At 67.1% G+C, this 50203-nt stretch carries 39 protein-coding genes and 1 riboswitch; of the genes, 17 read left to right on the top strand and 22 right to left on the bottom strand.

The genetic code is table 11. The features are described 5' to 3' along the window. The first annotated feature begins 303 nt into the window (after positions 1-303). Positions 304-2268, top strand: coding sequence for a M2 family metallopeptidase (locus tag N5D20_RS21320; protein ID WP_197579284.1), 1965 nt, complete (start codon positions 304-306; stop codon positions 2266-2268). A gap of 82 nt (positions 2269-2350) precedes the next feature. Here the strand turns inward: N5D20_RS21320 and N5D20_RS21315 are convergent, their stop codons facing one another. The 3 genes from N5D20_RS21315 to N5D20_RS21305 all read right to left on the bottom strand — a co-directional run bounded on the left by N5D20_RS21315 (position 2351) and on the right by N5D20_RS21305 (position 5090). Then, positions 2351-2743 (bottom strand): hypothetical protein, encoded by a 393-nt coding sequence (locus N5D20_RS21315; RefSeq protein WP_014038106.1) that lies wholly within the window; start codon positions 2741-2743, stop codon positions 2351-2353. Between the two features lie 83 nt (positions 2744-2826). Further along, on the bottom strand, positions 2827-3723 hold the full coding sequence (locus N5D20_RS21310) for a siderophore-interacting protein (protein WP_197579285.1): 897 nt from the start codon (positions 3721-3723) through the stop codon (positions 2827-2829). Positions 3724-3863: 140 nt separating this feature from the next. Beyond that, positions 3864-5090, bottom strand: coding sequence for a multidrug effflux MFS transporter (locus tag N5D20_RS21305; protein ID WP_054172332.1), 1227 nt, complete (start codon positions 5088-5090; stop codon positions 3864-3866). A gap of 299 nt (positions 5091-5389) precedes the next feature. Beyond that, positions 5390-5492, top strand: a riboswitch (glycine riboswitch). Positions 5493-5554: 62 nt separating this feature from the next. On the opposite strand from N5D20_RS21305, the gene gcvP reads away from it, so the two are divergent. Next, positions 5555-8422, top strand: a complete 2868-nt coding sequence (gene gcvP / locus N5D20_RS21300; protein ID WP_197579286.1) for an aminomethyl-transferring glycine dehydrogenase — start codon at positions 5555-5557, stop codon at positions 8420-8422. A 92-nt stretch (positions 8423-8514) separates the two neighbouring features. On the opposite strand, the gene N5D20_RS21295 is transcribed toward gcvP, so the two are convergent. From N5D20_RS21295 to N5D20_RS21285, 3 genes are all read right to left on the bottom strand, one after another. Further along, positions 8515-8925 carry a VOC family protein gene (locus tag N5D20_RS21295; RefSeq protein WP_005418291.1) on the bottom strand — a complete coding sequence of 137 codons (411 nt, stop codon included), beginning with the start codon at positions 8923-8925 and terminating at the stop codon, positions 8515-8517. 139 nt (positions 8926-9064) lie between these two features. Further along, entirely contained in the window at positions 9065-10432 is a 1368-nt protein-coding gene (locus N5D20_RS21290; protein ID WP_043399061.1) for an amino acid permease, read from the bottom strand. 82 nt (positions 10433-10514) lie between these two features. Next, entirely contained in the window at positions 10515-11237 is a 723-nt protein-coding gene (locus tag N5D20_RS21285) for an AraC family transcriptional regulator (RefSeq protein WP_043399063.1), read from the bottom strand. A 114-nt stretch (positions 11238-11351) separates the two neighbouring features. Between N5D20_RS21285 and N5D20_RS21280 the strand changes: the two genes are divergently transcribed. Beyond that, a complete protein-coding gene (locus N5D20_RS21280) occupies positions 11352-13442 on the top strand; it encodes a catalase (RefSeq protein WP_197579287.1) in 2091 nt (696 codons plus the stop codon). Positions 13443-13464: 22 nt separating this feature from the next. Continuing rightward, a complete protein-coding gene (locus tag N5D20_RS21275; protein WP_010482792.1) occupies positions 13465-13959 on the top strand; it encodes a hypothetical protein in 495 nt (164 codons plus the stop codon). 139 nt (positions 13960-14098) lie between these two features. On the opposite strand, the gene N5D20_RS21270 is transcribed toward N5D20_RS21275, so the two are convergent. Beyond that, positions 14099-16222: a methyl-accepting chemotaxis protein gene (locus N5D20_RS21270; RefSeq protein WP_279914975.1), complete on the bottom strand. Its 2124-nt coding sequence runs from the start codon at positions 16220-16222 to the stop codon at positions 14099-14101. 235 nt (positions 16223-16457) lie between these two features. Here N5D20_RS21270 and N5D20_RS21265 point away from each other — a divergent pair, with 235 nt between their 5' ends. Both N5D20_RS21265 and N5D20_RS21260 read left to right on the top strand, forming a co-directional pair. Further along, positions 16458-17417, top strand: coding sequence for a L,D-transpeptidase family protein (locus N5D20_RS21265; protein ID WP_197579289.1), 960 nt, complete (start codon positions 16458-16460; stop codon positions 17415-17417). Positions 17418-17421: 4 nt separating this feature from the next. Continuing rightward, entirely contained in the window at positions 17422-18072 is a 651-nt protein-coding gene (locus tag N5D20_RS21260; protein WP_054172316.1) for a M23 family metallopeptidase, read from the top strand. Here N5D20_RS21260 and N5D20_RS21255 read toward each other — a convergent pair. The 5 genes from N5D20_RS21255 to hflK all read right to left on the bottom strand — a co-directional run bounded on the left by N5D20_RS21255 (position 18008) and on the right by hflK (position 22655). Further along, complete coding sequence (locus N5D20_RS21255; protein ID WP_197579290.1) at positions 18008-18670, bottom strand: hypothetical protein; 663 nt, start codon at positions 18668-18670, stop codon at positions 18008-18010. The two genes, N5D20_RS21260 and N5D20_RS21255, sit on opposite strands and share 65 nt — an antisense overlap. 127 nt (positions 18671-18797) lie before the next feature. Continuing rightward, a complete protein-coding gene (locus tag N5D20_RS21250; protein ID WP_005410639.1) occupies positions 18798-20090 on the bottom strand; it encodes an adenylosuccinate synthase in 1293 nt (430 codons plus the stop codon). 317 nt (positions 20091-20407) lie between these two features. Further along, positions 20408-20593 (bottom strand): DUF2065 family protein, encoded by a 186-nt coding sequence (locus N5D20_RS21245; RefSeq protein ID WP_005414170.1) that lies wholly within the window; start codon positions 20591-20593, stop codon positions 20408-20410. Positions 20594-20661: 68 nt separating this feature from the next. Then, positions 20662-21525: a protease modulator HflC gene (locus N5D20_RS21240; protein WP_197579291.1), complete on the bottom strand. Its 864-nt coding sequence runs from the start codon at positions 21523-21525 to the stop codon at positions 20662-20664. Beyond that, positions 21522-22655 carry an FtsH protease activity modulator HflK gene (gene hflK, locus N5D20_RS21235; RefSeq protein WP_049435269.1) on the bottom strand — a complete coding sequence of 378 codons (1134 nt, stop codon included), beginning with the start codon at positions 22653-22655 and terminating at the stop codon, positions 21522-21524. The genes N5D20_RS21240 and hflK overlap by 4 nt, the downstream gene beginning before the upstream one ends. A 153-nt stretch (positions 22656-22808) precedes the next feature. Between hflK and N5D20_RS21230 the strand changes: the two genes are divergently transcribed. Beyond that, positions 22809-23804 carry a YhdH/YhfP family quinone oxidoreductase gene (locus N5D20_RS21230; RefSeq protein ID WP_197579292.1) on the top strand — a complete coding sequence of 332 codons (996 nt, stop codon included), beginning with the start codon at positions 22809-22811 and terminating at the stop codon, positions 23802-23804. 88 nt (positions 23805-23892) lie between these two features. Next, on the top strand, positions 23893-24264 hold the full coding sequence (gene pilH, locus N5D20_RS21225; protein ID WP_005410644.1) for a twitching motility response regulator PilH: 372 nt from the start codon (positions 23893-23895) through the stop codon (positions 24262-24264). Between the two features lie 124 nt (positions 24265-24388). Here pilH and N5D20_RS21220 read toward each other — a convergent pair whose 3' ends face one another. Then, positions 24389-25282 carry a DnaJ C-terminal domain-containing protein gene (locus N5D20_RS21220; RefSeq protein WP_043399085.1) on the bottom strand — a complete coding sequence of 298 codons (894 nt, stop codon included), beginning with the start codon at positions 25280-25282 and terminating at the stop codon, positions 24389-24391. A gap of 261 nt (positions 25283-25543) precedes the next feature. Here N5D20_RS21220 and N5D20_RS21215 point away from each other — a divergent pair, with 261 nt between their 5' ends. Both N5D20_RS21215 and N5D20_RS21210 read left to right on the top strand, forming a co-directional pair. After that, positions 25544-26026 carry a peroxiredoxin gene (locus tag N5D20_RS21215; RefSeq protein ID WP_197579293.1) on the top strand — a complete coding sequence of 161 codons (483 nt, stop codon included), beginning with the start codon at positions 25544-25546 and terminating at the stop codon, positions 26024-26026. 29 nt (positions 26027-26055) lie between these two features. Beyond that, positions 26056-26631 (top strand): ferritin-like domain-containing protein, encoded by a 576-nt coding sequence (locus N5D20_RS21210; protein WP_010482780.1) that lies wholly within the window; start codon positions 26056-26058, stop codon positions 26629-26631. 154 nt (positions 26632-26785) lie between these two features. Here the strand turns inward: N5D20_RS21210 and pbpC are convergent, their stop codons facing one another. The 7 genes from pbpC to prpB all read right to left on the bottom strand — a co-directional run bounded on the left by pbpC (position 26786) and on the right by prpB (position 41896). Continuing rightward, entirely contained in the window at positions 26786-29167 is a 2382-nt protein-coding gene (gene pbpC, locus N5D20_RS21205) for a penicillin-binding protein 1C (RefSeq protein WP_197579294.1), read from the bottom strand. Between the two features lie 49 nt (positions 29168-29216). Continuing rightward, positions 29217-34124, bottom strand: coding sequence for an alpha-2-macroglobulin (locus N5D20_RS21200; protein ID WP_197579295.1), 4908 nt, complete (start codon positions 34122-34124; stop codon positions 29217-29219). Positions 34125-34278: 154 nt separating this feature from the next. Continuing rightward, positions 34279-35739: a bifunctional 2-methylcitrate dehydratase/aconitate hydratase gene (locus N5D20_RS21195; RefSeq protein ID WP_197579296.1), complete on the bottom strand. Its 1461-nt coding sequence runs from the start codon at positions 35737-35739 to the stop codon at positions 34279-34281. Positions 35740-35863: 124 nt separating this feature from the next. After that, positions 35864-37042 (bottom strand): 2-methylaconitate cis-trans isomerase PrpF, encoded by a 1179-nt coding sequence (prpF, locus tag N5D20_RS21190; RefSeq protein WP_197579297.1) that lies wholly within the window; start codon positions 37040-37042, stop codon positions 35864-35866. Between the two features lie 50 nt (positions 37043-37092). After that, the gene (acnD, locus tag N5D20_RS21185; protein WP_197579298.1) at positions 37093-39711 is read right to left on the bottom strand and encodes a Fe/S-dependent 2-methylisocitrate dehydratase AcnD; all 2619 of its coding nucleotides are present in this window, start codon (positions 39709-39711) and stop codon (positions 37093-37095) included. A gap of 97 nt (positions 39712-39808) precedes the next feature. Then, positions 39809-40966, bottom strand: a complete 1158-nt coding sequence (gene prpC, locus N5D20_RS21180) for a 2-methylcitrate synthase (RefSeq protein WP_010482770.1) — start codon at positions 40964-40966, stop codon at positions 39809-39811. A gap of 36 nt (positions 40967-41002) precedes the next feature. Then, complete coding sequence (gene prpB / locus N5D20_RS21175) at positions 41003-41896, bottom strand: methylisocitrate lyase (RefSeq protein ID WP_054172333.1); 894 nt, start codon at positions 41894-41896, stop codon at positions 41003-41005. A gap of 154 nt (positions 41897-42050) precedes the next feature. Between prpB and prpR the strand changes: the two genes are divergently transcribed. After that, positions 42051-43634 carry a propionate catabolism operon regulatory protein PrpR gene (gene prpR / locus N5D20_RS21170; protein ID WP_054172324.1) on the top strand — a complete coding sequence of 528 codons (1584 nt, stop codon included), beginning with the start codon at positions 42051-42053 and terminating at the stop codon, positions 43632-43634. A 57-nt stretch (positions 43635-43691) separates the two neighbouring features. Here prpR and pdxH read toward each other — a convergent pair whose 3' ends face one another. Then, the gene (pdxH, locus tag N5D20_RS21165) at positions 43692-44291 is read right to left on the bottom strand and encodes a pyridoxamine 5'-phosphate oxidase (protein ID WP_049435253.1); all 600 of its coding nucleotides are present in this window, start codon (positions 44289-44291) and stop codon (positions 43692-43694) included. A 40-nt stretch (positions 44292-44331) separates the two neighbouring features. Between pdxH and N5D20_RS21160 the strand changes: the two genes are divergently transcribed. Continuing rightward, the gene (locus tag N5D20_RS21160; RefSeq protein ID WP_197579299.1) at positions 44332-45159 is read left to right on the top strand and encodes a kinase; all 828 of its coding nucleotides are present in this window, start codon (positions 44332-44334) and stop codon (positions 45157-45159) included. A gap of 6 nt (positions 45160-45165) precedes the next feature. On the opposite strand, the gene N5D20_RS21155 is transcribed toward N5D20_RS21160, so the two are convergent. Then, the gene (locus tag N5D20_RS21155; protein WP_049435250.1) at positions 45166-45369 is read right to left on the bottom strand and encodes a dodecin family protein; all 204 of its coding nucleotides are present in this window, start codon (positions 45367-45369) and stop codon (positions 45166-45168) included. 99 nt (positions 45370-45468) lie between these two features. Between N5D20_RS21155 and N5D20_RS21150 the strand changes: the two genes are divergently transcribed. The 5 genes from N5D20_RS21150 to mdtD all read left to right on the top strand — a co-directional run bounded on the left by N5D20_RS21150 (position 45469) and on the right by mdtD (position 50091). Further along, on the top strand, positions 45469-46011 hold the full coding sequence (locus tag N5D20_RS21150) for a shikimate kinase (protein WP_010482764.1): 543 nt from the start codon (positions 45469-45471) through the stop codon (positions 46009-46011). Beyond that, the gene (gene aroB, locus N5D20_RS21145) at positions 46008-47120 is read left to right on the top strand and encodes a 3-dehydroquinate synthase (RefSeq protein WP_197579300.1); all 1113 of its coding nucleotides are present in this window, start codon (positions 46008-46010) and stop codon (positions 47118-47120) included. The genes N5D20_RS21150 and aroB overlap by 4 nt, the downstream gene beginning before the upstream one ends. A 120-nt stretch (positions 47121-47240) precedes the next feature. Beyond that, the gene (locus tag N5D20_RS21140) at positions 47241-47480 is read left to right on the top strand and encodes a WGR domain-containing protein (RefSeq protein ID WP_019336384.1); all 240 of its coding nucleotides are present in this window, start codon (positions 47241-47243) and stop codon (positions 47478-47480) included. Between the two features lie 26 nt (positions 47481-47506). Continuing rightward, positions 47507-48589, top strand: coding sequence for a uroporphyrinogen decarboxylase (gene hemE / locus N5D20_RS21135; RefSeq protein ID WP_019336385.1), 1083 nt, complete (start codon positions 47507-47509; stop codon positions 48587-48589). A gap of 92 nt (positions 48590-48681) precedes the next feature. Then, positions 48682-50091, top strand: a complete 1410-nt coding sequence (gene mdtD / locus N5D20_RS21130) for a multidrug transporter subunit MdtD (RefSeq protein WP_010482759.1) — start codon at positions 48682-48684, stop codon at positions 50089-50091. Positions 50092-50203: the final 112 nt, after the last annotated feature.

The following is a 50203-nucleotide window of genomic DNA, read 5'->3' as shown; positions in this document are numbered from 1 at the left end:
TCGACCAAGGTCGACACCCACCAACAGCCGCGGAGATCTGTCAGAGGTGGGGCGGTGTCGGAGTGCGGGGTGTCAGCCGCATGGATGCGGCTGCCAAGCCTACAGGGACGTACTTGCGGCGTCCCCGCACTCCGACACCGCCCCGCCATCCCACGGATAGCCCGCTCTTGCTGTTGCTTCGGCCGTTGCCGTTGCTTGAAGGACTCTGCGGGTGCAGGGCGCAGCCCTGCCGACCTTTGCCACTTGCGGTGGCAAGCCCTGCCCACTAGCCTTCGGCCGTCGTTCACCACCCAAGGACCGCCCGTGAAACATCGTCATCTCCTGCTGGCCTCGGCAGTCGCCGCCGCCACGCTGGCCCTGGCCGCCTGCAAGAAGGAACCCACCCCAGGCACCGATACCGCCAGCAGCAGCGCCCCGGCCGGTGAAACCGCCGACCAGTTCGTGGCCCGCATCAATGCCGAATTCAAGGCCGCCTACCCGGAGATGACCTCGGCGCAGTGGCTGTCCTCCACCTACATCAACAGTGATTCCGAACGCATCGCGGCCAAGGCCAACGAGCGCTCGCTGACCCAGCTCAACAGCTGGATCGAGCAGGCCGCCAAGTTCGATGGCAAGCCGATGAGCGAGGACAGCAAGCGCGCGATCCATCTGCTGAAGCTGATGTCCTCGATGCCGGCGCCGCGCGATCCGGCCAAGCTGGCCGAGCTGACCCAGATCGCCACCCGCATGGAAGGCAGCTACGGTGCCGGCAAGTACTGCACCGACGCCAACGATCCCAACTCCTGCCGCCAGCTGGGCGAGCTGGAACAGGTGCTGGCACGCAGCCGCGATTACGACAAACAGCTCGACGCCTGGCAGGGCTGGCACAGCACCACCAAGAGCATGCGCGGCGACTACCAGAAGTTCGTCGGTTTGGTGAACGAAGGCGCCAAGGGCATGGGCTTCACCGATGCCGGGCAGATGTGGCGCAGCGGCTACGACATGCCGCCGGAGCAGATCGGCCCTGAAACCGATCGCCTGTGGGAGCAGGTCAAGCCGATGTACGAACAGCTGCACTGCTACGCGCGCGGCAAGCTGGACAAGACTTACGGCAAGAACAAGGCCGAAGTGGGCAATGGCCTGATCGCCGCGCACCTGCTGGGCAACATGTGGCAGCAGGACTGGTCCAACCTGTGGGACCAGTTGGAACCCTACCCGGGCGCCGGCAGCCTGGACATCACCGCGGCACTGGAGAAGCAGTACCAGACCAACCTGAGCGCGGCGCTGGCCAAGGCCGGCAAGGACGCCAACGTCGCCGCCCAGTACAAGGCGCAGCGCGAGGCCGAACTGCGTACCGCCAAGCAGATGACCGAGCGCGCGCAGGACTTCTACGTGTCGCTGGGCATGCCGTCGCTGCCGCAGTCGTACTGGGAAAAAACCCAGTTCATCAAGCCCGACGACCGCGACGTGGTCTGCCACGCCAGCGCCTGGGACATGAACATGGAAGGCGACGTGCGCACCAAGATGTGCATCAAGCCGAACGAAGAGAACTTCACCACCATCTACCACGAGCTGGGCCACATCTATTACGACCTGGCCTACAACCCGCTGCCGCCGCTGTTCCAGGGCGGTGCCAACGATGGCTTCCATGAAGCGATCGGCGACACCATCGTGCTGGCGATGACGCCCAAGTACCTCAGCTCGATCGGCCTGGTCGATGCACCGACCGAAAGCCGCGAGGCGGTCATCAACAACCAGATGCGCATGGCGCTGTCGGGCGTATCGTTCCTGCCGTTCGGGCTGATGATCGACCGCTGGCGCTGGGGCGTGTTCGACGGTTCGATCACCGCCGACAACTACAACAAGGCGTGGTGGGACCTGAAGGCCAAGTACCAGGGCGTGGCCCCGGCCAGCACCCGTGGCGAAGAATTCTTCGATCCGGGCGCGAAGTACCACGTGCCGGGCAACACCCCGTACACCCGCTACTTCCTGGCGCGCATCCTGCAGTTCCAGTTCTACAAGGGCCTGTGCGACGCGTCCGGCTACAAGGGACCGCTGCATGAGTGCACCTTCTACGGCAACAAGGAAGCCGGCCAGAAGTACTGGGCAATGCTGAGCAAGGGTTCCAGCCAGCCGTGGCAGGCCACGCTGAAGGAGCTGACCGGCACCGACAAGCTCGATGCCGGCCCGATGATCGAGTACTTCACCCCAGTCAACGAGTGGCTGAAGCAGCAGAACGAAGGCCAGATGTGCGGCTGGCAGGCCAACGCGGCCCCGGCGGCGAAATGAGAAAAGGGGCGGGTCCGCGAGGATCCGCCCCTTCTCCGTGTTGTAGAGCCGAGCACGGCTCGGCTCTACAGATTGGGCGCGATCAGCTGTTCTTCTTCGCGGCCATTGCCGCGGCAAGTTCGGCCTTGAATTCCTCGAAGGTCTGGCCCTTCTCCTTGGCTTCGGCCTGCGCCGCATCACGCAGCGCATCGGAGTACATCAGGCGCACCGGCGTGCCCTTGCGCTCGTGCAGCTCACCGGCCTGCATGATCAGCGCCAGCACCTGCGCAGCGCTCTCGCTGTGGCCCGCGATGCGGCCGTCCATGCCCAGCACCCATTCACCGTCGCGGCGCACGACACCGGCCAGCAGGGTGCGCTGCGCGTCGCGCAGTTCGGCATGCGGTTCCACCGGCGACGCCTGCGCGGCGGCCTTGTTGGCGGCCTGCTTTTCCTGGCGACGGCGCTGGTCGCGGCGGGTCTTGGAGCTGGTGGACATGGTGCGGTACCGCTGCGAAGGGGGGCGCAAGGATAGCGCACCCCGCCCGCAGCGCTGCTTCACGCGTGCTCGATCCCGTCCGGTCAGTCCAGCACCTTGCCATGCCGCCAGTAGCCCATGAAGGTGATCGCGCGGCGGTCCAGCCCGCAATCGCGCACCAGGTGGCGGCGGATCGCCATCACCGCCCCCGCCTCGCCCGCCACCCAGGCATACAGCGGCCCGGCCACACTGGCATCGGCCTGTTCCCAGAGGATCTGCGCGTCAACGTCGATTTCTTCCAGTTCGTCGCCAGCGGCCACGCTCGAGGCCGCTGCCAGCCGCGCCTGCACCGCCTGCAGCAACGGCTGTCCGTAGGCGGCCTGCCCGCGCGGCAGCCAGACCAGCTCGGCGCTGGAGGGCGCCTTCAGGTGCACTGCATCAGCGGCCTGCGCTACCTCCAGCAGCGCCAGCGTGCGCGGTGGGTCGACCATGGCCGACAGTTCCTCAAGGATGCCGGCCACCGCAGGCAACGCGGTTTCATCGGCCACCAGCAGCACCTGGCCGACACCGGCCGGTGGCTTCCACTCCCAGCCCTGGCTGCTCTCGGCACAGTCGGCGTCCGGGGCCAGCAGCACCACGCGGTCGCCGGGGCGGGCGTGCATGGCCCAGCGCGAAGCGGGGCCGGTTTCGCCATGGATGACGAAATCGACATCGACCTCGCCTTGCTCGGCCCGCAACTGGCGGATGGTGTAGGTACGCATCGGTGGGCGCTGATCGTCCGGCAGCGCCCGGTAGCGCGGGTACCAGTCGTCACCGCTGGGGACCTGCGGCACATCCTGGCCGGGCAAGGGGAAGAACACCTTGATGCGCTGGTCCGGGCCTTCGGTTTTCATCCGCGCCACGTCGGCACCGGTGAACACCATGCGGTCCAGGGAAGGGGAAAGAACGCGGCGCTCCTTCAGCGCCACCTCGAACAGGCGGTAGGTCTGCTGCGCAGCCATGGGGAACCTCATGCAACGACATCGGATCGGCTGGCTGTCGTGCATCCACGCACCGGCTGGCTGGAATGCCCAGCCTAGTCCTGTCGTCCCTTGTCGCAAGCGTTGCGGGCATCGCGGCCCGCCCTACCCCTGCGCGCTGCTCAATGGCCCGTGCAGGCCGCCTGCGCCGCGCGTTCACGCTGGTGTTCCCAGTACCAGAACACGAAGCCGGCACCAAAGAACGCGGCCTGGCCCAGCGCCAGATGCAGCGGGCTGGCGCTGAGCAGCGGCGACACCACACCGGCCACCACCGTGCTGATCATCAGCTGCACGAAGGCCTGCAGCGACGAGGCCAGTCCGCGCTGGTGCGGATACATGTCCAGCACCGCCAGCGCCAGGATCGGGAAGATCAGCGCCATGCCCATGCCGCCCAGGAAGATCGGCATCACCGCCCACGGCAGCGCGAACTGCGGCGCCAGGCTGACGTAGCCGATGTTCAACACGGCAGAGACCGCACACAAGGTAAAGCCGAGGGCCACCTGCCGCGTCGGTGTGCTGTGCCCGGCCATGCGCCCGGACAGGAACGAACCTGTGGTCATGCCGCCGATGGTGGGGATGAACAACCAGGCGAAACCGCCCTCGCCCAGATGCAGGTGCTGCATCACGAACACCGGCGCCGAGGAGATGTACAGGAAGATGCCACCGAAGCCGATGCTGCCGGCCAACGCCAGGCGCAGGAAGCGCGGGTTGAAGCCGATACGCACGTAATCACGCATCAACGTGCGCGGCGACAACGGCACGCGTGCTTCAACCGGATGGGTCTCCGGCAGGTAGCGCGCGGTGGCCGCCAGCAGGACCAGCCCGAACACCACCAGGAACCAGAAGATCAGCGGCCAGCCGGCGCCACTGAGCAGGATCCAGCCACCGATGATCGGTGCAATGGCCGGGGCGATGCCGAACAGCATCGACACCTGGCTCATCAGGCGCTGCGCGTCGTGGCCATGGTAGAGATCGCGGATCACCGCGCGGCCGACGATCATGCCGACACCCGCCGACAGGCCCTGCAGCGCGCGGAACGCCAGCAGCGTGGTCAGGTCGGTGGACAGCGCGCAGCCGACCGAGGCGCCGACGAACACCACCAGGCCACCGAGGATCACCCACTTGCGGCCCCAGGCGTCGGACAGCGGGCCGTGCGCCAGGCTCATCAGGCCATAGAACAGCAGGTACACGCTGATGGTCTGCTGCACCGCCACCTCGTCCACCGCCAGACGCTGGGCCAGCTGCGGGAACGCCGGGAAGATGGTGTCGATCGAGAACGGACCGAACATGGCCAGGCCGGCGAGCAGCAGGGCCATGCGGCGGGTGGAGGGGGCAACGGCGGCGGTCATGGGGAAGGCGTCCGGCAGGGCCATGCGCGGCACGCACGGCGGGCGCCGGTCCCCTTCTGCAGGGACGGCGCCAGATGAATTCGGGTATCCGTCCATCATAGGTGGGGATTGCGCTCGATGCCATGCAGCGGTGCACAAAACGCACGGCCGGGCCATCGGCCATTCAGGCGTGGCGGGCATGCCTGGAGGCGGCCGGCGGGCCCGCAACGGGCTATAATCAGCGGGCAACACGGTGGGAGAAGCGGAACACCGCTGCCGAAGGCGCAACGCCCGTAATCGCTCAGGCCCGATACCACCCGTAACACAACTCTGGAGAGACCGGTTCGATCCGGCGCCGAAGGGGCACGAAGCTGCGGTTTTCTGCGCTTTTAAACTCTCAGGCAAAAGGACAGAGGGGCGCCCCGCAGACCGCCGACCGGCGGCTTGTGCCCGTGCGTGTGCCCTTTCCTGACGGATCCTTCGCCATGTCCCAGAACACCCCTTCCCTGCGTGAGCTCGAGCACCACAACGCGTTCGTCGAGCGCCACATCGGCCCCAACGATGCCGAGATCGCGCAGATGCTCGATGTCGTCGGCCACGCGTCGCTGGATGGCATGACCGATGCCATCGTGCCGGCCAAGATCAAGTCGCCGGCGCCGCTGGCGCTGCCGGAGTCGATGACCGAAGTACAGGCACTGGCGAAGATCCGTGCGATCGCCGACAAGAACACCGTGCTGCGCAGCTTCATCGGCCAGGGCTACTACGGCACCCACACGCCGAACGTGATCCTGCGCAACATCCTGGAAAACCCGGCCTGGTACACCGCCTACACTCCGTACCAGGCGGAAATCTCGCAGGGCCGCATGGAAGCGCTGATCAACTTCCAGACCCTGTGCGCCGACCTGACCGGCATGGAAATCGCCAACGCCTCGCTGCTGGACGAAGCCACCGCCGCCGCTGAAGCGATGACCCTGGCCAAGCGTTCGGCCAAGTCGAAGTCGGACATCTTCTTCGTGCACGACGCCGTGCACCCGCAGACCCTGGAACTGCTGCGCACCCGCGCCGAGCCCATGGGCATCGTGCTGCGCGTCGGCACCCCGGCCGAAGCACTGGAAGCGGAAGCCTTCGGCCTGCTGCTGCAGTACCCGGATACCTTCGGCCAGGTCGGCGACTACAAGGCGCTGGTCGATGCCGTGCACGCGCGCGGCGGCCTGGTGGCCGTGGCCACCGACCTGCTGGCCCTGACCCTGCTGGCCGCCCCGGGCGAATGGGGCGCGGACATCGTGGTCGGCAACAGCCAGCGTTTCGGCGTGCCGTTCGGCTTCGGTGGCCCGCACGCGGCCTTCATGGCCTGCCGTGACGCCTACAAGCGCTCGATGCCGGGCCGCCTGATCGGCGTCTCGATCGACGCCCAGGGCAACCCGGCCTACCGCCTCACTCTGCAGACCCGCGAGCAGCATATCCGCCGCGAGAAAGCCACCTCCAACATCTGTACCGCGCAGGTACTGCTGGCCGTGATGGCCTCGATGTACGCCGTGTACCACGGCCCGGACGGCCTGACCCGCATTGCCCGTCGCACCCATCGCCTGGCCTCGATCCTGGCCGCAGCGCTGCGCAATGCCGGCGTGCAGGTCGGTGGTGACTTCTTCGACACCCTGCACGTCACCGGCGTGCATGCCGATGAAATCCATGCCAAGGCACGCGCCGCCGGTTACAACCTGCGCGCGATCGACAGCGACTCGGTCGGCATCAGCCTGGACGAGACCACCACCCGCGCCGACATCGTCGCCGTGGCTGCGGTGTTCGGTGCTTCGCTGGATGTCGACGCGCTGGATGCCAGCACCGCCGACGCGCTGCCGACCGGCCTGCTGCGCCAGTCCGCGTTCCTGACCCATCCGGTGTTCAACACCCACCACAGCGAGCACGAACTGCTGCGCTACCTGCGTTCGCTGGCCGACAAGGACCTGGCGATGGACCGCACGATGATCCCGCTGGGCTCGTGCACCATGAAGCTCAACGCCACCGCCGAGATGATCCCGGTGACCTGGCCGGAGTTCTCGCAGATCCACCCGCTGGTGCCGGCCGACCAGGCGCTGGGCTACAAGGAACTGATCGACACGCTGGAAGCGATGCTGGTCGAATGCACCGGCTACGACGCGGTCAGCCTGCAGCCGAACTCCGGCGCGCAGGGCGAGTACGCCGGCCTGCTGGCGATCGGCGCCTACCACCGTTCGCGCGGCGAAGATCACCGTGACATCTGCCTGATCCCGGATTCGGCACACGGCACCAACCCGGCTTCGGCACAGATGTGCGGCATGAAGGTGGTGGTGACCAAGACCGATGCCAACGGCAACGTCGATGTCGAGGACATCCGCCTCAACGCCGAGAAGTACAGCGACCGCCTGGCCGCGATCATGATGACCTACCCGTCCACGCACGGCGTGTTCGAGGAAGAGGTGGTGGAGATCTGCGAGATCATCCACAAGCACGGCGGCCAGGTGTACACCGACGGTGCCAACATGAACGCCCTGGTCGGCGTGGCCAAGCCGGGCAAGTGGGGTTCGGACGTTTCGCACCTGAACCTGCACAAGACCTTCTGCATCCCGCACGGCGGTGGCGGCCCGGGCGTTGGCCCGTGCGCGGTCAAGGAGCACCTGGCGCCGTTCCTGCCGGGCAAGCTGGGTGACAACGGCCCGGTCGGCATGGTCAGCGCGGCCAGCTTCGGCAGCGCCTCGATCCTGCCGATCAGCTGGATGTACATCGCGATGATGGGCCGCGACGGCCTGCGCAAGGCCACCCAGGTCGCGCAGCTCAACGCCAACTACATCGCCAAGCGCCTGGCCCCGCACTTCAAGACCCTGTACACCGGCCGCAACGGCCTGGTGGCACACGAGTGCATCCTGGACGTGCGCCCGCTGGAGAAGACCAGCGGCATCGGCGCCGAGGACGTGGCCAAGCGCCTGATCGACTTCGGCTTCCACGCCCCGACCCTGAGCTTCCCGGTGGCCGGCACGCTGATGGTCGAGCCGACCGAGAGCGAATCGCTGCACGAGCTGGATCGCTTCATCGACGCGATGATCCAGATCCGCGAGGAGATCACCGCGATCGAAGACGGCCGCCTGGACCGCGAGGACAACCCGCTGAAGAACGCGCCGCACACCGCCACCGCGGTGACCGCCAGCGAGTGGACCCACGCCTACCCGCGTGAACTGGCTGCATTCCCGCTGGCCAGCCTGAAGCAGAGCAAGTACTGGCCGCCGGTGGCGCGCGTGGACAACGTGTACGGCGACAAGAACGTGATGTGCGCCTGCATTCCGGTCGATGCCTACAAGGATGATGAAGTCGAGGCTTGATTCCTCGCTGCATCGGTAAAGAGAACGGCCCGCGCAAGCGGGCCGTTTTCATGAGGGTGTGTGGACCAAAGTCCACACCCACAAACATCCGATCACGGGTCCGGCATCTGCCCCAGGCTCAACTGCCACGACACGCCGAAGCGATCCTGCACCCAGCCGTAGCGGTTGCTGAAGTCATAGTCGCCCACCGGCATCAACCAGTGGCCGCCCTCGCCCAGCACACGCGCGGCGCGCTCGAACTGCTCGGCACCGGAACACTCGACGAACAGCGAGATCGACGGGCTGAAGGTGAAGTCGTGCACGTCCAGGCTGTCAAAGCACAGGTAGTGGGTGCCGCCCAGCAGGAAGATGGCCTGGCGGACCTGCCCGGGCACACCGGCACCGGCGCCCTCGGGGTGGCGCTGCAGGGCCAGCAGGCGGAAATCGGCGAAGGCTTCGGCGTACAGGGCCAGGGCGGCCTCGGCCTGGCCGGTGAACATCAGGAAAGGACGGCTGCGCAGCATGCGGTACTCCCGGTCGACGGGCCGCTGGCGGCCCACGCGATCAGGATGGCACGGCGGATGTATGCCTGTTGTAGAGCCGAGCCCATGCTCGGCTGGCGGCCACGCGAACAGCAGCCGACCGTGGGTCGGCTCTACAGAATCACGCCTCGCGCATGCGCCGCGCGATGGCGCTGCCAGCGGCGATCGTGGCGGTCAGCGCCACCATCGACAGGAACTGCAGGCGGGTGTGCGCCTCGCTCAGCAGCAGGCCGAAGATCAGCGCCAGGATCGCCAGCGCGCAGCAGGTCAGCCACGGGAAACCGGCCATGCGGAACGGCAGGCGAGTGCCCAGGCGATCGGCGCGGCGGCGCAGCACCAGCTGCGAGACCAGCGACAGCGTCCACACCAGCAGGCAGGTGGAACCGACGATGTTCAGCAGTACCGGCAGCACCCGGTCCGGAAACAGCAGTTCCATCACGGTGGCGGCGAAGCCGAACAGCACGCTGGCCAGCACGGCGATCACCGGCACCTGGCGCGGATCGGTCCAGCCCAGTACGGCCGGCGCTTCACGGCGCTGCGCCAGCGAGTACATCATGCGCGAGGCGCCGTAGAGGTTGGCATTGAGCGCCGACAGCAGCGCGATCACCGCGATCAGGGTGATGGCAGTGCCGGCACCCGGAATACGGGCGATATCCAGCACGGCGGCGAACGGCGACTTCAGCGCCTCGCTGGTCCACGGCACTACGGCGATGATCACGCTCAGCGAGCCGATGTAGAACACCAGGATGCGCCACGCCACGGTGCGGATGGCACGGGCGATGCTGCGCTCCGGATCTTCGGTCTCCGCCGCCGCAACGGCCACGATCTCGGTACCACCGAAGGCGAAGACCACCACCAGCAGCGCGGCACCGATACCGGCCAGACCCTTGGGTGCGAAGCCGCCGTGTTCGGTGAAGTTGCTCAGGCCCGGCGAGGTCACCTGCGGCAGCCAGCCCATCAGCAGCGCCACGCCGATGGCGATGAAGGCCAGGATCGCCGCGACCTTGAGGATGGCGAACCAGAATTCGAACTCGCCGAAGTTCTTCACCCCGAGCAGGTTGATTGCGGTGAAGAACAGCATGAAGGCCAACGCTGCCATCGGTACCGGCACCGCAGGCCAGACCGTGGCCAGCAACCCGGCCGCGCCCACCGCCTCGGCGGCGATTACGATCACCAGCTGCACCCACCACAACCAGCCGACCGTGGCGCCGGCGGTGGCGCCCATGGCGTCGGCTGCATACACCGAGAACGCGCCGCTGGTCGGTTTGGCCGCCGCCATCTCGCCCAGTGCGTTCATCACGATGATCACCAGCGCGCCGGCCACCAGATACGACACCAGAACCGCCGGGCCGGCCGCCTGCACACCCACGCCCGAGCCGAGGAACAGGCCAGCGCCGATGGCGCTGCCCAGGCCCATCATGATCAACTGGCGGGGCTTGAGCGAATGTCCGAGGCGGGACGGCGAAGCAGTCGGAATCGAGTTGGGCATCGGCAGGGCTGGCGGCGGGCTACAGGGGCGACACCTTACCCTGTCCCATGCCTGCGGGGATAGGCACAGCGCAGCAGGCGGCTCAGGCCAGCGCGGGCTCGCCGACACTGCCGCCGATGCGGGCGCGGTAGGCGCGCGGCGAGAAACCGGTTTCAGCCTTGAACTTGCGGGTAAAGGCGCTCTGGTCGCTGAAACCGCAGGCCTGGCCGATGCAGGCGATGCTGTCGTCGCCGTGCAGCAGGTGCATGGCCATCTGGATCCGCAGCCGGGTCAGCACCTGCTGCGGGGTCATCTGGAACACCTTGCGGAAGCTACGCTCCAGCTTGGACAGCGAAAAGCCGGTGATGTCCAGCAGGGTCTGCATGCGCACGTTCTCGGCGTAGTGCGCATTGAGGTGGGCCAGGGCCAGCCGTAGCTGCTCGTACTGGGTACCGAGGCTGTCCTTCTGGCCGAGGTCGCGGGAAATGCCGATCAGGCCCTCGATGGCCCCATCGACCACCAGCGGGCGCTTGCAGGTCAGGCACCAGCCCGGTTCGCGGTTGGCGAACAGGTGCAGCTCCATCAGGTTCTCGATCACCTCGCCGGACAGCACGCGGGCATCCTGGTCGACGTAGTCCGCACTGAGCCCGGTCGGGTAGATCTCGGCCGCGGTACGCCCGATCACGTCCTTGCGCGCGCGCAGGCCCAGCCGCCGCAGCATGGTCTGGTTGACGTGGGTGTAACGCCCCTGAAGGTCCTTGATGAAAAACAGCACATCCGGGATGGCGTCGAACAGGGCTTCGATGTCGGCGGGCTCGACTCGCATGCAGCAAGCATACCCGAGCCTGCTTTTGCCTGTACGTTCACCTCTGCCGGACCTCGGTTTAACGGGGCTGGTTCCAGTGTCGTGGTTCCTTCTGATGATCCGGAGCCAACGTCAATGGCCGCCAGCAAGCCGACCGGCAAGCGCGCAACCGCCCCTGCCGAAAACCACCGCCGGGGCGATGGCGATGAACTGCACCAGCAGGCCGGGGGCACCCATCCGGTGATGACCACCGATCAGGGCATCCCGGTGGCGGACAACCAGAACTCCCTGCGGCAGGGGCCCCGAGGGCCCACGCTGCTGGAGGACTTCATCCTGCGCGAGAAGATCACCCACTTCGATCACGAACGCATTCCCGAGCGCATCGTGCACGCACGTGGCAGCGCAGCACACGGCTACTTCGAGCTGACCCGGTCACTGGCCGCCCATACCCGCGCGCGCATCCTGACCGAGGTAGGCGTCAGGACGCCCGTGTTCACCCGTTTCTCGACGGTAGCCGGCGGCGCGGGCTCGGTGGATACCCCCCGCGATGTGCGCGGCTTCGCGGTCAAGTTCTATATCAAGGAGGGCAACTGGGATCTGGTTGGCAACAACATTCCGGTGTTCTTCATCCAGGACGCCATGAAATTCCCGGACCTGGTGCACGCAGTGAAGATGGAACCGGACCGTGCGTTTCCGCAGGCCGCCACGGCCCACGACACCTTCTGGGATTTCATCTCGCTCATGCCCGAGTCGATGCACATGATCATGTGGGCGATGAGCGACCGCGCCATACCGCGTTCGCTGCGGATGATCGAAGGCTTCGGTGTGCACAGCTTCCGCCTGCTGAACGAGGCGGGAGAGTCGACCTTCGTCAAGTTCCACTGGCGGCCCAAGCTGGGTATCCAGTCCACGGTCTGGGACGAAGCGTTGAAACTGCAGTCGGCCGACAATGACTTCCATCGCCGCGACCTGTTCGAGGCCATCCAGCGCGGCGACTTTCCCGAATGGGAACTGGGAGTGCAGCTGTTTACTGAAGAAGAGGCCGACGCATTCCCGTTCGATCATCTGGACCCGACCAAGATCATTCCCGAATCGCTGGTGCCGTTGCAGGTCATCGGGCGCATGGTGCTGGACCGCTGGCCGGACAACTTCTTCGCCGAGACCGAACAGGTGGCGTTCTGCCCGGCCAACGTGCCGCCGGGCATCGACTTCAGCAACGACCCGCTGCTGCAGGGGCGCCTGTTCTCCTATCTGGACACCCAGCTGCTGCGCCTGGGCGGCCCGAACTTCCACCAGATCCCGGTGAATGCGCCCAAGTGCCCGTTTGCCAATCATCAGCGCGACGGCCACATGCAGATGCAGGTGCCCAAGGGCCGGGTGGCCTACGATCCCAGTTCGCTGCAGGAGGACACCCCGCGCGAGACGCCTGCCGGATTCCGCAGCCATGCCAGCGCCGACGATGGTCGCAAGGGTCGCACCCGCGCGGAGAGTTTCGCCGACCACTACAGCCAGGCCCGCATGTTCTTCCGGAGCCTGGAAAAGCCGGAGCAGGCGCACCTGGCATCGGCGCTGGTGTTCGAGTTGTCCAAGGTGGAAACGCTGAAGGTGCGGGAGCGTACCGTCAGCCACCTGCGCAACATCGACGAATCACTGGCGCAGCGCGTAGCTGATGGGCTCGCGTTGCCTGCACTGCCCGACCCCGCGCCGACCGCCACGCCGGTGCAGGACATGCCTGCCGCTCCCGAGGTGCGCGTGATCGGGCGCAACAAGCCCACCCTGCAAGGGCGCAGCATCGGCATCCTGTTTGATGAGGGCTCCGACGCGCGCGTGATGGCCAGCCTGAGCAAAGCGGCCCGGAAGGCGGGTGCAGACGTAAAGCTGGTCGCGCCCAAAGTAGGCGGCGCCACGCTGAGCGATGGGGCGATGCAGACGGCGGATGGGCAACTGGCGGGCACGCCATCGGCTGTGTTCGATGCGGTGGCCGTGGTGCTCAGCCCGGAAGCCGCGAAGGCCTTGTCGAAAGAGAGTGCAGCCGTCGAATTCGTCAGCCAGGCGTGGGCGCACCTGAAGGCCATCGCCAGCGACGCAGGCGGCCAGACGCTGCTGAAGGCGGCGCGGGTCGGCAACGATGCCGGCATCGTCGAAGCGGAAGACGCCAAGGCCTTCCTGGCGGCGGCCGCCACCCGCCAATGGGCGCGTGAACCGAAGCTGCGCCTGCTGGCCTGACTACTACGACAGGAGATCCGTCATGCCCCGTGGTGACAAATCCGCATATACCGAGAAACAGAAGCGCCAGGCCGAGCACATCGAGGAAAGCGAACGTGATCGCGGCGCGAGTGAAGGCACCGCCGAGCGCATTGCCTGGGCCACCGTGAACAAGCAGGACGGTGGAGGCAAACGTAGCGGCAGTGCCCGCAAGGGCGCGAAGAAGGCGACCAGCAAGAAGGCTGCCAAGAAGGCGCCTGCCAGGAAGTCGGCCACAAAGAAGGCCACGACCAAGGCGACGGCAGCGAAGAAGGCACCTGCGAAGAAGGCGGTGGCGAAGAAGGCACCGGCTCGCAAGACCGCGACAAAGAAGGCCACAAAGAAGACGGCGAAGAAGGCTGCGGCCAGGAAGACGGGTACGGCCGCCTCGCGGAGCGCCGCCGCAAAGAAGGCAGCCAAGACGCGGGCCGCGAAGAAGACCGTGCGCAAGGCGGCGGCGAAGAAAGCTGCGCGTACGCGTACGCGTGCGCGCGCCTGAAGCGTCGGTCAGGGGGGGGAGCGTCCTCATCCATGCGGCAACTTCGGCTGCGTCAGCACGGCCTTCAGCAGTAGACGGGCTCCTTCCAGCGAAATACGGCCGCTCAAGGCGGCCGTATTCCTGTCGCTGCACTGCCCGCTCAGGCTGCGCGACGGGGCACAGCAGAGACCGCCGCGCCTTCTACCTTGAATACCGCCACCGACGTGGTCAGTGCATGCGCCTGTTCTTCCAGCGCGCGGCTCGCCGCAGTGGCTTCTTCCACAAGCGCGGCGTTCTGCTGGGTCACCTGGTCCATCTGCACCACCACCTGGTTGACCTGCTCGATGCCGGCGGCCTGTTCCTTGCTGGCCGCTGCGATGTCGCTCATCAGCTGGGTGGTGCGCGAGCTGGCCTGGGCCACGCGCGCGATCGCGGCCTCCGATTCAACGGTCACCGCCAGGCCACTCTTTACCTTGGCAGCGGCGTCTTCGATCAGCTCCTTGATCTCCTTGGCGGCGACACCGGCACGCTGCGCGAGCGTGCGCACTTCACTGGCGACCACGGCAAAACCACGGCCCTGCTCGCCTGCGCGCGCAGCTTCCACTGCAGCATTCAACGCCAGGATGTTGGTCTGGAACGCGATGCCGTCAATCACCGTGGAGATCTCCGAGATGCGAGCCGACGACTGATCGATCTCGCCCATGACCGATGCCATCTGTGCCATCGCCTGCTCGGTCTCGCGCACCGCGGCACCGGCGGCATGCGCTTCGCTGTCGGCCTGACGTGCCAGCTCGGCGTTCTGGCGCACGGTGGAGGTCAGTTCCTCCATCGACGCAGCCGCTTCTTCCAGGTTGGCGGCCTGATGCTCGGTGCGGCGCGACAGGTCGTTGTTGCCGGCAGCCAGTTCCTGCGCAGCGTTGTTGATGCTGTCGGCGGCCACCTGGATGCCCCGCACGATGCCGGTCAGCTGCGCGGTGGTGGTGTTGGCGTCGTCGCGCATGCGGGCGAACACGCCGTCGTACTCGCCATCCATGCGTGCGGTCAGGTCGCCGTGCGAGATCGCGCGCAGCACGTCGGAGACATCGGCGATGCTGGCCTGCGAACTGGCCATCATGCCGTTGAGGTGCTCGACCATCGCCTTGAACTGGAACTGGAACCCAGTGGCATCGCCACGCATGCTGAAGTCACCGGCACGCGCGGCGCGGGCCAGTTCATCGATCTGCGCGTTGATCGCCATCAGGCTCTGCTTCACCGCAGCCAGGGTGCGGGTCAGCGTGCCCTTCTCGCCCGGGTAGTCCGGCAGGTCGCGGCTGAGGTCACCGATGGCGTAACGTTGCATCACCTCAGCCATCAGCAGTTCCACCTGCACGTGCGACTCCACCAGGCTGTTGGTGGCCTGCACCATGCGCCCGAAATCACCGGGGAACGCACTGGCGTCCATGCGATAGCGGATCGCGCCGGCCTCATGCTGCTCGGCCATCTGCAGCTGCGCGCCGATCGCCGCCTGCACGCTCTGCCGCACGCTGGCCATCGCTTCGCCCAGCTGGGTTAGTTCATCACGCCCACCCAGGCGGAATTCCTGGTCCAGCTGGCCCTTGGACAGGCGCTCGGCCAGGTTCACCGCACGCGCCAGCGGCCCGGTCAGGCTGCGGCCGATCATCACCGAGGCACCGATGCCCACCAGCAGCGCGACGCCGCCCAGCACCAGCAGCTGCAGCAGGCTGCGCTCGCCCAGGCGGATCGCCTCGGCGGCCGCATCGCGGCTTTCCTTCTCTTCGAAGTCCACGCCATCGGACAGCGCCTTGTTCCAGCCATTGGCCGCTTCCTGGACCGGGCCCAGGGTCAGCGCCACCGCGCCGGGATAATCGCCCTGCTCCATCAGTTCGCTGGTCTGCTTGTTGAGCGGGCGCGCAATGGCACGCTTGGCCGCGATGGCTTCGGCAATGGCCTTGCCGTCGGCGTCGCTGGGCAGTGCCTGGTAGCTGGTCCAGCTGGCCTCATAGCGCTTGACCAGATCGGCGATGCGCTGCTCGTCGCTGCCGCGGTCTTCGCCCTGACGGATCAGCATCTCGCGGCGCACCACCATCATCTGGTTGTTGGCATCGAGCATCTGCGACAACAGGCGCACCTTGGCCACGCTGACGTCGACCACCTGCTGCATCGCGCGCTTCTGCACGACACTGGCGGTGGCGCCGGTGGCCACCACGGCGGCAACCAGCAACAACAGCAGGCCAAAGCCCAGCCCAAGACGCCAGGCAACCCTGACATTCCTCAAGTAGTTCATCGGTACATCCAAAACGGGGGGATGCGCCCCTATCGGCCGCGCCGCCGGCATTCTTGATCGGCAACGTGCACGGGCGTCGGCAGCCGTTCACCTTGGTGATGCCACGCACGGCGCTTCTGCGACAAGGGCCGGGGCCACGCCGGGACCGCACTGCTCATGCCGGCATCAGGTTGCTTTCACGGGGGCTGCGCAGCCTCTCCGGGCAGGGTGGAGCTGCCATCTGCCGGAGATCTCCATGCCCGTATGTCGCCCCGCCCTGCTCGCCCTGTCCTTGCTGATGTCCCCCGCCTTCGCGCAGGTGCCGCCGCCGGTCCAGCTGCCGGAGCCCATTGCCGAGAAGGCCGGACCCGATACCGCGGCGCGCTCGCCACTGCACGCCCAGGTGCTTCTGGATCGCGCCAATTTCTCCCCGGGCGAGATCGACGGTGAAGTCGGCAGCAATCAGCGCCGGGCCGTGGCAGGCTTCCAGGCGGCCCACGGCCTGACAGTGAGCGGAGAGCTGGACGATGCCACCTGGAAAGCACTGCAGGCCGATGCGACCACACCGCTTGCCACTTACACGTTGACCGCCGAGGACGTGGCCGGCCCGTTCCAGCCGGTTCCGAAAGGGCCGGCCGCACAGGCCAAGCTGAAGGCGCTGGGCTACGGCAGCGTGGAGGAATCGCTCGGCGAGCGCTTCCATGCCTCGCCGGAACTGCTGAAGGCGCTCAACCCCGGCGTCGACCTGGGCATGGCCGGCAGCCGCATCCAGGTGCCGAACATCACCCCGGCGCCGCTGCCGAAGGCGGCCAAGGTGGTGGTCGACAAATCCGATTCCACTCTGCAACTGCTCGATGCAGCAGGCAAGGTGATCGCGCAGGTACCGGTGTCTTCGGGCAGCCAGCACGATCCGCTGCCGATCGGCGAATGGAAGATTCTCGGCGTCTATCGCGACCCGCCGTTCCACTACAACCCCAAGCTGTTCTGGGATGCGCGCAAGGGCGAGAAGAAGGCCACGCTGCCGCCCGGCCCGAACAATCCCGTGGGCCGGGTCTGGATCGACCTGTCCAAGCCGCATTACGGCCTGCACGGCACGCCCGAACCCAGCCACGTGGGCAAGACCGAATCGCATGGCTGCGTGCGCATGACCAACTGGGATGCGCTGCGCGTGGCCGATGCGGTGGATACCTCCGTCCCCGTGGTGATGCAGGAGTGAGCCGATGCGTCTTTCGCAGCTGATCGTGATCGGTGTAGTGCTGGGACTGGGGCTGGGCTGGTGGCTGCGCCGCGATGCCGCTGAAACTACGGCGGTGTCCACGCCTGCAACGCCGCTCACCGTGATGGCAACGCCGACGGCGGAAGCGGCTACACCACGCGCGTCGCTGCCGGCCAGCGTCGACGCAGCACCGGACGGTCTGCTGCTGCCGGTGCAAGGCGTACTTCCCTCGCAGTTGCGCGACACCTTCACCGATGCACGCAGCGAGGGCCGCGTGCACGATGCAATCGACATCATGGCCGATGCCGGGACGCCGGTACTCGCGGTGGCCGACGGCACGGTGGAGAAACTGTTCGACAGCAAGCGCGGTGGGCTGACCATCTACCAGTTCGAGCCCAGCGGACGCTGGTGCTACTACTACGCGCACCTGCAGCGCTATGCCGATGGCCTGAGCGAAAAGCAGGTGATCAAACGCGGGGATGTGATTGGTTATGTGGGCAGCACCGGTAATGCCAGCGCGCAGGCCCCGCACCTGCATTTCGAAGTACACGTACTGGGGCCGGAGAAGCAGTGGTGGAAGGGGGAATCGATCAACCCGTATCCGCTGCTGAAATCGGCTGCTTCGACGCCCGGCGCTGCCAGCGCCGCAAGGTGAACGTGAACACCGCCAAGGCAGCCCCCGGAATCAGCAGGAACAGCGCCACCACCTTCCAGAAGAAGAACGGCCACAGCCAGACGTAGTCCAGGTCGGTCAGCTTCAGCAGGTCCAGTGGGGGCTGCAGCTCGATCACGGCCGCCCTGCCCGCCAGCGCCGGGTCCACCTCCAGTACGGTTACCCGCAGCCATGAGCGTCCGCGTGGCAATGCATCGCCGCGGCCATATCCAAAGTAGGACGCCATGAGCCCGCTGGACTCAACCGATGCCAGCCTGCGGTTGACACCCTGCCCGGCCACTCCCGAACGCTCTGCTGCGCGGAAGTCTCCATGATCGGTGGGAGTATCGATGCGCAGCAGCACTTCAGGGTCAGCCTCAATACCGTCTGCGGCATACCGCAGGCGCAGCCGCAGTTGGTCATCGATGAAGCGGTAGACCGTCACCTCAGCCGTCGCGCCGGGGCTCAGCAGCAGCGGCAGGGTCTGGGTGCGCGAGGCCAGATGGTTGGCGATGGCGCCGAGCGCCAGAACCGCGCAGGCGATGCCCCACAGGCTCCACAACACCCATAGGGTGATCCGCACCACGGTCTCGCCTTTCACGCTGACATCCTGGTCATCGCTTCGCTTCCTCGCCGGCACTGGCGACACAGTAACGAAAAAGCCCCGCGTTCGCGGGGCTTCTTCTTGCAGCGACGCCAGGCATGGCCCAGCGCTACCGGTCACTCACTCAGGCGAACGGATCCTGCAGGACCATGGTGTGGTCGCGGTCCGGGCCGGTGGAGACGATGCTGATCGGGCAGCCGGCCAGCTCTTCCAGCGAACGCAGGTAGGCACGGGCGGCCGGCGGCAGGTCGTCCCAGTTGGTGATGCCGTGGGTGTTCTCGCTCCAACCCGGGAACTCCAGGTACACCGGGGTGCACTCTTCCCAGCCCTGCGCATCCAGCGGCGCGTACTCGGTGCGCTTGCCGTTGTATTCGTAGGCGATGCAGACCTTCAGCTTTTCCATGCCGTCCAGCACGTCCAGCTTGGTGATGCACAGGCCGCTGATGCCGTTGATGGCCACGGCGCGCTTCAGCGCGACGATGTCCATCCAGCCGCAACGACGCGGACGGCCGGTCGAGGCACCGTACTCGGCGCCGCGGTCACGGATGCCCTGGCCGACTTCGTCGTCCAGCTCGGTCGGGAACGGGCCACCACCGACACGGGTCGCGTAGGCCTTGGCGATGCCCAGCACGTAGTCGATCGAATCGGCGCCGACGCCGGAACCGGCCAGTGCACCGCCGACGGTGGTGTTGGAGCTGGTGACGTACGGGTAGGTGCCGTGGTCGATATCCAGCAGCGCACCCTGCGCACCTTCGAACAGCACGCGCTTACCCTGCTTGCGCAGGTCGTGCAGGATGCCGGCCACGTCGGACTTCATCGGCTGCACGTATTCGCCGAAGGCCAGCGCTTCGTCGAAGGTCTTCTGGAAATCGACCGCATCGGTGTTCAGATACTTGGTCAGCACGAAGTTGTGGTAATCCAGCGCAGTGCGCAGGAGTTCTTCCAGCTGCTTCGGGTAATGCAGGTCGGCGATGCGGATGCCGCGGCGCGCCACCTTGTCTTCGTAGGCCGGGCCGATGCCACGGCCGGTGGTGCCGATCGCCTTGCCGCCGGCGGCGCGCTCGCGCGCCTGGTCCAGGGCGATGTGGTACGGCATGATCAGCGGCGCGGCCGGGGAGATCTTCAGGCGCGAACGCACTTCCACGCCGGAGGCTTCCAGCTCGGCGATTTCCTTCTGCAGCGCGGCCGGCGAGATCACCACGCCGTTGCCGATCAGGCACAGCGCGTCGTCACGCAGGATGCCCGACGGGATCAGGTGCAGGACGGTCTTCTTGCCGTTGATGACCAGAGTGTGGCCGGCGTTGTGGCCGCCCTGGAAGCGCACGACGGCGCCGATTTCCTCAGTGAGCAGATCGACGATCTTGCCCTTGCCTTCATCGCCCCACTGGGCACCAAGCACTACGACAGACTGACCCATGACGGGCTCCTCATATGTTGCGGCCATCGGGGCCGCGGACGGGTAAACCGTGGCGGGGCTGGCCAGCACCTGGAGGGCGGCTCCAAACGGGGAGCAGCCGGCGATGGAAGGCCCAGACACGGAAAAAGCCGAACGGGGAGGCCCGTCCGGCTTTTGTGCATTATCCGGGTTTCCGGGGTCGGGTGCCACCTTTCCGACGGGCGGCTTCACCGGCCGGTCAGGCCGGCGTCTCATGTAGAGCCGAGCCCATGCTCGGCTGCCTTCCCGCCGCTGCGCGGCGCCGCCCGAGCATGGGCTCGGACGCTACAGGGCGGGGTTCAGTGCCGCACCCACCACAGCAGGCTCAGGCCGGCCAGCAGCACCAGCCCGCCGAAGCTGCGCAGGGCCGGGCTGGGCAGGTCCAGCAGGCGCTCGGCCATGCGCTTCCAGGCGAACGGGGCGACGAACAGGAACAGGCCTTCCAGCACCGCGACCAGGCAGACGGCGGCGAACAGATCTTTCATGGGGGGACTCCGGAAAAAGCACGGGGCCCGGCGTCTGGCCGGGCCCCGTGGGGTAGTGCCCTGCGACCTCAGCGGTCGTTCTTCAGGTACTGCAGGAACGGGTCGTTCCTGTCCAGCACGATCACGCCGTTGCCGTCGGTCATGGAGCCACGGTAGGCCTCCAGGCTGCGGTAGAACGCGTAGAACGAGGGATCGGCCGAGCCGGCCTTGCCGTAGATACGGGCGGCATCGGCATCGCCTTCACCACGCAGGCGCTGGGCATCACGCTCAGCCTCGGCGATCAGCACGGTGCTATCACGGTCGGCCTGGGCACGGATGGTCAGCGACTGCTCCTCGCCCTCGGCGCGCAGCTTGGCGGCTTCCTGCTTGCGCTGGGCGCGCATGCGCTCGTACACGTCATTGATCACCTGGCTGTCGGTCGGCAGGTCCACCTGCTTGATGCGCAGGTCGATCATCTGCATGCCCAGGCCGGCCACCGCCTCGTTGATCCCCTTCAGCTGCTCGGCGATCAGCTCGCTGCGGTCGCCGGACACCAGCTGCTGCAGGGTGCGCGAGTTGATCTGGTTGCGCAGCGAGTCGGTGATGATCGGTGCCAGGCGGGCATTGGCGATGCGCGGATCGCCGCCGGTGGCACGGAAGTAGTCACCCACGTTGGAGATGTAACCGATGGCGAAGAAGTCGACGCTGACATCCTTCTGCTCGGCGGTGAAGTAGCGCGCCGGGGCGGTGTCGAGCACCTGGAAGCGACGGTCGAAGACCTTCACCGTTTCCACCACCGGCACCTTGAAGTGCAGGCCCGGCTTGATGTCCGAACGCACCACCTTGCCCAGGTTCAGGACCATAGCGGTCTGGTCCTCACGGACCACGTACACCGAGCCGAGCAGGCCCAGCACCACCGCCACGATCACGGCGATCCAGATAGGACTCTTCATCGGCTGCCCTCCTCACGGCCGCTCGGTCGCCCGGTCGGGCGGCCCACCGGCCGGCCCGGATCACGGGAAGCTTCCGCCGCTGCACCCGGCAGCGACGGCATCACCACCTCCGGGTTCGTCACTCCCGGCGGAGCCGAGGTGGTGGGACGGGTATCGCCGTTCATCGGCACGTAGATCAGCTGGCGGCCATCACCACCGATCACCTTGCGGTTCTCGCTCAGCACCTGCTGCACGGTCTCCAGCCACAGGCGCTTGCGGGTCACTTCCGGAGCGTCCTTGTACTGGGCCTGCAACAGGCTGAAGCGCTGCGCGTCACCCTCGGCCTTGGACACCACGGCCTGCTTGTAGCCTTCGGCGGTGGTACGGGCACGCGAGGCCTGGCCTCGGGCTTCCGGCACGACCTTGGCGGCGTAGGCCTGGGCTTCGTTGATCAGGCGTTCCTTGACCTGCTGGGCGCCATTGACCTCGTCGAAGGCCGGCTTGACCTCTTCTGGCGGACGGGCGTCCTGCAGGGTCAGGCCGGTCACGGTCAGGCCGGTCTTGAACGCCTTCAGCAGCGCCTGCAGGCGCTCTTCGGCAGCCACGGCCAGCGGGCCACGGTTGTTCAGCACGGCGTTGAGGTCGGCGCGGCCCACTTCTTCGCGCACCGCGCTCTGCGCCGACTGCTCCAGCACCTGGTTGGCATCGACCGTGCCGAACAGGTACTGCTGCGGGTCGTCGATGCGGTACTGGACGTTCAGCGAGACGTTGACGATGTTCTCGTCGCGGGTCAGCACCGGCACCTGGATCGAGAAGGTCTTGATCTCGGTGGCATTGACCTTGGTGACCGATTCGATCGGCCACGGCAGCTTGAAGTTCGGGCCGGGCTGCAGGATGCGCGAGAACTGGCCGAAGCGCAGCACCACGCCACGCTGCTGTTCGCCGATCAGCTGGAAGCTGGAGAACAGCACCAGCAACACCACGGCTGCCACCACCCAACGCACGATGCCACCGTCGAACAGGTCCTTCAGCGGCCCGGGCAGTCCGCCCCAGCCACCACCATTGCCACCGCCGCGCGACCCGAAGGGCCCGCGTCGATTGTCCTCGGGGCCTTGTCCGCCCTTGTTGCCGCCGGGTGTATTCCAGGCCATGCACGCTCCATCAAGATTTGGGCTGCGGCGCGGGCCCTTCCCGCACCGCCAGCCGTGAAACCATCACCGATCATACAAGATGGGGCGGATCGGCAGGATCGAAAGGGGGGCAACGGGGTAAGGTGGCGTTTTCCTCGAAGTCAGGCAACGCCGATGGCCCCCACCACCCCGTTCACCGCCTTCCGCATCGAAAACGACGACGCCGGCTACCGCAGCGGCCTTGCCCAGCTCCGGATCGACGACCTCAACCCCGGCCAGGTGCTGATCCGCGCCCACTGGTCCTCGGTCAACTACAAGGATGCCTTGGCCGGTACCGGCAAGGGGAAAATCCTGCGCCGCTTCCCGCTCGTGGGCGGCATCGACGTGGCCGGTACCGTGGTCGCCAGTACCGACCCGGACTGGCGTGAAGGCGACGCAGTACTGGCCACCGGCTGCGGGCTGAGCGAGACCCGTGACGGCGGGTACAGCCAGTACGTGCGGCTGGAATCGCGCGCGGTGATCGCCCAGCCGGCCGGGCTGACCCCGCGCGAGGCGATGGTGCTGGGCACCGCCGGCTTCACTGCGGCGCTGGCCCTGCTGCGCATGCAGGACAACCGGCAGACCCCGGAACTCGGCCCGCTGGCAGTCACCGGTGCCAGCGGCGGCGTCGGTGCGCTGGCGCTGTCGATCTTCAGCCGTGCCGGCTACAGCGTGCACGCGGTCAGCGGCAAGCAGGACCAGGCCGATTTCCTGCGCAGCATCGGCGCCACCGAGGTACTGCCACGCGACGCGCTGGCCGATACCGGCCCGCTGCAGTCGGCGCGCTTCGGCGGTGGCCTCGACAATGCCGGAGGCGACATGCTGGCCAGCCTGCTGGCGCAGACCGTGCCCTACGGCAGCGTGGTCAGTGCCGGCCTGGCCGCCAGCCCGACGCTGGACATGACCGTGATGCCGTTCATCCTGCGCGGTGTCTCGCTGCTGGGGGTGTCCTCGGCCAATGCCCCACGCGGACTGCGCGAGGAAGTCTGGGCGCGGCTGGGCAACGAATGGAAGCCGCAGCACCTGGAACGCATCTGCACTGCCGAAGTCGGCCTCGATGGCCTGCCCGCCGTATTCCAGCGGATGCTGGCCGGCGGCTCGCTGGGGCGCACGGTGGTGCGGATCGACTGAACGTCGCAGGCAGGCGACGGACGGCAGACGCGCCCCTCCCGCCGGTAATGTGCCCGCACTACACTGCGGGCATTACATGGGGAACAACATGGCACGCATTCTGATCGTCGACGACTCACCGTCGCAGCTGTTGGGGATACAGCGCATCGTCGAGAAGCTCGGGCACCAGATCCTGACCGCCACCGATGGCGCCGCCGGGGTCGAAACCGCCAAGGCCGAGCTGCCCGACCTGGTCCTGATGGACGTGGTGATGCCCAACCTCAATGGCTTCCAGGCCACCCGCACCCTCGCCCGCGACGAGGCGACCCGGCACATTCCGGTGATCCTGGTGACCACCAAGGACCAGGACACCGACCGCATGTGGGGCATGCGCCAGGGCGCCAAGGCCTACATCACCAAGCCATTCTCGGAAGATGAGCTGTCCGAGGTGCTGGAGCGGGTGTTCGCCGGGCAGGGCTGAGCCCGCGCGGGTGGGTGCCGACCTTGGTCGGCACGCTCTTGTTTGGTAGGTGCCAACCTTGGTTGGCACGCCTTGAACGGCCAAAAGGCGTGCGGACCCAGGTCCGCACCCACCAGAATCCATCTCAGATCGTCTCGCCGAACGCCTTGGCCAGGTTCCGGTAGGCCTTCTTCTGCGCCTCGTCGGTCGCGGCCGGGGCCACGATCTCGATTTCGACGATCTGGTCGCCGTCCGGGTTGCCGGGAAGGCCACGACCGCGCAGGCGCAGCTTGCGGCCGGCATCGGAATCGGCCGGAATCTTCAGCTCCACCGCACCGCCCAAGGTCGGCACGCTGATGCTGGTCCCCAACGCCGCCTGCCACGGCGTCACCGGCAGCGTATAGAGGATGTTGCGGCCATCGACCTCGAACTGCGGGTGCGCGGCGTACTCCACCTCCAGCAGCAGGTTGCCGCCATGGTTGCCCTGCCCCGCCAGCCGGATCACCTGGCCCGGACGGATGCCCTTGGGCACGCGCACGTCCAGCTGCTTGCCGTTGACGGTGATGCGCAGGCTGTCACCGTTGTAGGCCGCCTCCAGCGGTACCGACAGCTTGGCGCGGGTATCGCGGTTGGGCGCATGGCCCTGGCTGCTGAAGCCAGGCCCCGGACCAGCGCCGCCACCGCCACGCTGGCGCGCGAACAGGCTTTCGAAGAAGTCGCTGAAGCCGCCATTGGGGCCACCGCCGCCAAACACTTCCTCGAAGTTGAAGCCACCGGCACCGCCGTAGTTCGGCGGTACGTTGAATTCCTCGCCCGGGCGGTAGCCCTGCGCGCGCAGCTGGTCGTAGGCCGCGCGCTTCTCCGGGTCGCGCAGCGCCTCGTAGGCCTCGTTGACCGCCTTGAACTTGTCTTCGGCCCCGGCCTCCTTGCTGACGTCCGGGTGGTACTTGCGTGCCAGCCGACGGTAGGCGGTCTTGATCTCCGCCTCGCCCGCGCTCGGTTCCACCCCCAGGGTGGCGTAGTAATCCTTGAATTCCATCCAGCTACCTCGATTCGCTTCGGCCGCGCCGGTGGCGCCGCCCCGGGTTCATTCTACGCGCCGGCGATGCTACGCCGCCCCTCGTGCGGCCCCGGTGAGGCCGACTGATCCTGCGCAATGCGGCTGCGATCCCCGTGCGCCACGCTGTGGCTGGAAGCCCCTGCCGCAAAGCCCGAAGATGGGGCCTGCACGCAGGTTTTCCAATGTCTTGACGCCCCTGTCCCATCCGGCCCACTAGCCTGCCCCAGCAAGGAGTTCCCCATGACCATCCATGTCGGCGACCGCATTCCGGAAGTGACCCTCAAACGCATCCGCGAGGGCATCGAAACACTTGATACGCATTCGCTGTTCGATGCGCGCAAGGTGGTGCTGTTCGCCGTGCCCGGCGCGTTCACCCCGACCTGCTCGGCGCGCCACCTGCCCGGCTACGTCGAAACATTCCAGGTATTCCGCCAGCGCGGCATCGACGTCTACTGCATGGCCGTCAACGACCCGTTCGTGATGAAGGCCTGGGCCGCCGACCAGAGCGTGCCCGACGGCCTGCTGATGCTGTCCGACGGCAACGCCGAACTGACCCGCGCGCTCGGCCTGGAGCTCGATGCCAGCGCCTCGGGCATGGGCATCCGTTCGCGCCGCTTCGCCCTTTACGTGGTCGATGGCGTGGTTCGTGCGGCCTGGATCGAGCAGCCGGGCCAGTTCGAAGTGTCTTCGGCCGATTACGTGCTGGAGCACCTGCCCACCTGATTCCCCACCGCAAGAGGAAACGGCCAGCCATGTCCAGCAAGCCAGCCAAAGCCACAAAGCCTGCCGCAAAGGTTCCCGGCATCAGCGACCGCAAGACCCTGCGCGAACGCGCCCGGCGCAACATCGAAGATGGTGCGATCACCGACAGCTACAATGCCGACCGCGAGGCAGTGATCAAGCTGCTCAACGACGCGTTGGCCACCGAGTACGTGTGCGTGCTGCGCTACTACAGGCACTTTTTCATGGCCAAGGGCATGCTGGCCGACGCGGTCAAGGCCGAGTTCCTGGAGCACGCACAGCAGGAGCAGGCACACGCCGGCAAGCTGGCCGAGCGCATCGTCCAGCTCGGCGGCGAGCCCGATTTCAACCCGGATACGCTGACCGCGCGCTCGCACGCCGAGTACAAGGAAGGCAGCGACCTCCGCGACATGGTGCGCGAGAACCTGGTGGCCGAACGCATTGCCATCGACAGCTACCGCGAGATGATCAACTTCATCGGCGACCGCGACACCACCACCAAACGCATCCTCGAAGAGATCCTGGCGCAGGAAGAAGAACACGCCGACGAATTCGCCGACCTGCTGGATGGCTGGATCGGGGAATAGCGGTTACGCCACACGCTCGCTGCCATCTGCCGCGTTGTAGAGCCGAGCCCATGCTCGGCTTACCGCTGCATGCACGTCGAAGGAGCAGCCGAGCATGGGCTCGGCTCTACAACAGCGTGGCAGTCATACGGGAAGTGCCAACCAAGGTTGGCACCTACCGGAGGACGTTGAACCGTACCTGGGTCCACGCGCCATCTGCCGCCAGAGCGGTCAGGGTGTGTGCTCCCGGATCGGCGAACTCGCGCTGCATCAACTGCGCGCCGTGGGTCTGCGCAATCCAGCGTCCATCCAGCAACCAGTCCACCGCCTGCTCGCTGCCCAGCGCGCGCAGCTGCAGGCGTACGCCATGTTCGGCGTTGGGTGCACGCGCAAGTGCTGCGCCATCATTGAGGCCATCGATGTGCAACGCGACACTGGCCTCACGCCCATCGTCGCGGCAGTCAGGCGATAGCGCTGGCAATTGCGAGGCCTCGCGCGTGGCCTTGGACAACCACGGCGACAACAGCGCCGGCCAGCGAGCGATCTCACGCGCGACTTCCTCATGCGGCAAACGGCAATCAGCGGAGACACGCAGACCGGTCCGCGCATCGGCCAGGTAACGCTGCCGCCCCGGCTGCCAGCGCCGCGCCTCGCGCTCGGGGAAGGTCGGTGGTGCTGCACCGTCCAGCAGGTAGGCCTGCATCCTGCGCTGGCAGAGCGCAGCTGGCAGTCCCTCGGCACGTTCGCCGGTCGGCCAGCAGATGTCTTCCTCGCTGACACTGGCCGGCATTGGCGCAGCAGCGGAATCGCCACGCTGGCGCGGCAGGCTGTCCACCACTTCGAACATCAGCGGCAGTGCGGTAACCGCACCATACTGGCCCGGCAACGGCGTGCCGTCTGGTCGCCCCACCCACACGCCCACTGTGTAGTGACGGGTACTGCCGATGGCCCACGCATCGCGGTACCCGTAACTGGTGCCGGTCTTCCACGCCACACGCGGGCGGCCACCGACATCGAACGTCCCGACGCCATAGCCCGGCCGCGGATTCGATTCCAGCATCTCGCGGACGATCCAGCTTGCGCCGGGCGAAGCGAGGCGCCGCTCGATCATTGGCTCATCGTCGGTGTAACGCACGCGCCCGGCGATGCCATTGCGGTTGAGCGCGGCGAACGCGCCGACCAGGTCTTCCAACCGCGCGCCGGTGCCGCCCAGGATCAGCGACAGGTTGGGCGTGCTGCCCGGCGGGAAACGCAGCTGGATGCCGGAGTGCGAAAGCCGCGCAGCAAAGCGCGCCGCGCCCACCCGCTGCAGCAGGTCCACCGAGGGCACGTTGAGCGACAGGCGCAACGCACTGGAAGCGCCGATCGGTCCGTTGAAGGCCATGTCGAAGTTGCCGGGACGGTAGCTGCCGAAACTCTGCGGCGCATCGACCAGCAGGCTCTCCGAATGGATCAGGCCATCGTCCAGCGCCATCGCATACAGGAACGGCTTGAGCGTGGACCCCGGCGAGCGCCAGGCCTGCACCATGTCGACGTGACCCAGCCGCTGGCGGTCGCCGAAGGCCAGCGTGCCGACATAGGCACGCGCCTGCAGGGTCTGGTTGTCGACCACCAGCAGCGCGGCCGAGGTGCGTTCGGGCAGCGTCGAGAAATAGCTGGCCACGCGTTCCTCCAGCGTGCGCTGCAGTCCGATGTCGATGCTGCTCTGGATGCGTGCCTGGCCGGGGTGCGCCGAATGCAGGCGCTGCGCCAACAGTGCGGCGTGCAGCGGCGGCCGCAGCGAGCGCGCCACTACGTTCTCGACGCGCGCGTCTTCCACTTCTTCCGGTGTCCACGCACCCAGCTCGGCCATGCGTGACAGCACCTTGTCGCGCGCCTTCTGCGCCGCTTCCGGATGGCGGTCCGGGCGCAGCCGGCTTGGCGCCTGCGGCAGCACCGCCAGCAACGCGGCCTCGGCATGCGACAGCTGCGCCGCCGGCTTGCCCAGATAGGCCCAGCTGGCCGCCTCCACGCCCTCGATGGTACCGCCGTAAGGCGCGCGCTCCAGATACAGGGCCAGGATCTGCTGCTTGCTCAGATGCACTTCCAGCTGCACCGCGCGCAGCATCTGCTTGAGCTTTCCCCAGGGCGTGCGCGTATGCGGGTCGAGGATGCGGGCGACCTGCATGGTCAGGGTCGAGCCACCGGACACGATGCGGCCACCGCGCAGCAACTGGCCGCTGGCACGCAGGATCGCCAGCGGGTTGATGCCCGGATGGTTCCAGAACCAGCGGTCTTCGTAGGTCAGCAGCGCCTGCAGGTACAGCGGCGACACGCTGTCGATCGAGGCCGGATAGCGCCACACGCCCTCGGCATCGGCGAACGCGCGCAGCGGCGTGCCGTCGGCAGCCACCACCAGGGTGCTGGTATCGCGCTGCTTCGGTAGCGGCGGCGGAAAGGCGAAATCCAGCACCAGCAGCAGCGCCAGCGTGGCGGCCGTGCCCCAGCGCAACCACGGCCACAGCGGCCGCAGCCGGCGGCGCAGGGCCGCCAGCCGGGTCTTCATTGCGTCTTTCATTGCGAATTGCCATCAGGACGGGCCGCGCCGTCGCGGCCCGTCCGCGCGGTCACGGCTGTACTACCGTAATCGTGGTCGGGTTGCTGCGGCCGACGCCGCGCAGCTGCGGCCGGTACATGTCCTCCACCAGCGGCGGCGGCACCGAGTAGGTTCCCGGGGTCACCGCGCGTACCAGGTAGAACACGTTGGCCTTGCTGCCACGCGAGAGCTTCAGCGCAGCCACGTAACGGTCGTCGCGGAACTCCTCGTGCTTGGTATCGGCGGCTTCACCACGATCGCTGATGGTGATGCCATCGACCACCACGTCGGCCCACTGCTTGGCGTCGCCCAGGTTGAAGTTCTCGATCTCCAGGCCGGCCGGCAACAGGTCGGTCAGCAGTGCATCGGGCATCGTGGTGTCAGCGGTGACGGTGACGCGCACGATAAGCGCTTCGCCTTCCTTCAGCGGGCGCGGCGTCCACGGCTTGCCATCGGTACCGTAGTAGCTGCGCTCGACGCCCAGCACGCTGTTGTCCGGCGCCGGTGCGCTGCGCGGGATGCCGGCCACGTCGATGCTGGCGAACATCGGCGGCTGGCCCTGCGGGGTGAAGCGCACGCCGCTGGCCAGTTCGCTGGCGCTGAAGTTGCGGCCGAACAGCTTGCGCTCACTGATCGCCTCGGTGCTGCCACCGATCACCAGCTCACCGGCCACCAGCGCCTTCTGATTGGCAGCCAGCGCCTTGCCGAGGCGGGCAATCGCCACCTGTTCCTGCGTGCTCAGCCACATCCAGCCGGCATTTCGGCGCGCATCCAGGCCACGGCCGAGATCGACCGCACGCGCATCCCAGGCTGGCTTGGCCAGCTTGTTCTCGTGCGTCAGCGCAATCATCAGCGCGTCATCGCGGATCGCGCTGCCGTAATCGCCGAAGTACGACGGGCGTTCGCTGCTGGACTTGGCGAAGGCCGCGGCCAGCGCCGCTTGGCCGCGCTTGGCATCACCCTGCAGCGAAAGCGCCACGCCCAGGTGGACCAGCGACAAGCCACCGACCGCCTTGCTGCGCTCGTTGTCGTACAGCGTGCGCAGGGTACCCAGCGGCGCACGGTTGACCCGTGCCAGCACGTAGCCCGAATACGCCTGGTTGGCGAACTTCAGCTTCTCGCGGTCGTCCTGGCCGTAGAACTGGTTGCCGCCGGACAGCAGATCCTCGCTCAGGCGGTTGAGCGCCTTCTGCAGCACGTTGTCGGGCACCGCGAAGCCGGCGTCCTTGGCATCGAGCAGGAACTCGGTGATGTACGGGGTCAGCCACGGGTTCACGTAGCCGTCGTCACCCCACATCGAGAAGTTGCCGTTGGCCACCTGCATCGACGCCAGGCGACCGAACGCGCCTTCCATGCGCTCGCGGCGGGTCTTGGCATCCAACCCGTCAGCACCGAGCATCGACGACGTCGCCTGGTCCAGGATCAGTGCGGCGTAGCCCTTGCTGGTGGTCTGCTCGGCGCAGCCGTATGGGTAGTTCAACGCGCCCTGCAGGGCACTGGCGAACGGGATTGGCGGCAGCGGGCTGACCAGCAGGCGGGCATTCACCGACTCGGACATCAGGCCCTCGGTCAGGCTGTTGTCGAGGCTGACCGCGGCCAGCGGATCCAGCGTGCGCACCTGCGAACGCAGCACCTGCGGCCACGCCGCACGCACCGGCAGGTCGTAGCGGCGATCGGCCTTGAAGCCGTTGCCATCCACGCGCACCCGCACCTTGGCCACGCTGTGGCCCTCGCGTGCGGACAACGGGAAGCTCAGCGTGGTTTTGGCATCGGCATTCAACTGCACGCTGCGTGTGCCTTCGGCCAGTGCCAGCGGGCCCTCGGTTTCCACCCGCACGTTGAACGCACCCGGCTTGCCGGTGAAGTTCTGCACGTCCAGGGTCACGGTGCTGCGGTCGCCCGGGGCCAGCACGCGCGGCATGCTGGCTTCGGCGAGGATCGGGGCGCGCACAATGGTTTCCACGTCACGCTTGCCGTACTGGTCATCGCTGTAGACCAGCGCCGACACGCGCAGGGTGCCGTTGAAGTCCGGCACCTTCAGGCGGATGCGGGCATTGCCCTTGGCATCCAGCTGCACCGGGCCGGAGAACAGGTCCACGGTCTGCACGCGCGCGGTCGGGCGCTTGGCCTGCGGCAACGCCTGCAGCGCCATGTCGCCACCGAACTTCAGCTTGCCGCTGCTGCCGTCGAAGCTCTCGATCACCCGGCTGTAGATGTCGTAGGCATCGATGCCGAGGCGACGCTGGGCGAAGAAGTGCGCACCGGCGTCGGGCACCGGGAAGCGGGTGATGTTGAGGATGCCCACGTCCACCGCCGAGACGGTGACATGCGCCGTCTTGCCGGCCAGCTGCGGCGCGCTGACCGTCACCGGCAGGTCCTGCTCCGGGCGCATCTGCTTGGGCGCGACCAGGCCGACGGCCACGGTGCGACCCTTGCGGTCCATCGGCACGTGCACCACGCCCACGGCACGGGCCGGGGTGATCTTGCTCGGCGCACTGCCGCCACGGAACACCAGCGCGGTGATGTAGACGTCGTGGCGTTCCCAGTCGGCGGTGACCGGAATCTTGAAGGTCGACCCCGGCTTGGCGTCGATGTCCTGCACGTACAGCATGCGGTCGGTCTCGACCATCAGGATGCCCTTGCCGGCGTGCGGCGGGGTCACCGTCACCTCGAGCGTGTCGCCTGCCTTGTACCCGGTCTTGTCCAGGCCCAGCTTGATCTTGTCAGGGCGCGCGTCCAGGCCACGGTTGTCATCACCCCAGCTCCAGCCCGCACGGAAGGGATAACGGCTGGTCAGGCCGGTGGTCGGATCGAACACGTCCACCCGGTACTCGCCCCACTCCACCGGGAAATCGAAGGCGACCGCACTGCTGCCGGCATCGACGGTGCGGGTTTCCTTGTTCTCGAAACGGCGGGTGAAATCGTAGTCCCAGCGGTTGTCGTTGAAGGTCCAGTGGTAGTCGCGCAGCTCGCGCACCAGGGTGATCTTCAGGCCCTTGGCCGGCTGCGGCGCACCGGCGGCATCCACACGCATCAGCTCGAAGCGCGCGTTGCCGTTGGCATCGGCGCCGTCTTCGGGGTTGAACAGCGGGCGCACGCCCACCAGCGCATTGGCCGGCCACATCACCCGCTTCAGGGTACGGGTGACGGTGCGGCCGCCGGTCTCGTACAGGCTGCCGGACAGCACCACGGCAATCGGTGCCTTGGCCTTGGCCGCCTCCTCCGGCAACGCCACGTCCTCGCGCAGCTGGCCGTTGGCCGGCAGCGTGGTGTCGATCACGTCCTTGGCTTCGCGCGGCAGCTGCAGGGTCGGGTCACCGAAGAAGTAGCCCGGCAGGCCCTCCACCGGCTGCTGCTCGGCCGCCACTGCCATGCGCGCGGTGAAGCGGTTGCCATCGGCCGGCGCACCATACAGGTAGGCACCATTGGCCTGCAGGCGCAGGTCCTCACCCGGCTTCAGCGTCTTCTGCGCGCTGTCCAGGTCCAGCTTCATGCGCTCGGGCAGGAACTCCTCGATGCGCAGGGTCATGCCCTGGATCGCTTCCTTGCTGGCCGGGTCGGTGCGGAACTCAACCTGCCAGCGCCCGGTCGGCGCCTCGGCGGGGATCACCTGCTCGAAATTGATGTAGCCCTGGTCACCCGGCTGCAGGCGGGTCTCGCGGAAGGTCTTGCCGTCGGGCTGCTTCAGGCGCAGGAACACCGGTTGCGCCTTGACCGGCTTGCCATCGTTGTCACGCAGCAGCGCGGACAGGCGCACGGTCTCGCCCGGGCGGTACAGGTCGCGGCCGGACCAGGCGTAGACGTCGAACCAGGCGTTGTCACGGCCGGCCACGGCGAATTCGCTCAGGTCCAGCGCCGGTTGGTTGAACGGCAGGAAGCTGGTGTCCTTGCCGGTGCTGGCGACCAGCACGTGGGTGGCATCCAGGGTGTAGTTCAGCAGCGCATTGCCATTGCCGTCGGTGCTGCCTTTCAGTACCACCTCGCCCTTGGCATCGAGAACCCGCAGGTCGATGCCCTTCAGCGGTGCGCCGTCCTTGAGGCCGGCGGTGTGCACGAACAGCTTGTCCTTGTAGGCGCGGGTATGCAGGCCGATGTCGCTGACCGAGAAGAACGCGGTATCGAACTCGCCCTCGTAGTCACCGGTGCGCTTGAGCAGGGCGAAGTACAGGCCAGGCTCCTGCAGTTCCTTGATGTCCTGGGTCGGCAGGTAGGTCAGCACCCGCTCGTTCTGCTTGCCGCCCAGGATGAAGCGGTTGACGTAGACCGGCTCGGCCAGCTTGTTGATCGGGCTGCGCTCGTAGTCGCTGCTCAGCTCCCAGCTGCCACGGCGGCCTCCGCGCTGGTACTGGCTGAAGAAGGTCGGCAGGTCCTTCTCGCGGACGCGCAGGAACTCGACATCGACCTCCGGCACGTTCACCGACACCACCGGCAGGCCACGGCTGTCCTTGGCCGGCAGCACGCTGCCCTGCGAGGCGAAGCCGACCACCGGCTTCAGCTCGCCGCTGAACACCTTCTGCTTCAGTTCCTTGCCCAGCCGGCTGCCATCGGCGGCCAGCAGGTCCGGCGAGACCACCAGGCTGAACTCCTTGCCGGCCTCGACGAACGGGTAACGCAGGGTCAGGCCGTCATCGGACAGCGTCCAGCTGCTGTCGTCGGTGCCGACCTTTTCCTCGAAGCGCACCAGTTTGTCGAAATCCTGGGTGCCGACCAGCGGGCGCGAGAACTCCAGCGCCAGCGACAAGCCGTCATTCTTCTGGTCCGGGTAGGCACGCAGCAGGGTGAACTCCTTCACCTGCTCGGCCTTGGTGGTGATGGCTTCACCGCTGGCCTTGGGCAGCTGCCCGCTGTCGTTGCGGCAGCCGGCCAGGCCCAGCAACAGGCCTCCTGCCAGTACAGCCGCCGCCCATCCCCACCGCTTCCGCCGTGCCGGACCGCTCATGTCGTCACTCCTTGATCGAGGTGGTCATTATAGGCAGGCCGCGTCAAGGTGTTGACGCGGATTCGGCAGGAATGCCTGAGCGGGGTCCGTGGATGCCAACCTTGGTTGGCATGGGGCCCGTGCCAACGAAGGTTGGCACCCACCAAGGTGCCCCCTACCCCGGCAGGTACAGGTCCACGTAGTCGGTCACCGGCATCGCCGCCAGCGCCACCGGGTCCAGCGATGCGGCCAGGATGCGCTGCTGCTGGACGGTCGGGAAGCGATGGGCCAGGTGCCGGCGGAACTTGTCCATCAGCAGCGGAATCCCCTCTTCGCGGCGTCGGGCGTGGCCGAGCGGGTATTCCACCAGTACCTCCGGCAATTCGCTGCCGTCGGTAAAGCGCACGCTCAGGCCGTTGGCGATGCTGCGCTTGTCCGGATCCAGATAATCCGCGCTGAGCTGCGGGTCTTCATGGCAGGCCATCTTCGCGCGCAGCGCATCAATGCGCGGATCGGCGGCAACGTCGTCCTCGTAATCCTCGGCCACCAGCCGCCCGTGCAGCAACGCGATGGCGACCATGTACTGCACGCAGTGATCGCGGTCGGCCGGGTTATGCAACGGCCCCTGCTTGTCGATGATGCGGATGCAGGCTTCCTGGGTGCGGATGGCGATGTGCGCGATGTCCTCGGCCCGCCGTCCCATCGCGCGCAGCTGCTGGTGCAGCGTGACCGCCGCCTCCACTGCGGTCTGGCCATGGAACTCGGCCGGGTAACTGATCTTGAACAGCACGTTCTCCATCACATAGCTGCCCAGTGGTCGCCCCAGCGTCAGTGCCTGACCGTGCATGGATACAGCCTCGAAGCCCCAGGTCGGCGCGCTCAGCACGCTGGGGTAGCCCATCTCGCCGCTGGCTGCCATCAGCGCCAGACGCACGCCACGACTGGTCGCATCGCCAGCGGCCCAGCTCTTGCGCGAGCCGGTATTGGGCGCGTGCCGGTAGGTACGCAGCGCCTGGCCATCAACCCAGGCCAGCGACACTGCATTGAGCATGCGTTCGCGGTCCAGGCCGAGCAGCTGCGCGACCACGGCGGTGGTGGCCACCTTGACCAGCACCACATGGTCCAGCCCGACGCGGTTGAAGGAATTCTGCAGGGCCAGCACGCCCTGGATCTCGTGCGCCTTGATCATCGCCAGCAGCACGTCGTGCACGGTCGGCGGCGGACGACGCAGGGCCTGCGCGTTGCGCCCCAGCCAATCAAGGACGGCAAGGATGCCGCCCAGGTTGTCCGATGGATGGCCCCATTCGGCGGCCAGCCAGGTGTCGTTGAAATCGAGCCAGCGCACCATTGCGCCGATGTTGAAGGCGGCCTGCACCGGGTCCAGCACGTAGTGCGTGCCCGGTACGCGCGCGCCGTTGACCACGCTGATGCCCGGAACCAGTGGACCGAGCAGTTTGCTGCAGGCCGGGAAGGATAGCGCTTCCAGGCCGCAGCCCAGCGTATCAAGCAGGCAGTGATGCGCGGTCTGGAACGCCAGCGGTGAGTCGATGCGGGCGTCACGCACGTAATCGACGATATCCACCAGCAGCGCATCCCACGCTGCACGCTCGTTGGATGGGGTGTGGTTGTCGGACATCGTCGATCTCCTCGTTGCGGTGCGCAGTTGCCCGCGCACCATGCCAACCAAGGTTGGCATCTACCAAAGCAATCGGTCTCTGCGGCCCGGTAGTCGCCAACCCTGGTTGGCGTTTACCAGTACATCATTCGGCCGGCACCCGCACCTTGCCTTCCATCAGCACACGGGCGCTGCGGCTCATGATGGCCTTGGTCACTGTCCACTGGCCGTCAACGAGACCAGCCTGCGCACCCACGCGCAACGTGCCCGAGGGATGGCCGAAGGTCACCGCCTCACGTTCGCCGCCACCGGCGGCGCGATTGACGAGCGTGCCCGGGATTGCCGCGGCGGTACCGATCGCCACCGCCGCGGTACCCATCATCGCGTGGTGCAGCTTGCCCATCGACAACGCACGCGCGTGCAGGTCGATGGCCGACGCCGGGATCGCCTTGCCGCTGGACGACACGTAGTCCTGCGCCGGTGCCACGAAGGCCACCTTCGGCGTGTGCTGGCGGGTCGCCGCGTCTTCCAGGTTCCTGATCAGACCCATGCGCAAGGCGCCGTAGGCGCGGATCTTCTCGAAGCGCTCCAGCGCTCCCTTGTCCTCGTTGATCGCCGGCTGCAGCTCGGTACCGGTGTAGCCCAGGTCGGCGGCGTTGAGGAAGATCGTCGGGATGCCGGCGGTGATCATGGTCACCTCGAAGCTGCCCACGCCCGGCACCTCCAGGGTGTCTACCAGATTGCCAGTCGGGAACATCGCACCCGCGTCGCCATCATCGGACGGATCGATGAATTCGAGCTGGATCTCGGCCGCCGGGAAGGTCACGCCGTCCAGTTCGAAATCGCCGATCTCCTGCACTTCGCCGTCGCGCATCGGCACGTGGGCGATGATGGTCTTGCCGATGTTGGCCTGCCAGATGCGCACGGTGCACAGGCCATCGCGCGGCACGCGGGCGGGATCGATCAGGCCATTGGCAATCGCGAACGGGCCGACCGCGGTGCTGAGGTTGCCGCAGTTGCCGCTCCAATCAACGAAGGCGGTGTCGATCGAGACCTGGCCGTACAGATAGTCCACGTCGTGGTCCGGCACCGAGGCGGTGGAGATGATCACGCACTTGCTTGTGCTGGAGGTGGCGCCGCCCATGCCGTCGGTCTGCTTGCCATACGGATCGGGCGAGCCGATCACGCGCATCAGCAGCGCATCGCGCGCGGGACCCGGCACCTGCGCGGATTCGGGCAGGTCCTGCAGGCGGAAGAACACGCCCTTGCTGGTGCCACCGCGCATGTAGGTGGCGGGAATGCGGAGTTGGGGGAGAAATGCCATGAAAGATCCCTTGCAATGAAAGACGGCCCGTTGCCGGGCCGTCGGTTGCGTCACGCTACCTTGGCGCCTTCCAGGAAGTCCTGTGCGAAGCGCTGCAGCACGCCGCCGGCTTCGTAGATCGCCACTTCCTCGTCACTGTCCAGGCGGCAGGTGACCGGCACGATCAGGTCCTGGCCGTCGCGGCGGTGGATGACCAGGGTCAGGTCGGCGCGCGGGGTGCGCTCGCCCACCACGTCGAAGGTCTCGGTGCCATCGATGCCCAGGGTCAGGCGGGTGGTGCCCGGCTTGAACTCCAGCGGCAGCACGCCCATGCCGATCAGGTTGGTACGGTGGATGCGTTCGAAGCCCTCGGCCACGATCGCTTCCACGCCGGCCAGGCGCACGCCCTTGGCGGCCCAGTCGCGCGAGCTGCCCTGGCCGTAGTCGGCACCGGCAATGATGATGAGCGGCTGCTTGCGCTCCATGTAGGTCTCGATCGCTTCCCACATGCGCATCACCTTACCCTCCGGCTCCACGCGCGCCAGCGAACCCTGCTTCACGCTGCCATCGTCGTTGCGCACCATCTCGTTGAACAGCTTCGGATTGGCGAAGGTGGCGCGCTGCGCAGTCAGGTGATCACCGCGATGCGTGGCATAGGAATTGAAGTCCTCTTCCGGCAGGCCCATCTTCGCCAGGTATTCGCCGGCGGCACTCGAAGCCATGATCGCGTTGGACGGCGACAGGTGGTCGGTGGTGATGTTGTCCGGCAGCACGGCGAGCGCGCGCATGCCAGCCAGCGTACGCTCACCGGCCAGTGCACCCTCCCAGTACGGCGGGCGGCGGATGTAGGTGCTCTGCGGGCGCCAGTCGTACAGCGGGCTGACCGCAGCGCCGTTCTCCACGCGCACGTTGAACATCGGGTTGTAGACCTTGCGGAACTGCTCGGGCTTCACCGAGGCCTTCACCACCGCGTCGATCTCGGCATCGCTTGGCCAGATGTCCTTCAAGCGCACTTCGTTGCCCTCGGCATCCACGCCCAGCACGTCCTTCTCGATATCGAAGCGGACGGTGCCGGCGATGGCGTAGGCGATCACCAGCGGCGGCGACGCCAGGAAAGCCTGCTTCGCATACGGGTGGATGCGGCCATCGAAGTTGCGGTTGCCCGACAGCACGGCCGTGGCGTACAGGTCCCGGTCGATGATCTCCTGCTGGATGGCCGGATCGAGCGCGCCGCTCATGCCGTTGCAGGTGGTGCAGGCGAAGGCGACGATGCCGAAGCCCAGCTTTTCCAGGTCCGGCAGCAGGCCGGCCTCTTCCAGGTACAGCTGCACCGCCTTCGAGCCGGGCGCCAACGAGGACTTCACCCACGGCTTGCGCAGCAGGCCACGTTCATTGGCCTTGCGCGCCAGCAGTGCGGCGGCGATCACGTTGCGCGGGTTTGAGGTGTTGGTGCAGCTGGTGATGGCGGCGATGATCACCGCGCCATCCGGCATCAGGCCCTGCGCCTGCTCGGCCTTGCCGGCTTCCAGCTTGGCTTCGTCGGCGATGCCGCGCTCGGCCAGTTCGGCAGTGGCCACGCGCTTGTGCGGGTTGGACGGGCCAGCCATGTTGCGCACCACGCTGGACAGGTCAAAGCGCAGCACGCGTTCGTACTGCGCGGTGGCCAGGTCATCGGCCCACAGGCCGGTGGTACGCGCGTAGTTTTCCACCAGCGCTACCTGCGATTCCTCGCGGCCGGTCAGGCGCAGGTAGTCGATGGTTTGCCCGTCGATGTAGAACATCGCGGCGGTGGCACCGTATTCGGGGCACATGTTGGAGATGGTGGCGCGGTCACCGATGGTCAGTGCCGCGGCACCCTCGCCGAAGAATTCAAGCCACGCGCCGACCACGCGTTCCTTGCGCAGGAACTCGGTGAGGGCCAGTACCACGTCGGTAGCGGTGATGCCCGGCTGCGGGCGGCCACTCAGTTCGACACCGACGGTGTCGGGCAGGCGCATCCACGACGCGCGGCCCAGCATCACGTTCTCCGCCTCCAGGCCGCCAACGCCGATGGCGATCACGCCCAATGCATCCACGTGAGGGGTGTGGCTGTCGGTGCCCACGCAGGTATCCGGGAAGGCCACGCCGTCCTGCACGTAGACCACCGGCGACATCTTCTCCAGATTGATCTGGTGCATGATGCCGTTACCTGGCGGAATCACGTCCACGTTCTCGAAGGCCAGCTTGGTCCAGTCGATGAAGTGGAAACGGTCTTCATTGCGGCGGTCTTCAATGGCGCGGTTCTTCTCGAACGCCTGCGGATCGAAACCACCACATTCCACTGCCAGCGAGTGATCGACGATCAGCTGCACCGGCACCACCGGGTTGACCTTGGCCGGGTCACCCCCCTTGTCGGCGATCGCATCACGCAACCCCGCCAGGTCGACCAGCGCGGTCTGGCCGAGGATGTCGTGGCACACCACGCGCGCCGGGAACCACGGGAAATCCAGGTCGCGACGGCGCTCGATCAGCTGCTTCAGCGAATCGCCGAGCGTGGCCGGATCGCAGCGGCGCACCAGGTTCTCGGCCAGCACGCGCGAGGTGTACGGCAGGGTGGCATAGGCGCCGGGCTGGATCGCATCGACAGCGGCACGCGCGTCGAAATAATCCAGCGCGCTGCCGGGGAGGTTCTTGCGGTAATCGGTATTCATGGGCTGGCGGAGTGCTTGAGGCGGGCCGGGTGCCGGCGGTGCGGCGGCGAAAGCATCCGGCCGGCACGCGGCCGGCCGGATGGGTACAGCAGGTGGATCAGACGCGCTTGTCGATGGCGACGAAGTCGCGGTCTTCCGGACCGATGTAGTTGGCGCTCGGGCGGATGATCTTGCCGTCGATGCGCTGCTCGACGATGTGCGCGCTCCAGCCGGCGGTGCGGGCGATCACGAACAGGGGAGTGAACATCGCGGTCGGCACGCCCATCATGTGGTAGCTCACGGCGCTGAACCAGTCCAGGTTCGGGAACATCTTCTTGATGTCCCACATCACCGACTCCAGGCGCTCGGCGATGTCGTACATCTTCATGCTGGACTGCTCTTCGGACAGCTCGCGGGCCACGTCCTTGATCACCTTGTTGCGCGGATCGGAGACGGTGTAGACCGGGTGGCCGAAACCGATCACCACTTCCTTGCGCTCGACGCGGGCCTTGATGTCTTCCTCGGCCTCATCGGGGGTGTCGTAGCGCTTCTGTACCTCGAACGCCACTTCGTTGGCACCGCCGTGCTTCGGACCGCGCAGCGCGCCGATGCCACCGCAGATCGCGCTGTACATGTCGCTGCCGGTGCCGGCGATGACACGGCAGGTGAAGGTCGAGGCATTGAACTCGTGTTCCGCGTACAGGATCAGCGAGGTGTGCATCGCCTTCACCCACGATTCCTGCGGCTTCTCGCCGTGCAGCAGGTGCAGGAAGTGGCCACCGATCGAGTCATCGTCGGTTTCCACGTCGATGGCGCGGCCGTTGTGGCTCCAGTGGTACCAGTACAGCAGCATCGAACCGAGGCAGGCCATCAGCTTGTCGGCGATGTCACGTGCGCCCGGATGGTTGTGATCGTCCTTCTCCGGCGCCACGCAGCCGAGCACGGACACGCCGGTGCGCATCACGTCCATCGGGTGTGCCGACGGCGGCAACTCTTCCAGCGCCGCCTTCACCGCCGCCGGGATGCCACGCAGCGACTTCAGCTTGGCCTTGTACGAAACCAGCTCGGCGCGGGTCGGCAGCTTGCCGTGCACAAGCAGGTAGGCAATTTCCTCGAACTCGCTGGTGTTGGCCAGGTCCAGGATGTCGTAGCCACGGTAGTGCAGGTCGTTGCCACTACGGCCCACGCTGCACAGCGCGGTGTTGCCGGCAGCGGTGCCGGACAGGGCGACGGACTTCTTCGGCTTGAAGGTCGGGGTTGCGGTCGTATCGTTCATGTTTCCCTCCGAAAACTTGATGGTGCAGGGTACTGCTTATTTCTTGGCGGCGAACAGTGCATCGAGCTGCTGCTCGAACGCGTGGTAGCCGATGCGGTCGTAGAGTTCTTCGCGGGTCTGCATGGTCTCCACCACATTGCGCTGATGACCATCGCGGCGCACCGCCTGGTAGACGTTCTCGGCGGCCTTGTTGGCGGCGCGGAAAGCCGACAGCGGGAACAGCTGGATGGCAACACCGGCCGACGCCAGTTCATCGCGACTGAACAGCGGGGTGGCGCCGAACTCGGTGATGTTGGCCAGCACCGGCACCTTCACCGCGTCGACGAAGCGGCGGTAGGTCTCCAGGTCGTAGGCGGCCTCGGCAAAGATGCCATCGGCACCGGCCTCGACGCAGGCGATGGCGCGCTCGATGGCCTTGTCCACGCCGTCCACCTGGATGGCGTCGGTGCGCGCGATCAGGAAGAACTCCGGATCGGTCTTGGCATCGGCAGCCGCCTTCACGCGGTCGACCATTTCACCCTGCGAGACGATCTCCTTGCCCGGGCGGTGACCGCAGCGCTTGGCGCCGACCTGGTCTTCGATGTGGCAGGCGGCCGCGCCGGCCTTGATCAGCGACTTCACGGTGCGCGCGATGTTGAACGCGCTGGGGCCGAAGCCGGTGTCGATGTCGACCATCAGCGGCAGGTCGCAGACATCGGTGATGCGGCGCACGTCCACCAGCACGTCTTCCAGGGTGTTGATGCCCAGGTCCGGCAGGCCCAGCGAACCGGCAGCAACGCCGCCGCCGGACAGATAGATGGCGCGGAAGCCGGCGCGCTTGGCCAGCAAGGCGTGGTTGGCGTTGATCGCGCCGATCACCTGCAACGGCGATTCGGCAGCCAGCGCCTCACGGAAGCGGGCACCGGCAGAGAAAGGAGTGGAAGCGGTCATGCGGCAATCCAGGTTGAAGTACGGAAAAGAAAGCGCAAGCACCATGCCAAGCTGCAAGCCGTTGATTTCACGGGCATGACTGCCATGCAGTGGTGAAACAAATGAAACATTGAAACAGATGTATCATGAAACACCCCGTCCCACGCACGCCGCCATGTATCTGCCCCGCTCGCCCCTGCGCCACGCCGACGCCGACCCCGGTCGCCCGGTGATCTGGACCGTCAGCGTTTCGCGGCTGACCGGTCTGCTCGGCGACGTCATTCCGGAGTTCGACCGCCGCGCGCGCATCGAACAGATCAACCTCGGTTTCGAGGAAGCCGTGGACGTGATCGGCCAGCGCCTGCGCCGCGAGCACTGCGACGTGGTCATCGCAGGCGGCTCCAACGCGGCCTGGCTGCGCGGCCGGCTGGAGCTGCCGCTGGTGCCGATCCAGGCCAACGGCTTCGACCTGATGGAAGCGCTGGCCCGGGCACGACGGATCGCCAGCCGCATCGGCCTGGTCACCCACGCCAGCGACGTACCGGTGTTCAGCAACTTCCAGCAGAGTTTCGGCCTGGATATCGAGCATCGCCGTTTCGTCACCCGCGAGGACGCCCGCGACTGCATCGCTGACCTGCGCGCCAATGGCATCGAAGTGATCGTCGGCACCGGCATGGCCATCGATCACGCCGAACAGGCCGGCCTGCCCGGCGTGCTGCTGTACTCGGCCGACTCGGTGCGGCAGGCGTTCGAGCATGCGCTGGAACTGACCCAGACGCTGGCCCGCTCCAGTGGCAACCGATCCACCCCACGCCGGCGCCCGGCAGTACGGGCCGACGCGCATGAACTGCTCGGCGACAGCGATGCGATGGCACAGGTACGCGCACAGATCGCGCTTTATGCACCGCACGACAGCACCGTGCTGGTCAGTGGCGAAACCGGCACCGGCAAGGAACTGGTGGCACGCCAGCTGCACGCCGCCAGCGGTCGTCGTGGGCGCTTCGTCGCGCTGAACTGTGGCGCCATCAGCGAATCGCTGCTGGAGGCGGAGCTGTTCGGCTACAGCGATGGCGCCTTCACCGGCGCGCGGCGCGGCGGCCGCGTCGGCCTGGTCGAGGCCGCAGATGGCGGCACCTTGTTCCTGGATGAGATCGGCGAACTGCCGCTGCCGCTGCAGACCCGCCTGCTGCGCGTGCTGGAAGAGCGCGAAGTGCTGCGCGTGGGCGCAACCGAACCGACCCCGGTCGACCTGCGCGTGGTGGCCGCCACCCTGCAATCGCTGGAGCAGCGCGCGGCGACCGGGAGCTTCCGCCGCGATCTGTATTACCGCCTGGCCGCGCTGCGCATCGCCCTGCCCTCGCTGCGTGCCCGGCGCGGGGACATTCCGCTGCTGGCACAGCACTTCTTCCGCCAGCTGCGCGGCATCGACGCGCCACTGGACGAAGCTGCGATGGCAATGTTGACCACCGCCGAGTGGCCCGGCAACGTGCGCGAACTACGCAATCTGGTGGATCGCCTGCGCATCCACTGGCAGCCGGCTGAAGGGCCTATTGATGCTTCGCGACTGCTGCAGCTTGCGCCCGAGCTGACAAGCGAAGGCGCGACGGCACTGCCGCTGGAAAGCAACGGCAAACGCCCGCCGCGTGCGCAGCTGGAAGCATTGCTGCAGGAACATCGCAATGACCGCGAGGGCATGGCACAGGCGCTGGGCGTATCACGCACCACACTGTGGCGCTGGCTGCGCGCGGAGGGTCTGTAGAGCCGAGCCCATGCTCGGCTGCTTCTGCAGGGACAGCAGCCCCAGCACCGCCCCGACTTACGGGTACAACAGGCGCTTGCTCCAGCGGCCTTCGGCACCGGCTTCATAGCACCAGCGTTCGTGCAGGCGGAACTGCGCGCCGTACCAGAACTCGATGCGGTCAGGCACCACGCGCAGGCCGCTCCAGCCTTCAGGACGCGGCACGTCCTTGCCCTCGAAGCGGGCTTCGATCCCGGCAACGCGCGCGTCGAACTCTTCACGCGTTGCCAGCGTCTTCGATTGCTGCGAGGCCCAGGCGCCGATCTGGCTCATGCGTGGGCGGCTGGCGAAATAGGCGTCGGCCTCGGCATCGGCAACCTGCTCCACACGGCCTTCAATGCGCACCTGGATGCCGGCTTCGCGCAGGCTGCGCCACAGGAACAGCAGCGCGGCCTGCGGGTTGGCATGAAGTTCCTGGCCCTTGTGGCTGTCCAGGTGGGTGTAGAAGACGAAGCCACGCTCATCGAACGCCTTCAGCAGCACGGTACGTGCCGAGGGACGACCGTGCGTATCGGCAGTGGCCACGGTCATCGCGTTCGGCTCGACCTCGCGGCTCTGTTTGGCCTCTTCGAACAGGCCGGCAAACGTGGACAGGGCTTCGGCGTACAGGTCGCTCATGATTGCGTTCTTCTCACACGGATTGGGCTATTGTGGCTTCATGGCCGCTGCTGCGTATATGCCCCAGGTGAAAGGATTCCCCGAAACATTGGCCGAACAGGTGCTGGACGATGCACTGGGCAGCGGCGCAGCAGTTCCAGTATTGGCGATCAGCGGCCTGCAGGGGAGCGGCAAATCGACGCTGGCCGCGCAGGTGGTGGCACGTGCACAGGCACGCGGCCTGAACGCGGCGACGCTGTCGATCGATGATGTCTACCTGACCCGCGTGCAGCGCCAGCGACTGGCCCGCCAGGTGCACCCGCTGCTGATCACCCGCGGCCCGCCGGGCACTCACGACCTGCCGCTGGCCCATGCGGTATTGGACGCCGTGGCCGCGCGCCAACCCTTCGCATTGCCCCGCTTCGACAAGCTGGCCGACGAACGACTGCCCGAAGCGCAATGGCCACCTATCGAGCAGCCCCTCGACCTGCTGGTGTTCGAAGGCTGGTTCCTGGGCACGCCCGCTCAGAACGACGACGCACTGGACAGCCCACTGAACGCGCTGGAACGCGAAGCCGACGCCGACGGCCGCTGGCGTCGCTGGTGCAACCAGGCGCTGGCCCGCGACTACCCCGCGCTCTGGCAGCGCTGCGACCGCCTGTGGTTCCTGCAGCCGCCGGATTTTTCAGTGGTACCACGCTGGCGCTGGCAGCAGGAGCAGAACCTGCAGGCCGCGCAGCCGGGCCGGCACGGCATGAGCCGGCCACAACTGGAGCGCTTCGTGCAGTACTACGAGCGGGTCAGCCGCCAGGCGCTGCGTGCCCTGCCCGCCCTGGCCGACCACGTGGTGGTGCTGGACGGCCAGCGACAGGTGCAGGACGTGCGCTGAGCGCGACTATTCCACCAGGAAGGTCACCCGCAGGTTGACCCGCCATTCGGTGATCTCGCCACTGCCATTGGTGACCACCTTGGTCTCGTTCACCCAGGCGCCCTGGATGCCCTTGACCGTCCCGGAGACCTTTTTCAGCCCGCTGCGCACGGCGTCCTCCACGCTTTTCGGCGAGGAGGCGGTGATTTCGATGACCTTGGCGACCGTCATGGCCTGTACTCCGGCTGGCGCGGGAGACCCCCGCAGGAACGCCTACCCTGACGTGAAGAACGTAAAGGCCAGGGCACGGAGGTGTTAGCATCAGAGAGCATGAATCCTGCTCCGAACCTGATCCTGATCGGCCCGATGGGCGCCGGCAAAACCTGCATCGGCCGCCGCCTGGCCGAGCGCTTCACGCTGGACTTCGTCGACGTCGACCAGGCCATCGTCGATGCCGCCGGCGCCAGCATCCCGACCATCTTCGAGCACTCCGGCGAAGCCGGCTTCCGCAGCCATGAACGCGAGGCGCTTGCGCGCGTGCTGGAAGGCCGCGGCCAGCTGGTCTCCACCGGTGGCGGCGCGGTGCTGGATCCTGGCAATCGTGCACTGATCGCCCAGCGCGGCTTCGTGGTCTACCTGAGGGTCAGCGTGGCCGCGCAGCTGGAACGCCTGGCCCGCGACAAGGGCCGGCCGCTGCTGCAGCGCCCGGACCGCGAGCAGGTGCTGCACGATCTGGCCGCACACCGCGACCCGCTGTACCGCGAACTGGCCGACCTCACCCTCGATACCGACCCGTATACCGCTGCCGACGCGACCGCCCACCTGGTGGTCAAGCTGGCCACGCAATGGCAGCGCCAGGACCTGACCGCATGACTTCCCCCGCCCTGCTGCAGGTCGCCGTTGGCGGCGACCGCCCTTACACCATCACCATCGGCGCCGGTGCCCAGGCCGACGGCGCTGCGCTGGCCTCGCATGTTCGCGGCCGCCACGTGCTGCTGCTCAGTGACAGCGAAGTGGCCCCACGCTATCTGGACGCCGTGAAGCAGACGCTGTTGGCCGCACGCCCCGACCTGATCGTCGGCGAGCACGTGCTGGCCGCAGGCGAAGCCTCCAAGACCCTGGCCGAGTTCGGCCGTGCGATCGAAGCACTGGCCGCGCTTGGCGCCACCCGCGACGCCTGCGTGTTCGCCCTCGGCGGTGGCGTGGTCGGTGATCTCGCCGGTTTTGCAGCCGCCTGCTGGATGCGCGGCGTGGACTGCGTGCAGCTGCCGACCACCCTGTTGGCGATGGTCGATTCGTCGGTGGGCGGCAAGACCGCGGTCGACATTCCGGCCGGCAAGAACCTGGTCGGCGCCTTCCATCCGCCGCGCGCGGTCATTGCCGATACCCGCGTGCTGGCTACGCTGCCGCCGCGCGAACTGCGTGCCGGCCTGGCCGAAGTGGTGAAGTACGGCGCGCTGGGCGATGCCGTGTTCTTCGAATGGCTGCAGCAGCATGCCGATGCGCTGATCGCCGGTGAAGACAACGTGCTTTCCGAAGCCATCGCGCGCAGCTGCCGGCACAAGGCCGCCATCGTCGAGCGCGATCCGTTTGAGAAGGGCGAGCGTGCCCTGCTCAACCTGGGCCACACCTTCGGCCATGCCATCGAGACCGAACAGGGCTACTCGGCCCCGGGCCGCGATGCGCTGAACCACGGCGAGGCCGTGGCGGTGGGCATGGTGCTGGCGGCGAAGCTGTCCACCCACCTGGGCCTGGCCGAGGATGCCGACCGCGCGCGCCTGCAATCGCTTCTGGAACGCCTTGGCCTGCCGGTGGCGATTCCGGCCGGGCTGGACCCACAGGCCCTGCTGGGCCGCATGCGGCTGGACAAGAAGAACGTGGCCGGCCGCCTGCGCCTGGTGCTGTGGCGCGGCATGGGCCGTGCCGAGGTGGTGCCGGACGTGGATGAGGCGGCGGTGCTGAAGGTGCTGGGCGCGGGCTGACCTTTCCGCGTTCGCCGGGCATGGCCCGGCGCTGACGGATTGTGCTGCGGCATGAAGCGCAGCCGAGCGTGGGCTCGGCTCTACAGGTCCGTGCCGCCCCGGGGCGATACAATCGGCGCCATGCACGTCTACCTGCAACATCCCGACGCCGGTGCGCAGGCACCGCGCTTCCTGCGCCTGAGCCTGCAGCCGGATCTGTTCGGCGGCTGGGAACTGCTGCGCGAAAGCGGCCGCGTCGGTGCCCGCTCGCAGCTGCGGCGCGAGCTGTTCCTGCAGGCCGACGAAGCCCGCCATGCTTTCGAGAAGGCCCGCGATGCCGAACTGCATCGCGGCTTCCAGATCCTTTCGCACGGCGACTGACGCCGCTGCCAACTTTCGTCCAAGGAATGCCCATCGTGACCAGCCCTCTCCGCAATGATCGCCTGCTGCGCGCCCTGCGCCGCGAACCGGTGGACTGCACCCCCGTCTGGCTGATGCGCCAGGCCGGCCGCTACCTGCCGGAGTACCGCGCGACCCGGGCCAAGGCCGGCAGCTTCCTGGCCATGGCCAAGAATCCGGAGATCGCCTGCGAAGTCACCCTGCAGCCGCTGCGCCGCTTCCCCTTGGACGCGGCCATCCTGTTCTCGGACATCCTCACCATTCCCGACGCGATGGGCCTGGAGCTGTACTTCGTCGAAGGCGAAGGCCCGAAGTTCCGCCACCCGGTGCGTGATGAAGCGGCCATCGCCAGGCTGGCCGTGCCGGACATGGAACAGGACCTGGGCTATGTGATGGACGCGGTGCGCCTGATCCGCCGCGAACTGGATGGCCAGGTGCCGTTGATCGGCTTCTCCGGCAGCCCGTGGACGCTGGCCTGCTACATGGTGGAAGGCGGCGGCAGCAAGGACTTTGCGCGCATCAAGGCGATGGCGCTGAACCACCCCCAGGCCCTGCACCGCCTGCTGGAGGTCACCACTGAAGCGGTGATCGCCTACCTCGGCGCGCAGCGTGCGGCTGGTGCGCAGGCGCTGCAGGTGTTCGACACCTGGGGTGGCGTGCTGTCGCCGTCGATGTACCGCGAGTTCTCGCTGCGTTACCTGCAGCGCATTGCCGAGGGCCTGGAGCGTGGCGAAGGCAGCGAGCGCACGCCGCTGATCCTGTTCGGCAAGGGCACCGGCCTGCATCTGGAAGCGCTGTCGCAGACCGGCGCCGATGCGCTGGGCCTGGACTGGACGCTGGACCTGGACGAGGCCATGCGCCGCACCGGTGGCCGCGTTGCCCTGCAGGGCAACCTCGACCCGACCACGCTGTACGCCTCGCCGGATGCGATCGCCGCCGCTGCCGCACGCGTGCTCGACACCTATGCCGCGGGCAACGGTGGTTCGCGCGAGGGCCATGTGTTCAATCTTGGCCACGGCATGTCGCCGGACATGGACCCGGCGCACGTGCAGGTGCTGGTGGACGCGGTACACGCGCACAGCCAGCGCTGAGCATTCGGCATACGGTTGCGGCGCGATGTTGATCGCGCCGTGACCCGCAGTGCGCGATCATGGTCTCCCCCACGCTGCACCGGCCGCGCCCCATGTCCACCTCGCCATCGACCTACAACCGCCAGCGCCCCCTGCTGTGGTTGGTTTCGTTGGCGATCTTCATGCAGATGCTGGACTCGACCATCGTCAACACGGCGTTGCCGGCGATGGCCGCCAGCCTGGGCGAAAGCCCGCTGCAGATGCAGTCGGTGGTGTTCAGCTATGCGCTGGCGGTGGCTACCTTCATTCCCGCCTCCGGCTGGATCGCTGACCGCTACGGCACCCGCCGCACCTTCCTGGTGGCGATCATCCTGTTCACCCTCGGCTCGCTGGCCTGCGCGCTGGCCCAGCACCTGCACCAGCTGGTCGGTGCGCGCGTGCTGCAGGGCATCGGTGGCGCGATGCTGCTGCCGGTCGGTCGCCTGGCGGTGATGCGTTCGGTGCCGCGCGAGGATTTCCTGCGCGCGATGAGCTTCATCGCCATCCCCGCCCTGGTCGGCCCGTTGATCGGTCCGACGCTGGGCGGCTGGCTGGTCGAGATCGCCTCGTGGCACTGGGTGTTCCTGATCAACCTGCCGATCGGCGTGATCGGTTTCATCGCTGCGATGAAGATCATGCCGGACCACTACGCCAGCCATCGCACCCGCTTCGACCTGCGCGGCTACATCATGCTGGCCTTCGCGATGGTGGTGCTGTCACTGGCGCTGGACGGCATCTCTGGACTCGGCACGCCACATGCGCTGGTGATGCTGATGACCGTGGCCGGCCTGGCTGCGCTGGTGGGCTACTGGCTGCACGCCGCCAACTCCACCGCCCCCTTGTTCTCGCTGGCCCTGTTCCGCGTGCCCAGCTATCGCATCGGCATCCTCGGCAACCTGTTCTCGCGCATCGGCAGCAGCGCCATGCCGATGCTGATCCCGCTGCTGCTGCAGGTCGGCCTGGGCCTGGGCCCGATGAACGCCGGCCTGATGATGGTGCCGGTGGCGGCGGCCGGCATGGTATCGAAGAAGCTGGCGGTAAAGCTGGTTGAGCGCTACGGCTACCGCCGCGTGCTGATGGTCAACACCGTGCTGGTGGGCTTGGCGATGGCCAGCTTCATCCTGATGACACCGGGCCAGCACCTGGCCTGGCGCCTGCTGCAGCTGGCGTTCTTCGGCGCGGTCAATTCCCTGCAGTTCACCGTGATGAACACCGTGACCCTGCGCGACCTGGACCGCGAATTCGCCAGTTCCGGCAACAGCCTGCTGTCGATGGTGATGATGCTCGCCGCTGGTTTCGGTGCCGCCGCTGCGGGCAGCCTGCTGGCCGCGTTCGGCAACCACCTGGACAGCAACAGCGCGACCGCGGCGCTGCATGCGACGTTCCTGTGCGTGGGCGCGATCACGCTGACTTCGACGATGATCTTCTGGCAGCTGCCCGATACCAAGCCGGAGCCACGGCAGGTCGAGCACGTCGCGGAGTGAGGGTGGTTCGGCAGGGCCTGCGGCCCTGCACCTGCAGAGGCTTCAAGCCAAGGCAAAAGCAACAGCAAAAGCAGGCATTCCTTGGGATGGCGGGGCGGTGTGGGCTTGCAGG

This window comes from Stenotrophomonas sp. GD03877 (assembly GCF_029840555.1).
GTDB lineage: Bacteria > Pseudomonadota > Gammaproteobacteria > Xanthomonadales > Xanthomonadaceae > Stenotrophomonas > Stenotrophomonas geniculata.
The sequence above is the reverse complement of the archived record's forward strand: the minus strand, read 5'-3'. Positions and strand labels throughout refer to the sequence as shown.

Excerpts from the sequence above, each read along its gene's own strand:
- N5D20_RS21315 (WP_014038106.1), bottom strand. The coding sequence starts at position 2,743 with ATGTCCACCAGCTCCAAGACCCGCCGCGACCAGCGCCGTCGCCAGGAA.
- N5D20_RS21310 (WP_197579285.1), bottom strand. The coding sequence starts at position 3,723 with ATGGCTGCGCAGCAGACCTACCGCCTGTTCGAGGTGGCGCTGAAGGAG.
- N5D20_RS21305 (WP_054172332.1), bottom strand. The coding sequence starts at position 5,090 with ATGACCGCCGCCGTTGCCCCCTCCACCCGCCGCATGGCCCTGCTGCTC.
- gcvP (WP_197579286.1), top strand. The coding sequence starts at position 5,555 with ATGTCCCAGAACACCCCTTCCCTGCGTGAGCTCGAGCACCACAACGCG.
- N5D20_RS21295 (WP_005418291.1), bottom strand. The coding sequence starts at position 8,925 with ATGCTGCGCAGCCGTCCTTTCCTGATGTTCACCGGCCAGGCCGAGGCC.
- N5D20_RS21290 (WP_043399061.1), bottom strand. The coding sequence starts at position 10,432 with ATGCCCAACTCGATTCCGACTGCTTCGCCGTCCCGCCTCGGACATTCG.
- N5D20_RS21285 (WP_043399063.1), bottom strand. The coding sequence starts at position 11,237 with ATGCGAGTCGAGCCCGCCGACATCGAAGCCCTGTTCGACGCCATCCCG.
- N5D20_RS21280 (WP_197579287.1), top strand. The coding sequence starts at position 11,352 with ATGGCCGCCAGCAAGCCGACCGGCAAGCGCGCAACCGCCCCTGCCGAA.
- N5D20_RS21275 (WP_010482792.1), top strand. The coding sequence starts at position 13,465 with ATGCCCCGTGGTGACAAATCCGCATATACCGAGAAACAGAAGCGCCAG.
- N5D20_RS21270 (WP_279914975.1), bottom strand. The coding sequence starts at position 16,222 with ATGAACTACTTGAGGAATGTCAGGGTTGCCTGGCGTCTTGGGCTGGGC.
- N5D20_RS21265 (WP_197579289.1), top strand. The coding sequence starts at position 16,458 with ATGCCCGTATGTCGCCCCGCCCTGCTCGCCCTGTCCTTGCTGATGTCC.
- N5D20_RS21260 (WP_054172316.1), top strand. The coding sequence starts at position 17,422 with ATGCGTCTTTCGCAGCTGATCGTGATCGGTGTAGTGCTGGGACTGGGG.
- N5D20_RS21250 (WP_005410639.1), bottom strand. The coding sequence starts at position 20,090 with ATGGGTCAGTCTGTCGTAGTGCTTGGTGCCCAGTGGGGCGATGAAGGC.
- N5D20_RS21245 (WP_005414170.1), bottom strand. The coding sequence starts at position 20,593 with ATGAAAGATCTGTTCGCCGCCGTCTGCCTGGTCGCGGTGCTGGAAGGC.
- N5D20_RS21240 (WP_197579291.1), bottom strand. The coding sequence starts at position 21,525 with ATGAAGAGTCCTATCTGGATCGCCGTGATCGTGGCGGTGGTGCTGGGC.
- hflK (WP_049435269.1), bottom strand. The coding sequence starts at position 22,655 with ATGGCCTGGAATACACCCGGCGGCAACAAGGGCGGACAAGGCCCCGAG.
- N5D20_RS21230 (WP_197579292.1), top strand. The coding sequence starts at position 22,809 with ATGGCCCCCACCACCCCGTTCACCGCCTTCCGCATCGAAAACGACGAC.
- pilH (WP_005410644.1), top strand. The coding sequence starts at position 23,893 with ATGGCACGCATTCTGATCGTCGACGACTCACCGTCGCAGCTGTTGGGG.
- N5D20_RS21220 (WP_043399085.1), bottom strand. The coding sequence starts at position 25,282 with ATGGAATTCAAGGATTACTACGCCACCCTGGGGGTGGAACCGAGCGCG.
- N5D20_RS21215 (WP_197579293.1), top strand. The coding sequence starts at position 25,544 with ATGACCATCCATGTCGGCGACCGCATTCCGGAAGTGACCCTCAAACGC.
- N5D20_RS21210 (WP_010482780.1), top strand. The coding sequence starts at position 26,056 with ATGTCCAGCAAGCCAGCCAAAGCCACAAAGCCTGCCGCAAAGGTTCCC.
- pbpC (WP_197579294.1), bottom strand. The coding sequence starts at position 29,167 with ATGAAAGACGCAATGAAGACCCGGCTGGCGGCCCTGCGCCGCCGGCTG.
- N5D20_RS21200 (WP_197579295.1), bottom strand. The coding sequence starts at position 34,124 with ATGAGCGGTCCGGCACGGCGGAAGCGGTGGGGATGGGCGGCGGCTGTA.
- N5D20_RS21195 (WP_197579296.1), bottom strand. The coding sequence starts at position 35,739 with ATGTCCGACAACCACACCCCATCCAACGAGCGTGCAGCGTGGGATGCG.
- prpF (WP_197579297.1), bottom strand. The coding sequence starts at position 37,042 with ATGGCATTTCTCCCCCAACTCCGCATTCCCGCCACCTACATGCGCGGT.
- acnD (WP_197579298.1), bottom strand. The coding sequence starts at position 39,711 with ATGAATACCGATTACCGCAAGAACCTCCCCGGCAGCGCGCTGGATTAT.
- prpC (WP_010482770.1), bottom strand. The coding sequence starts at position 40,966 with ATGAACGATACGACCGCAACCCCGACCTTCAAGCCGAAGAAGTCCGTC.
- prpB (WP_054172333.1), bottom strand. The coding sequence starts at position 41,896 with ATGACCGCTTCCACTCCTTTCTCTGCCGGTGCCCGCTTCCGTGAGGCG.
- prpR (WP_054172324.1), top strand. The coding sequence starts at position 42,051 with ATGTATCTGCCCCGCTCGCCCCTGCGCCACGCCGACGCCGACCCCGGT.
- pdxH (WP_049435253.1), bottom strand. The coding sequence starts at position 44,291 with ATGAGCGACCTGTACGCCGAAGCCCTGTCCACGTTTGCCGGCCTGTTC.
- N5D20_RS21160 (WP_197579299.1), top strand. The coding sequence starts at position 44,332 with ATGGCCGCTGCTGCGTATATGCCCCAGGTGAAAGGATTCCCCGAAACA.
- N5D20_RS21155 (WP_049435250.1), bottom strand. The coding sequence starts at position 45,369 with ATGACGGTCGCCAAGGTCATCGAAATCACCGCCTCCTCGCCGAAAAGC.
- N5D20_RS21150 (WP_010482764.1), top strand. The coding sequence starts at position 45,469 with ATGAATCCTGCTCCGAACCTGATCCTGATCGGCCCGATGGGCGCCGGC.
- aroB (WP_197579300.1), top strand. The coding sequence starts at position 46,008 with ATGACTTCCCCCGCCCTGCTGCAGGTCGCCGTTGGCGGCGACCGCCCT.
- N5D20_RS21140 (WP_019336384.1), top strand. The coding sequence starts at position 47,241 with ATGCACGTCTACCTGCAACATCCCGACGCCGGTGCGCAGGCACCGCGC.
- hemE (WP_019336385.1), top strand. The coding sequence starts at position 47,507 with ATGCCCATCGTGACCAGCCCTCTCCGCAATGATCGCCTGCTGCGCGCC.
- mdtD (WP_010482759.1), top strand. The coding sequence starts at position 48,682 with ATGTCCACCTCGCCATCGACCTACAACCGCCAGCGCCCCCTGCTGTGG.